Below are 57,671 nucleotides of genomic sequence, written 5' to 3' on the forward strand. Positions count from 1 at the left end.
TGATGCAGTAACGCAGGCCATTCTCGCCCGGTCCATCGGGGAACACATGGCCGAGATGTCCGTCGCAGCGCGCGCAGCGCACCTCCGTGCGGACCATGCCATAGGCCGTGTCGCGATGCTCATCGACCGCCTCGCCTTCGACAGGGGCCGTAAAGCTGGGCCAGCCTGACCCGCTGTCATATTTTGTGCCCGCGTCGAACAGCTCTGCGCCACATCCGCCGCACAGGAAGATGCCGTCGGCTTTCAGTTTCTCGTAAGCGCCGGTGAACGCCCGTTCGGTCCCCGCTTCGCGCAGGATGTGGTAACGTTCGGCGCCGAGTTTCTCGCGCCATTGCTCATCGGTCAAGTTCAGTTTTTCCATGGCGTGAATATGTGGCGCGGGCCGACCTTGATCAAGGCCGGGTTTCGATAATCCGCGTATATTGTGCGACGGCGGCGACCAGCGACGGCGCACGCCCCGCGAGTGAGAGGGCGATCGCTCCAAAAGGCGGCTGGGTCAGGATGTCGCGCATCAGGCCCGCCCACCGGATCGGCGCACGGGCCGCGCGGGCAAACTCGACCTGATAGCCGCGCGCACCCTGCGCCCCCCGCTTTTGCCAAGCCTCTGCCGCCCGCGTCGCACTGGCAAGCGCGATGCCGATCCCTTCCCCGGCCAGCGATGGAATGACCGCCGCCTGATCGCCCAGCCGGAACAGACCCTCGCGCGTATCGGTCGACCGCCACCCGTAGGGGATATGCCCGACCGCATCGATCTGCGCGCCGGTGGGGAGATAGGCGAACCGGTCGGCGAGGGCTGGAGACGCGTCGGCCAATTGTTCAAGCAAGCGCGTCGGCCGCCCTCGCGCCGCCGCGAACCGGCTTTTGGTTATCGCGAGGCAGGCGTTGGCCGACCCGTCTTCCTGCAAAACGATACCCAGATAACCGCCCCGGAAGAGGTGCAGTTCAATGGCGTCGCCGATCATGGCCTGAAGCGCGGGATGGGGGGCGAGCCGGACGCGCAGGCCCAGCGCCGGGTTTCCGATCGGCCCGGTATCGCGAGTTGCGCCGCGCAACTCCTGCTTGCCGGTCGCGAGGAAGATGCTGTCGGCTGACATTATCTCGCCATCGGCCAGGATTACCGTGCGATCGTCATCGATCAGGCGAACGACCGTCCCGCGCCGCACCTGCGCGCCCGCTTGTTCCGCTGCGTCGAGGAGATGCGTATCGAGCCGTTGTCGCGACACCCCCATGGCTGGCGCGGGCAGCGGTACGCGCACCGAGCGATGTGGGGTGAACAGCCCCAGGTGCGCAACTCGCTGCCCGCCGAGCTGCGCCGGGTCAACACCAAGCGCCGCGATCTGCGCGAGCGTCGCCCAGCTCAGGAAGCCTCCGCACAGCGCGTCGCCTGTTTCGCGTGTCTTTTCCAGCAACAGCGGTTGCGCGCCCGCCCGCGCAAGGTGAATCGCCGCCGCCGCTCCGGCGGGGCCGCCGCCGATGATCAGCGGATGCGTTCGACGCATAATCGAAACGGAAAGAGGCGGCGGACATGCGCCACGCCATCAAGACCTGCCTGCACCAGCATCGCTTGCCATTCGGCCGGGCGGAACGAGCGGGCGATCGACAGTTGCCCGTCTTCCCGCACGATGCGGTGGACGGCGAGCAGGCGCGCCAGCAGCGGGAAGCCGTAATAAGCGAACGCATGGCGGTGCAGGTCATTGACGAACCAGCCCATCCGCGCGTGAGTTTCCATGAAGGTCAGGAAGGAAAGGCGCTGCTCGTCGCTCATATGATGGGTAACGAGGCTGGAGACGATGATATCCCACGGTTCATTGACGAGATCCGCATAATCGCCCGTGCGGTAGGCGATCGGCGCGCCCGCCGGATGCCGTGCCCGTGCGATATCCTCGCTGCGCGGGTTGAGATCGATGCCGACCAGTTCGCATGCCTTGCCATGCCGCTGTGCCCAGCGTGCGAGGGTCCGCAGCATGTCTCCGTCGCCATAGCCGACATCGAGCAGCCGGAAGGCGTTCCGCCCTTGCATGGCACGGGCCAGAAACCCCACCGTGGGTCGCGCCGCCAGCGTTGCGACATTCACCCGCGCCAGCCCCGCGAGCACCCGCGCGTAAATGGCGGGGGACAGATCTTCCGCGTCCATCTGCTCCTGCGCGGTGGCGCGGGTGGACAGGTCCATCAGGCGAGTTCTTCCTGTACCCACAGATCATGGGATGACAGAACCGAGCCGCTGACCGTGGCGTAGCTGAAGCCCTCCATCGCCACGCCCGGCCCAAAGGCAAGCGCCACGCCTTCGCGCACCGGCGGCCCAGCCAGCACATGTTCGAGCACGAACATCAGTGTCGCCGACGACATATTGCCGTTCTCGGCCAGCACGCGGCGGCTGTTGTCGAGCGCGTCGTCGTCCAGCCCCAGCCCCTGCTCCACCGCGTTGAGGATCGACCGGCCCCCGGCGTGAACCGCCCAGCCATCGATCGCATCGACCGGCACGGGCAACAGCGCGCCGCGCCGCGCCGGATCGCCCAGGGCAGACAGGATTGCGCCGGGCACTTCGCCAGACAAATGCATGGCAAAACCCTCGTCGCCGATCGTCCAGCGGATAAGGTCGCTGCTCCCCGCCAGTGTCGTGGCGAAGGGCGCGCCGATTGCCAGACCCCGCCGCTCGCCCGTAACGAGCGCCGCCGCCGCGCCATCGCCAAATTGCAGCATGGCAAGCAAGGGCTCCAGCATCATGTCGCGCTGCAGATGCAGGCTGGACAGCTCGACGCAGACGACCAGCACTCGTGCGTCCGGCTCCGACCGCACGATATGCCGCGCCGATCGCAACGCCGCGATCGCGGCATAGCATCCCATATAGCCGACCAGCAGCCGCTCGACGCCTGGGGAAAGGTTGAGGCGTGCGGCAATGATCTGGTCGATCCCCGGCGCAACGAAGCCGGTGCAACTCGCCACCACCAGATGGGTGATGCCGCCGAGCGCAGTCTTTTCCGCCAGTGCGCGGATGGCTGAGAGCGCCAATTCGGGCGCCTCGCGCGCGTATATTTCCATGCGTTCGCCGGTTGAGGGCCAGCGTCCCGCGTAAAATCCGCTCTCCGCGCTCAGGGCATCGGCAGGCAGCACCGACCAGCGATGGCCAATCCCGCTCCGCGCCACCATGCGCGTGAACAGCCGCCGATCCCGCTCCTCCGGGATCTGGTTCTGCGCCCAGGCGATAAAGCTCGCGTGTACATCGTTGCGCGGCACGGCGGTGCCGATGGCGTTGATACAGGGTGTGACATGCGGAGGCATCGCGGTTCTCGCCGTCTCGGTCATAGCGTCTCCGTTGCGACGGAGCGGCGATGCTACGACCGATCCATATACAACACCAACGGTTATTGTGCCGATATGGTTGCGGTAGGCTGAACCGAATCGCGGGTGCGCCAACGGCCTTGTTACGATCGTTCCCGCGCCGCCTGCCGGGCAATGGTCAGCAGTTCCTGCCGCGCCGCCAGTTCGCCGGGTCCACGGCTGTCGCGGGTGGCGCGCTCGGCGAGAGAGAGGCGGTGGATCGCGCGGGCGATCGCGGGTGCGTCCCAGCGTTTCACCTGCCGCTGCACTAGCGGCTTGTCCTTCCAGAACACGGCCTTGCCCGCTTTTTCCATCGCCGCGTCGATCCGCCCGTCGCGGTCGAGTTCGGCGCGGATCGAGGCGATCAGCATCGCGCGGGTCAGCAACGGACGAAACAGCCCGGCGAGCGAGGCGCCGCGCACGCCGAGCATGGCAAGCTCATGGTTCACGGTATCGATGTCGCCACCCAGCACCGCATTGACCAACGGACCGATGTCCGCTTCCACGGCTTCGGCCGACAACGCATCGAGCGCCTCATCCGTGGCATCAAGCATATGCTCCGGGCTCGCGTCGAGATAGAGCGCGATCTTCTCGATTTCTCCCGCCATCAGTGCGCGGTCGCCGCCCGTCAGGTCGCAGATGCGACGCGCGAGCGGGTTGGAGAGGCGCAGGCCCAGATCCTTGGCGATAGCGATCGCAATCTGCGCCGCTTCCCGTTCATCGGGCACATAGCTGGCGAGCGCCATCACCTGCGGGTGATCGAGGCAGCGCTTGACGATCTTCGCCGTATTCTTGAGCGCGCCCGCTACGGCGATCACCGGGTTGCCGCCTGGGGGCGATTCGAGCAGTGCGTCGATGGCGGGAAGCGATTCTTCACCGATATTGGCAATGCGGATCCAGCGTTTGTCGCCGAACATCGACATGGACGCCGCCTCGTCCGCTAGCCGTGCGGGATCATTCTTCAGGCCCGGTCCGTCGAGGTCGATCCGTTCGGCCTGATCGCCCATAGCCTTTTCCAGCCGCTTGGCGAGCGCATGACTGCCCGCCTCGTCCGGGCCGTAGAGGAAGAACAGGCGGATGTCGGCCGGTGGCGCATCGAGCGCGCGTTCGATCTGCGGCCGGGTGGCCTTCACGGCTTCCGGGCCGCCGCCTGTTCGCTCGCGGTGCGCTGGGCCAGGCGGGTGACGATCTGATCGGCGATGGTCTGCGCCAGCCGTTCCAGTGCGGTATCTTCGGCCGCGATGGTCGCGTATTCGCTGCTGGTGACGTCGATACCCGCGTCTGACCCAGCGGTGGCGTCAAGCAGTCGGACGCCGGTCGCGCCGTCGAAAAGCTGATAGCGCGCGCGCAGGATACGCCGCTCGCGCGTGACCGAATCGTCCTGCCGTACGCCCGATCCGGTAATCTGGTCGCTCAGCACGACGTCGAGCCGATAGGTCGGCCCCTGACTGGCGGACGTGATCGGCGCGAAACGGTCGTTAAGCGCGTTTCGCACCAGCCAGCCACCCTTGCCCTCGATCGGGGAGACGTCGATCCGCCCCAGTCCCTGTGCCACCGCGCCATGCGTGCCACCGCCATAAAGCGGGCGCAGTCCGCAACCGGATAGCGTGAGCGGCAGGGCGATCGTGGCGAAGAGGAGGATAAGAGCGCGCATCAGACGACCAGATTGACCAAACGATCGGGAACGACAATCACTTTCTTCGGCGCGGCGCCATTCAAGGTGCGCGCGACGTTCGGCGCGGCGAGCGCCAGCGCCTCCAGCGTGGTCTTGTCGGTGCCTTTGGCGACCGTAATCGTGTCGCGCAATTTGCCCATGACCTGGACAGCGATGGTCACTTCGTCCTCGACCAGCAACTTGGGGTCGACGTCGGGCCATGGAGCGTCGGCGATCAGGCTCTCCTCGCCCATTTCCGCCCAGGCTTCCTCGGCGAGATGTGGCGTCATGGGCGCAACCAGCAGTGCAAGGGCGCGGATCGCGGCAGCGCGCGAGGCAGACGGCGCGGCCTTTTCCACCGCGTTCGTCAGCTCGTAGATTTTCGCTACTGCCTTGTTGAACGACAGGCTCTCGATATCTTTTGCGACGCCATCGACGGTCTGGTGCAGCTTGCGGTCGAGCGCCCTATCTTGACTGTCTGCGCCCTCACTGCCCGTGCCAGTGTCGCCTGCCTCGCCGAACAGCCGCCACAGGCGGTTGACGAAGCGCCAGCTCCCCTCGATCCCGCTCGCGGTCCACGGCAGGTCGCGCTCGGGCGGCGAGTCGCTGAGCATGAACCAGCGCACCGCGTCCGCGCCATATTGGTCGATGATGTCATCGGGATCGACGACATTCTTCTTCGACTTCGACATCTTCTCGACCCGGCCAAGCTGGATCGCCGCGTTCGTCGCGGTTTCGATATAGGCGTCGCCGCGCTTTTCCACTTCGGAGGGTGCAAGCCAACGGCCATCCTCCGCCCGGTACGTTTCGTGCGTCACCATCCCCTGCGTGAACAGCCCGGCGAAGGGTTCCGCCACGTCGATCTTCCCCGCATATTGCAGCGCGCGGGTCCAGAAACGGGCGTAGAGGAGGTGGAGGATCGCGTGTTCGACTCCACCGATATACTGCCCAACCGGCAACCAGCGCTCGGCTTCGGCCTTGTCGAAGGGCTTGTCCTGGGGCTGGCTGGCAAAACGGATAAAATACCAGCTCGAATCGACGAAGGTATCGAGCGTGTCGGTCTCGCGCCGTGCGGTTTTTCCGCATGTGGGGCAGTCGACCGTGTGCCATTCCGTATGCCGGTCGAGCGGATTGCCCGGAATTTCGAAGCTCACATCTTGCGGAAGCACGACCGGCAACTGGTCGCGCGGCACCGGCACGACGCCGCAATCCGCGCAGTGGATGAACGGGATCGGGGTGCCCCAATAGCGTTGCCGCGACACGCCCCAGTCGCGCAGCCGCCAGATTGTCGTGCCCTGCCCCCAGCCTTCCGCCTCGGCCCGCGCGATGACGGCGGCCTTCGCGGCTTCCACGTCCATCCCGTCGAGAAAGTCGCTGTTCACCAGCTTCCCCGGTCCGGCATAGGCTTCGTCGTGGATGGGCTTGGCCTCATCCCCCGCCGCAGCGACGACGCGCGGCACGGGCAGCATATATTTGCGCGCGAAATCCAGATCGCGCTGGTCGTGCGCGGGCACGGCCATCACCGCGCCGGTGCCGTACTCCATCAGCACGAAATTGGCGACGAACAGGGGTAGTTTCGCCTGCGTGAAGGGGTGGATCACCGACAGGCCGGTGTCATAGCCCTTCTTCTCCTGCGTCTCGATCTCGGCGGCGGCGGTGCCGGAGCGGCGGCACTCCTCGGCGAAGGCGGCAAGATTCGCGTCGCCCTCTGCCAATGCCAGCGCGATGGGGTGGTCGGCGGCGATCGCGGCAAAGCTCGCGCCGAAGATCGTGTCCGGCCGTGTGGAGAAGACCTCCAGGCTGTCGATGTCGCCGACGGTCTGATCCAGCGCAAAGCGGAACTGCAACCCGACCGACTTGCCGATCCAGTTCGCCTGCATCAGCTTCACCTTGTCCGGCCACTGGTCGAGGCTGTCCAGCCCCGCGAGCAGATCGTCAGCGAACTGGGTGATTTTCAGGAACCATTGGGAAAGCTTGCGCTTCTCGACCGGCGCGCCCGATCGCCAGCCTTTTCCGTCGATCACCTGTTCGTTGGCGAGCACGGTCATGTCGACCGGGTCCCAGTTGACCGCGCTTTCCTTGCGATACACCAGCCCCGCCTCATAAAGGTCGAGGAACAGCGCCTGTTCATGCCCGTAATAGTCCGGCTCGCAGGTTGCGAGTTCCCGGCTCCAGTCGAGCGCGAAGCCCAACCGCTTCAGCTGCGCTTTCATGTTGGCGATGTTGGAGCGCGTCCAGTCGCCGGGATGCACCTTCTTTTCCATCGCCGCGTTTTCGGCGGGCATGCCGAACGCATCCCACCCCATCGGATGCAGTACTTCGTGGCCGGTCATGCGGCGGAAGCGCGCCAGCACATCGCCCATCGTGTAATTGCGCACATGGCCGATGTGGATGCGGCCGGATGGATAGGGAAACATTTCCAGCACATAGGACCGCGGCTTGTCGCTGCTGTCGGATGCGCGGAAGCTCTGCTTCTCGTCCCACAGCTTTTGCCACTTGGCATCCGCCTCAAGCGGGTTGAAGCGCCTCTGCATGCTATGCTCCCTTGGGTGTCACGTCCCTGCGTGACCCGGATATCATATGAATAAGGGCGGAAATCAGCCCTGGTTGATTGCCATGCGGCGCAGGTCGCGCGCTTTGGTCAGGATGATTTCTTCCAGCTTCTGCACGGTTGCCGCCTGGACCGGCGCATCAACCCACTGGCTGCCCTGCAGGACCTGACGGCTCGCCGCGACGCGCAGCGCGTCCGCACGCAGATCCTGATCGAGGATCGACACGGTCAGCTTCATCCGCTCGCCCGCGGCATTGGGGTTGGCGTACCAGTCGGTGACGATCACGCCGCCGTTGGAATCGGTCTGCACCAGCGGCATGAACGACAGCGTGTCGAGCGTGGCGCGCCACAGATAGCTGTTGATGCCGATAGTCGTCACCTTCGACGCGGCGATATCCGCCTTTGGCCGGTCCTTGCCCCCGGACGAACAGGCGCCCAGCGTGGCGACAAGCGCGAGGGCCGAAACGGCGGCGGCAGGCAGAGAGACGGACCGGCGAGACATGACGTACTTCCTCACGTTAAAACTGGCGGGGTCCGGACGGGCGGACACACGACACGATACTCGCGCATCTATAGCCCGCGCGGTGCAATCGGCAAGTGCTGGCTTGCATGGTGGTCCGTTGTGGGATTTGGAGCACAGCCGGAGGGAAAAGCGTTAAGGCGGCTGGCCATCGCTGGAATTGCGGTGTAGGACACTCATATAAGACAATTATCGCGACTCGCAGGTTTAAGGGTATGATCGGCTTAAGGGGAAAATGGTGGATGACCGGCGGCGCATGCGCTGCGCTGGCGCTTGCCATTTCGCCAGCCTTTGGCGCAGCGAGCGACTTGCTTCGGTTCCGCGCTTCCACGCCGGTTTCGCTGGGCGAACTGGGCAGCATTTCCTCCTTCACTCCGTCGATCCATGATCCGCGCCTGTCGTCGGCCTATGCCAAGGCGGCGCTGAGCAGCTCGGCCAAGGGATTTCGTTTCACCCCCACTAGCGGATCGATGAGCGGGCGCCGCTCGATCACCGTGCTGGTGCGCGCGGTCGGCTCGCTCGGCAGCGGCGGTGAGCGCGCGGCTCCGTCGGTCGGTATTGCGCCGGTCGCCTTCAACCTCGACGCTTCGCATGGCTGGCGCAAGTTCGCCCTGCCCGAATCGGTCGGCCACAAGCCGCTTGATCCGGTCATGTTCGACCTGCCCTCCGCACGCGGTTTCAGCATCGACAAGACCCGTTCGCGCATCAGCACCGACGTGCTGCTCGACGCCAAGCGTGACGTCGGCACCGCCGAACAGACTCTGGCGGGCGAGCGCAAATATAGCGTGAATGTCGCGAGCAGCTATTCGCTGACCCGCAACCTGAACGTTACCGCCGGGGTGCGTTATTCGGGGCCGGACAACCGCCTCGCGCCGATCACTGACCAGCGGCAGGACAACCAGGCCGTCTATCTCGGCACGGTCTTCAAATTCTGATTCGCTTTTGATGGTGTGAACACCCTGCGGCGTTTTCGCACGCGGTTCCGATAGGCTGTCGAGTCGGGCGCACGACGGATGCATAGTCCCCGGCGGTCGGAGCCGGTTTTGCTAAATCCTTGATCCAAAAAGGCTGATTCCGGCGCGATCTTCGTCCCTGTTAATCCTTTGGGTCTGCTCTGTGCCATCGCAAGACGGGCAGTTGCACCCCCTCGTCATCCCCGTTCTTTTGCGGCATGAATGCCAAAACGAGGACAATTGATGACACGCCGCCCTTATTCCCGCCCCGAAAAAATTGCTGCCGGATTGTGCGCGGTCCTGGGACTGATCGCTGTCGTGATCTGGGGCGTATCGCTGTCGCATTATTTGGCAAAGCCCCATCAAGCGGCGTCCTCCGGGCCCACATATGTTCGGCCCGCCGCGCCAACAACTCCTGCTGCGCCCGCGCCCAAGCCATCGCAAACCGCCGCGGCCACCACGCCTTCTATGCAACCTCCCGCCAACAGCTTCGTCGTAAAGCGGATCCTGAAGATCGACCAGCCCTTCGATCATGGCGACTATGTATGGGACGATGCCGGAGTGCCACCCGGCCCGATCGTCATCACCGTCGATCTCGCGGCGCAGACGCTGTCGGTTTTTCGCGGCGGCTATGAAATCGGCGCCGCGGTCATCCTCTACGGGGCGAACGACATGCCGACGCCGGTGGGCACCTATCGCATCACCGAGAAAGACGCTGACCACGTCTCGAACCTCTATCACGCGCCGATGCCCTATATGCTGCGCCTGACGAACGACGGGATCTCGATCCACGGCAGCGATGTCCAGCTCAACGCGGGAACGCACGGGTGCATCGGCGTTCCGACACCCTTCGCGCGCAAACTGTTCGCGCAGGCCAGGCTCAGTGACGTGGTGATCGTCACCAATGGCAAGATGATGGATCTCAGCGGCATATCCTGAGGAGCCGGACGGGGAAGGAAATGGTGCTGCCGGTGAGGATTGAACTCACGACCTCAGCCTTACCAAGGATGCGCTCTACCACTGAGCTACGGCAGCATGACCATTCCGCGTCCACGGCCACATCGACAGGCGTCGAGCGGCGGGATGCGGGGCTATGGCCTTGCACAGGGCGGATTGTCAAGGCGCGCTTGCCGTCCGCCGCTGTTTTTCGCTACATGGCCCGATGCGAGAGAGTGACGCGGAAAAGAAGAGACGGCTGGCCGAAGCCCTGCGCACCAACCTGCGTCGCCGCAAGGCGCAATCCCGCGCGGGTGAGGGGGATGCGCAGCCTGTTCCGGCCGAGCCTGATTAAAGCGGCGCGCACGCCCGATCCAGCCAGGCCTTTGCCTCGCCGTCGAGCTGCGGCCCGATAACAGCCAAGACCCGCGCGTGATAGGCATCGATCCACGCGCGCTCGGCCGGATCCAGAAACGCCGTGTCGATCAATGCCCGGTCGATCGGTGCAAAAGTCAGCGTCTCGAACCCGAGCATGGGCTTTTCCGCTCCATCGACCGCCTTTTCGACGACCAGCACCAGATTCTCGATGCGGATGCCATAGGCGCCCGTCTTGTAATAGCCGGGCTCGTTGGAAATGATCATACCCGCGCGCAGCGGCTCGTCACCGCCGCCAAAAGTCGCAATCCGCTGCGGCCCTTCGTGGACGGAGAGGAAGCTGCCCACGCCATGACCGGTGCCGTGCGCATAATCTAGCCCCTGTTCCCAGAGCGCCCGCCGTGCGAGCGTATCGAGCTGGCCACCGCGTGTCCCCTGGGGGAAAACAGCGCGAGCGAGCGCGATATGCCCTTTGAGGACCAACGTGAAATGGCGGCGCATGTCCGCGCTCGGGGTACCGATCGCTATGGTGCGGGTCACGTCGGTCGTGCCGTCGCGATATTGCCCGCCCGAATCGACCAGATACAGCATGTCCGGCGCGATGCGGCGGTCTGTCTCCGGCTCAACCCGGTAATGGACAATCGCACCGTTCGGACCGGCCCCGCTGATCGTGTCGAACGACAGGTCGACCAGCAGGCCGCCCTCCTCGCGAAACGCGCGCAGCCGGTCGGCGGCGGAGAGTTCGGTCTGGCTGCCCTTCGGCCCCTCGATCGACATCCAGTGGAGAAAGCGGCTGAGCGCTGCGCCATCGCGCGCCTGCGCCGCCTTGTGGCCGCCGATCTCGGCCGGATTCTTGATCGCTTTCGCCAATACCACCGGATCGCGCACCGTATCGATGGATGCACCGCCATCGTCCAGCGCCGCGAAGATCGCCGCGACCGCGCGTTCGGGGTCGACTGCGACCGTTTTCCCCGCATAGTCCTGCGCCAAAGCCGCTGCGAAATCAGCGCGCGGGCGGAGCATGACACGGTTGCCCAGATGCGCGCGCACCGCGTCCGTCACCTTTTCGGGCGCGACGAACAGCTCCGCGCTGCCATCGCTGCGCACCACGGCATAGCTCAACGCGACCGGCGTGCGCGCCACGTCACTACCCCGGATGTTGAACGCCCAGGCAATCGAATCGAGCGCGCTCAGCACGACGGCATCGTCGCCGCGCTCGCTCAGCCAGGCGGCAATGTCGGCGATCTTGTCGGCGCTGGTTTTGCCCGCATGGGCCATGTTATGCACGACCAGCGGGGCGAGGCTGGGAGCGGGCCGGTCGGTCCACACGGCGTCGATAGGATTGTCCGGCGTCGCGACCAGTTCCGCGCCCTTCTTCACCAGCGCCGCCTGCGTGTCCCCCACCCATGCCCGGGTGTGCAGCCACGGGTCGTAGCCGATGCGCGCACCTGTGCCGACATGCTCCGCCAGCCATCGCGCCGGGGATGTCTGCGGAAGGTCGCAATATTCGTACAGCGTGCCATCGACCTGATCGCGCACCTGGAGCGTATAGCGCCCGTCGGTGAAGATTACGGCGCGGTCGGCCAGCACCGCCGCGCTTCCCGCCGATCCGCCGAAGCCGGTCAGCCACGCCAGCCGCTGCGCATAGCTGCCGACATATTCGCTCATATGTTCGTCGGTCAGCGGGACGACGAACCCGTCGAGCGTCTGACGCGCCAGCTGCGCCCGCAACGCGGCGAGCCTTTCATCGGCAGTGGACAATGTGACTTCCTTGTTTAATCGGCTATGCACCCAACATAGGGGATTGCGCGGCTCCGCGCCACGTCCCCGGCCCTGCCTTTTTCTACGGGAACATCCATGACATCCCAGCCTCCCCTCACCTGCCCTCCCGTCGCGCAGCGCCGCGCCCATAGCATCACGCACCATGGCCGCACGATTTCGGACGACTGGGCGTGGTTGCGGGATCCGGGCTACCCGGATGTGCAGGACAAGGACGTGCTGTCCTATCTGGAAGAAGAAAATGCCTGGTTCGAGCAGGCGATAGCCCCTCATGCGCCGCTGATCGATACGCTGTTTGCCGAGATGAAAGGGCGGATCAAGGAGGACGATCGCTCCGTCCCCCAAAAGGACGGCGACTATATCTACTGGCGCGCGTTCGAGGTCGGCGCGCAATATCGCAAATGGTATCGCCGCCCGGTCGGGTCGGCCGAAGACGGAAGCGCCGATCAGCTGATCCTTGACGAACCGGCGCTCGCCGCGGGGCACGACTATTTCCGTCTGGGTGCGGCTTCGGTCAGCCCGGACGGACGTTATCTCGCCTTCGCGGTGGATACCGATGGCGGCGAACGGTTCGAGGCGCGGGTGCGCGATCTGTCAACGGGCGACATGCTCGCCGACGTCATCCCCGGTACGCTGTCCTCGCTGGTCTGGACGAGCGACAGCCGCGCGTTTCTCTACAGCCTCGCCAACGAGAACTGGCGGACGGACAACGCCCGCGTCCACCGGCTCGGCACCCCGGCAAGCGAGGATGTCGAGATCTTTCACGAGGATGACGAGGGCTTCCGCGTCAGCATCGGGCTGACCTCCAGCGAGAAGTGGATCGTCATCGGCACCGGTGATCATGTGACAAGCGAGGCGTGGCTTGTTCCCGCCGACGATCCGCTTGCCGCCCTGCGCCTCGTTTCCGCGCGCAAGCCCGGCCGGGAATATGATGTCGACGAGCGCGAAGGCGAACTCTACATCCGCACCAACGACACCGATCCCAATTTCCGGCTGGTGAAGGCCGCGATCGACACGCCCGATATGTGGGAAGAGATCATTGCGCCGGACCCGCATTTTTACCTGACCGATTTCACGCTGTTCAAAAGCTTCTACGTCACCGAAGGTCGGCTCGACGGGCTCGATCAGATCGAGCTGCGCGATTACGAGAGCCACACGCCCAAGCGCCTGTCCTTTCCGGAGGCGAGCTATTCCGCCTCGCTCGACGACAATCCCGAATATGACGTGACGAAGATCCGCATCGGCTATGAATCGATGGTCACGCCGGACACGATCAGTGATTATCACCTCGCCGACGGGCGGATGGAACTGCTGAAGGTGCAGGAGATCCCCTCAGGCTACGACGCGTCCCGCTACGCCACCCAGCGCCTGATGGTCACCGCGCGGGACGGCACGCAAGTTCCGGTGTCGATCGTGTACCCTGCGGACTTTCCGATGGATGGGTCGGGCAGGCTGCATCTCTATGGCTATGGCGCCTATGGGTTGGCGATGGAGCCGGGTTTTTCGACCGGGCGCCTGTCGCTGCTGGATCGGGGCTTTGCCTATGCCATTGCGCATATTCGCGGCGGGGACGATCTGGGGCAGGCCTGGTATCTCGATGGCAAGCTCGACAAGCGCACCAACACGTTCACCGATTTCGTGGATGTCGCCAAAGGCCTTATCGAGCGCGGCTTTACCGCGCCGGGGCGGATCAGCATTTCCGGCGGATCGGCGGGCGGCGAGCTGATGGGTGCGGTCGTCAATTCGGACCCTGATCTGTGGGGCGCGGTGGTCGCGCATGTGCCGTTCGTCGATGTGCTCAACACCATGCTCGATGACACGCTGCCGCTGACGCCGGGCGAGTGGCCCGAATGGGGCAATCCGATCGAGGATGCCGCAGCGTTCGACACGATTGCGTCCTATTGTCCGTACCAGAATGTGCGGGCGCAATCCTATCCCCCGATCATGGTGACGGCGGGGCTCAACGATCCGCGCGTCACCTATTGGGAACCGGCAAAATGGGTGGCCAAGTTGCGCGCCACCGCGACCGGCGCCGCGCCGCTGTTGCTCAAGACCAATATGGGCGCGGGCCATGGCGGTAAGTCCGGCCGCTTCGACTCCCTGCGCGAAACGGCCGAGGAATTTGCCTTCATCCTGTGGCAGATGGGCGCCGCGAACGAGAATTGATTACGGCGCGGCGGCGGGTGCGGGGGTAGCCTCGGGCGTCATCGACGGTTGAGACGGAGCCACTGCAGGCTGCGTGGGGACGACCGGAGGTGGCGGGGTTGCCCGTCCGGCCAAAATCGCGGCGGATTCGATCACGTCGAGCGCCCGGCGCGCTTCGTTGTAGCGACGGGCCATTTGCAGCCAGCTGTCGGCATTGGCGCGCCCGGGCAGGCCCTCAACCTCCGCAATCGCCGCTTCCACGCGGGCGGCGGCAAGCAGGCTGCGCGCGCGCTGCAACGCCTTTTCGGGCAGTGGGGAGGGGGAAGTGGCCTTCCGGATGATCACCAGATTGGCCAGCTCGCGCTTCGTGGCGGTCCACCAGTCGCCCTCGTCCCGGCGACCCATCAATGCAGGCGTCAGTTCATCGAACGCGCCCTGCAGGTCGATCAGCGTTACCGGCTCGTCCGCTGCGGTGATGATCGTCGCCACCGCCTTGGGCTGCGCCTCGCCGAAGCGGGCGCGCAACTCGGTCTCGAGATAGCCGAGCGGCGCGCCATTATCGAGCGCGCGGCGCGCGGCAAAGGCGATCAGCATGGCCTCCGCCTTCCCCGCCTTGTCCCCTGCGAGCATCGCCTGGGTCGAAAGATTGTCGAGCCGGGCGGACAGGGTGGCCACTTTCGCGTCGAGGGCGGAAACATTGGCCTGCGTCACTGTGCCGGTCATGGCGGGCGAAGCGGCGGGGACGGCCGGTCCGGTGGCGGCCAGCGGTGCAGCGCTTCCGCCGTTCCACCAGTTCTGCAGCGCGCCGGTTCCCCACAAGGTCGCACCGATTCCGCCGATGAAGGCGATCAGAATGACGGCCAGCCACAATCCCGTGTTGGACCGGCGGTGCGTAGGAACGGGTGCAGGCGTGAACGGGGCCGGGGAAGGAGGCGGCGTTTCGGCCTGCGTCAGGGGTTCCTCGCTCATGATCGCGGCTCCAGTCTGTTTTCGCATCGCTGCCGGAAGGAGGATTACTGGCACATTTGAAGTGCGATGGCCAGCATTGCGGCATCGCTCGGCGCGGGCGCGGTCCCGCTGCGGCCCCATCCGGTCCCGGCGGCGGCAAGCGTCGCGGGTGATATGGCGACAAGCGTACAGGCAGAGCGTTGGGTCGCGGGAACGAGACCGGCGAGGCAGGCTGCAGCCCGTGGGGAATGCAGCAGGATGACCGGCTGTTCCGCTAAGGCGCGCGAAAGGGCGGGCGCGTCGATATCCTCCCGGCTTTCATAGACCGGCACCGACGTAATGGTCAGCGATCCGGAATCATAAGGGCGCACGTCGCGACCCTGGAAATGGAGGATGCGCTGGCGCCCGCTGTGCGCCACGGTCGGGATGAGCGCGGCAATGTCCGCTTCGCCCGTATGGATGTCGGTAAATCCGGCCTCGCGGGCACCGGCGGCGGTAGCGCGCCCAACAGTAAAGCAGGGCAGGTGGGTAAAGTTGTGCAAATCCGGCCCGGCATGGCGAGCGGCGTTGGCGCTGGTCAGCATCACCGCGTCGAACTGGGCGGGATCGGGCGGGGTCCAGTCGAGCGGCGCTACCCGAAACAGCGGGCAGACCAGCGTCTCCAGCCCCCGTTGCCGCGCGCGCGCTGCTGTGGCGTCGGCACCCGGTTGCGGCCGCAGGATGAGCAGCGGCTTCACGGCGCGAACAGTGCGCGCAGACCCTGGCTCGCGCGTTCGAGCATGTCCACACCCAGCGCCATCGCCGCTGCTTCGTCGCCAGGGTCCAATCGCGCCTCTGTCGCCACGCTTTCCTTGCCATCATTCGAGAGGATCTGCGTGCGCAGCCAGACGCGGTCGCCCTCCGGCACCGCCAGCGCGGCGATGGGCGAATGGCATGTCCCGCCGAGAGCGCGCAGCACAGCCCGTTCAGCCGCCACGCAGGCATGGGTATCCCGGTGATCGATCGCGTCGAGCAGCGCCCGGACCGGCATATTGTTCGCCAGCGCCTCCACCCCGATCGTCCCCTGTGCCGGGGCGGGCAACATTATGTCGACCGGAACGGCATGGCCGACATCGCTCTGTCCCAGCCGGTCGAGCCCCGCGGCCGCCAGCAGCGTGGCGTCGGCTTCCCCTGCTTCGAGCCGCGCTAACCGCGTCGCCACATTGCCGCGAAACAGCACGATCTCGACATCCGGGCGCAGCCGACGGATCTGCGCGGCACGGCGTGGCGAACTGGTGCCGAGCCGCCCACCTGCGGGAATGGCGCCGAGGCTTTCCGCCCCCACCAGCCGGTCGCGCACGTCGGCGCGGGGCAGCACGGCGGCGATGAGGAAGGCGTCGGGACGGATCGTTTCGACATCCTTCATCGAATGAACGGCAAAGTCGATCTCTCCCAGCGCCAGCGACCGGTCCAGTTCCTTGGTCCACAGCGCCTTGCCGCCGATGTCGGCGAGCGGCCTGTCGAGCACCTTGTCGCCGCTCGCGACGACCGGGCGGATCAGGATCGCGTCCTCGTCCCATCCATGGGCCGCGCGCAGGGCATCCGCGACGAGATGCGCCTGCACCATTGCCAGCGGCGATGCGCGTGTGCCCAAGCGCAGCGGGCGGGCGGGCGAATGGGTGGCAGGAGCGTCCGTCATATCCGGCTTGCTCTAATCGCCCCGGACAGTAGAGGAAAGGGCGGAATGAGCATCATCTTGGGCCTGGAATCGAGTTGCGATGAAACCGCCGCCGCTTTGGTGACGGGCGAAGGCGTGGTTCTGTCCCACAAGCTCGCAACGCAGGAGGCGCAGCATCGCCCCTATGGCGGGGTCGTGCCGGAGATTGCGGCGCGTGCGCATGTCGATGCGCTGATGCCGCTGGTGGAGGCCGCTTTTGCCGACGCGCAGCTAACGCTCGCCGATGTCGACGCGATTGCGGCGACGGCGGGGCCGGGGCTGATCGGTGGGGTGATGGTAGGGCTGGTTACCGGCAAGGCGCTCGCCCATGCGGCGTGCAAGCCGCTGATCGCGGTCAATCATCTGGAAGGCCATGCGCTCTCGCCCCGGCTGGCGGACCGGGATCTCGCCTTTCCCTATCTGCTGCTGCTGGTGTCGGGCGGGCATTGCCAGCTGTTGCGTGTGGAGGGCGTGGGCCAGTATCGCCGCCTCGCCACCACCATCGACGATGCGGCGGGCGAGGCGTTTGACAAGACGGCCAAGTTGCTGGGTCTGGGTTATCCGGGAGGGCCGGAGGTCGAGAAGGCCGCGCTGCGCGGCGATGCCAAAGGCGTGCCGCTGCCCCGGCCTCTGGTTGGGACGAGCGATCCTCATTTTTCCTTCGCGGGCCTTAAAAGTGCGGTGATGCGCGCCGCGCAATCCGGGAAATATACGACGGACGACATCGCGGCGAGCTTCACCGCTGCGGTGATCGACTGCCTGGTCGACCGGACGGACCGGGCGCTGCGCGAGAGCGGCGGGGTCAGCGCGCTGGTTGTCGCCGGGGGCGTGGCGGCGAACCGCGCCATCCGGTCCGCGCTGGAGCAATTGGCAGCGCGCCACGATCTGCCGTTCGTGGCGCCCCCTTTGTGGCTGTGCACCGACAACGCCGCGATGATCGGCTGGGCGGGGGCGGAGCGCTATGCGCTCGGGCTCATTGATGGCATGGATGTGCCCGCGCGTCCCCGCTGGCCGCTCGATCCGCATGCGGAAAAGGCGCGCGGGGCGGGGATCAAGGGATGACGCGACATATGCGGGCATGGGGAGCGAAGGGATGATGAAGCTCGGTGTCGTCGGCGGAGGAGCGTGGGGCACCGCCCTCGCGCAGGTCGCGGCGGGCGGCGGAGAATCCGTTACGCTCTGGGTGCTCGAAGACGAGGTTGCGACCTCGATCAACGCCGATCACGTCAACGCACTCTATCTCAACGGCATTTCGCTTTCGCCCGCGATCCGGGCAACGCGGGAGCTGGCCGACCTCGCGACGTGCGACGCACTGCTGGTGGTCACGCCTGCGCAGCATCTGCGCAGCGTTCTGGCCGGTCTGCCTATCTTCAACACGCCGCTGATCCTGTGCGCCAAAGGGATCGAGGCGGGCACGGGCCTGCTGATGACCCAGGTCGCGGCCGAGGCAAAGCCCGATGCGCCGATCGCGGTGCTGTCTGGCCCAACCTTCGCGCATGAAGTCGCCGCCGGGCTACCGACCGCGATCACCCTCGCCTGCGCCGATGCCGTGCTGGGCCAGCGGATCGCCGAGCGGATCGCCCGTCCGGGCTTTCGCCCTTATCTGTCGGATGACCTGATCGGCGCCGAAATCGGGGGCGCGGTCAAGAATGTGCTGGCGATTGCGTGCGGCGTCGCGGAGGGGGCGGGGCTGGGCCAGAACGCGCGCGCTGCGCTTATCAGCCGAGGTTTTGCAGAAATGACGCGTTTTGGCTTGGCGCGTGGCGCGCGGATCGAAACGCTCGCCGGTTTGTCGGGCCTTGGAGATCTTGTGCTCACCTGTTCGTCCACGAGTTCGCGCAACTTTACGCTGGGCAAGGGGTTGGGCGAAGGCATGTCGGCCTCGGCACTGCTGGCCCACCGGCGTACCGTTGCCGAAGGCGCGTTCACCGCGCCGGTCCTGCGCGACGTTGCACGGGACGCGGGTGTCGAAATGCCGATCGTCGAGGGTGTGTGTGCCCTGCTCGAGGGGAAAGTCAGCGTGTCCGAAATGATCGACGCCTTGCTCGCCCGGCCCTTGCGACCCGAATGACGGTCGCGCCGCGCGGCTCCGTCGCTGACTGTGCGATGACGATATACTTGCTCGCCGCCCTCGCTTATGGTCGGGACTGATGAGCGAGGGGAAGCCTGTTTTGGGAGGAGCACAGCCGTCCGCCGCCGACATGCCCGCCGAGGCGCGCGAACAGAGCGATATCGCCGCGCTCGCGAAGGGCGGGCGGACCAATGTGTTCGGCTTTTTGCTGCGCCTTGCCGCGCGTCTGCCGTTCCTGTTCATCGCCGGACGCATCTACGGGCCGGAGGTTCTCGGTCGCTTCGCTTATGCCGTGCTGGTGGTGGAGTTTGCCGCGCAGATCGCTACCATGGGGCTGAAGCGCGGACTGGCAGGGGCGATGGCGCAGACCGGCCGTCCGGAAAATCATGTCGTGGCCGATGCCATGACTGTGACGTTGCTGGGATCCGTCTTCACGGCTGGATTGTTGTTCCTGTTCCCGCAGGCGATGTTCCCCAACAGCAACCTGCATGGGCTGGACCGGCTGCTGCCGCTGATCGTCATCGCGGTAGCCGGATCGGATGTGGCGCTTGCTGCGTGCGCCTGGCGTTATGACGTCGGGGCATCAGTGCGCGCCCGCTCTATCGTCGAACCATGGACGATCAGCATCGGCGCGTATGTTTTTTCTTTCTATTCCCTCCGCGACGGGCTGATCCTCTCTTATGTGCTGTCAATGGTTGCGGCGCTGCTCGCATCGCTCTGGCCCATGTGGCGGCATTTCGGCTGGGCGCAGGGCTGGTTTCCCTCTCCGCGCCGACTGGGCCGAATGGCGCGGCGCAACCTGCCGCTGGCGGCGGCCGATGCGGTCGAATGGGGATCGCGGCGCCTCGATCTCGCTGTGCTCGGCCTGTTTGTCAGCCCGGCCGTTGTCGGCATTTATTATGTCGCGCAGCAGGTTGCATCGCTGCCCCAGAAGCTGAAAACCAGTTTCGAGCCGATCCTCGGTCCGGTCATCACGCGCAACCTGGCCGATCACAATCACGCGGCCATCGCGCGGCAGGTGAGCCAGGTTGGCTTCTGGATCATCGCCGCGCAGGTGGGGATCGCGCTCGCGTTGGGCATACCCGGCGAAGCGGTCATGGGTCTGGTAGGACCGCAATTTGTCGCGGGCGCACTCGCGCTCGGTTTCCTGCTTGCGGCCGAAGCGGCAGCGGCAACGGCGGTGGTCAGCGAATCGGCGCTCGTCTATATGGCGCGGTGGCGCAACATCCTGATTTCGCTCGGTATGATTGTCCTTCAGGCGGGACTGAGCTTTGCGCTGTTGCTGCTGGTGCAGCGGGCGGGTTATCCCACGCCGGTGGTCGCCGCCGCGCCCGCGCTGGCGCTGGCGGTGGCGCTGGGGGCAAGTTCACTGGTGAAGTCGGCGTTGCTCTCGCGCCTGTTGCGCCAGCGGGTCGTCACCTGGCGTCCGCCGCTGATTGTCGCCTGCGCCGTGGCCATCATCGTCGGCTGTGCATTTGTCGCGCTGCCGCACCGGCTGGAATGGGTTGAGCTGGTGTTCGGCGCGCCGACCATCCTTGCCGCCTATGCGGTAGTGATCTGGCGCTACGGCTTCGGCCCGGAAGATCGAATGCTCTTTCGTCGGCGACCGGTGGAATAAATTCCCGTCATCACTGTTGGTGTCTCGACGGCGCTCGACACGAACGATCGGCGGAAACGAAAAAGGCCGCGACCCTTACGGATCGCGGCCTTCTGATTTGCTTTGGTCAGGCGATCAGAACGATACGCCGATCGAACCGACGACGCCCGCTTTGCCGATATGACGGCCCGACGGCGAAATGTCTTCGGACTTCTTGAAGTCGGTGTCGACATAGGAGACGCCGAACGTGATATGGTTCCAGGTGTAGGTCGCACCCAGGCTCCAGTCGGTGTAGTTCTTCAGGCCATTGGTCAGGAAGCTGCGGCCGAAGCTCTCACCCACATGTGCGGTGATCGACACCGGCGTGTTCGGGATCGATCCGGACAGGTCACCATAGACATAGGTGTTGTCGCTGCGGTTGGCGCCACCAGCGGCAATCGCATGCTGCTTGGGAGCATAGGCAATGCCGACCTTCGCGGTAACCGGGCCAACGGCGCCCTTGACGCTCGCATAGGGCTCAACAAAGTCAGTGTTGGCACCGCCGGAACCGGGATAGTAGTAATAGAGCACGCCGACATCGACCGTGGCTGGGCCAAACGTCTTGCTATAACCAGCGATCAGGTCGATTTCCTGATCCGAGCCGGCAGCAACATAATCGTCAACCGACGAACCCCAAGCCGAGACATAAAAGCCCGACTCATGCGTGGCGGTCAGCGAACCCTGAACCGCGAAACGCTTGTCGGTCTGCGAAATGCCGCGGAAGCGGTAGTCGGAAACGACCGTGGCGCCGCCCGAAACGGTTACGGCAGGAGCGGGCTCTTCCTGAGCGAATGCAGGAGCGGCTACAGCCGTCAGCGCAACGGCTGACAGACCCAGAATGATCTTACGCATAATTATATTTCCCTTCGTCGATCGTGAATTCGATCGTCCCACCTGCGTTACCGGTTTCGACCTCTCTATGCCCACGGCAGGGGATCGAATGGCCCGGAAACAGGCTTCTGATGACCCGAGATTCCGCGGCGCACAAGACAAAACAGCAGAGACCTTTTCAAATTCGGTCACAGATGTTGCCCGTTTGCAACGAAATCACCGGTGAGGGGGTATCTGGCGAAACATCCTTAACAGACGGTTAAGGGGTGCCTTAATCCGCCGATTAGGCGAATTATTTCTGGTTTTCCTGGAAGCGCGCCAACCCTGCCGCCAGATCATCGATCAGGTCTTGCGTGTCTTCCAACCCGATGTGCAGCCGAATCGCCGGACCTTCTGCAATCCATTGCGTTGCACTGCGGAATCGTTGCGGATCGACGGGAAGAGCAAGACTTTCGAAGCCGCCCCAACTGTAACCGATGCCGAAATGCGCCAGCCCGTCGATAAGCGCGGCCCGGGCTTTGTCGTCCCCGCCGTTGAGTACGAAGGTAAAGAGTCCGGTCGATCCGGTGAAATCGCGTTGCCACAGTGCATGGCCGGGGGAGCCGGGAAGGGCGGGATGCAGGACGCGCGCAACCGCTGGTTGCTCATCGAGCCACTGCGCGACAGCCAGCGCACTTTTCTGATGCTGGGTCAGGCGCGACGGGAGCGTACGCAACCCGCGCAGGGCGAGCCATGCATCGTCCGGTCCCAGCATCTGGCCAAACAGATAGGCGGTGGACTGGATTGCCTTCCACATCTCCGCATTGGCGGTCACTGATCCTGCCATCGAATCGCTGTGCCCGACGATGTATTTGGTGCAGGCGAGGATCGAGATGTCGACGCCGTGCGCCAGCGCGGGGAAGAATAAGGGCGTCGCCCAGGTATTGTCGATCAGCGTGACGATGCCGCGCGCTTTCGCGATAGCGGTGATGGCGGGCACGTCCTGCACCTCGAACGTCAGGCTGCCGGGGCTTTCGAGAAAGATCGCGCGCGTGCGATCGGTAATTATGGCGGCGATGCCTTCGCCAACGGTCGGGTCATAATAGAGCGTGTCGATGCCCATCGGCCGCAATATCTTTTCGCAGAAGGTGCGGGTGGGGTCGTAGGCGCTATCGACCATCAGCAACTGATCGCCGGGCTTGAGCACCGCCATCAGCGCACAGGAAATTGCGGCCACCCCGGAGGGAAACAGCATCGTTCCCGCAGCGCCTGGTTCCATCTCCGTCAGCGCATCGGCGAGCGCCCAGCTTGTTGGCGTACCCTTGCGCCCGTAGAACAGCCGTTGATGCTGGTCCGTCAGCGCGGCGCGCAGATGGGCGACGTCGTCATAGAGTATGGTCGACGCCCGCCAGACCGGAGGATTGACGATGGCGCCCGGCTGACCAGGCATGCGCGTCCATTCCGGTTGCCGACCGCCCTGCACCGCGCGCGTGGCGGGGCCACGCGGGTCGGACGTTTCGTCGTCGGGATTGCTCATGCCGGGCCGGTGGCCTTGGGCGTGCTCGGGTCCAGACCCCATTCGCTCCAGCTTCCGTCATAGAGCGTCACGTCGGTCTTATCGATCAGCCGCGCGGCAAACAACACGTCCGCTGCCGTCACCCCGCTGCCGCAGGTCGTGATAAGCGGGCGGGAAAGATCGATGCCTGCTTCGGTGAAGAGGCCGCGCAATTCATGCCCGCGCTTCCATGTGCCGTCAGCATTAAACAGCCGCGAATAGGGCAGGCATACCGATCCGGGGATATGGCCGGACGCCATGCCCGCGCGCGGTTCGGGATCCTCGCCGGTAAAGCGGCTCATCGACCGGGCATCGACGACCTGCGCCGCCTTGGTCTTGAGATTCGCGATCATGTCCTCCCGCGTGCGCACCATGGCGTCATCGCGCCACACGGTGAAGTGCCGGTGACGGGTCTTGGGCTTGCCACTTTCCGTCTCACGCTTTTCCGCAATCCATTTGGGCAGCCCACCGTCGAGGATCGCGACATTGTGCGCCCCGAACACCTGGAACATCCACCATGCGCGCGCCGAGCTGTGCAGCGGGCTATTGTCATAGACGACGATGCGGCTGCCATCGCCCAGACCCAGCGCCTGCATCCGGCTGGCGAATTTTTCGGCGGGGGGCAGCATGTTGGGGCGCGGATCGTTGGCATCGGCCAGTTCGTCCAGATTGAGGAAAAACGCGCCGGGGATATGCGCGGCATCATATTCCGCTGCCGGATCGCGCCCGCTGTTGGGCAAAAACTGCGTCGCATCGACGATGCGCAGGTCTGACGCCCCCATTTCCGAAGCCAGCCAGTCCGTGCTCACCAGAATGTCCATCATCTTCGCCCTTTCCTTGACGCCCTGTCGTTACCGGAGAGATACAGACCTTTCCAGTGCCAACATCGCCCTTTCCATGTAGCAAAGTACCGACGGGCGGCATCCCCTTGCGGCCTTTCCCCGAAATGCAAAAGTCCCTATAGCGCCGCCATGAACCCGATCCATCTTGGCCAGACCAGTCCGCTCCCCGCATCCCCGGAAGAGGCGGTGCTCGATTATGTCGCCAATCCGCGCCCGGAAGCGCGTTATATGGTGCGCTTCGCCGCGCCGGAATTCACGTCGCTTTGCCCGGTGACGGGCCAGCCGGACTTCGCGCATCTGGTGATTGATTATGTACCTGATGCTACAATAGTGGAATCCAAGTCGCTCAAGCTGTTTCTGGGAAGCTTCCGAAACCACGCCGCCTTTCATGAGGATTGCACGGTCGGCATCGGTCAGCGCCTGTTCGATGAGATGAAGCCGCTATGGCTGCGCATCGGCGGCTACTGGTATCCGCGCGGGGGCATCCCCATCGATGTGTTCTGGCAATCCGGCGCGGCGCCTGCGGATGTGTGGGTGCCGGATCAGGGCGTGCCGGGCTATCGCGGGCGGGGGTAAACGCGCCTTTTAAGGCCTCGCCGCATCGCGCCGGGCCTGCCGCACCATCCCGCGCAGGATTTGCCCTTTGGTGCGCGGTGGTGGCGGCTCCGTATCCAGAAGCTCCCGCGGGTGCAGCGACAGGACATATTGCTCGGCGGCGCGAAAACCATCCGACCATTCTGGACCATGGTGGCCGAAAGTAGTGACGGAATACGACTCCATGCTCTGAAACATTCCCGAGCACACCCGCTCGGCTGCCCAGCTGTGGGCGGCGTGCCGATGTTCGGCAAAATGGGTGGCGACCAGCGCGACGTTCGCCTCGCTGACATCGAGCTTGAGATGGCGAAGAAGCCCTTCGGCTGCGACCCGGTCCACGCTCCAGACGGCTGATTCGCTCATGCTTTTCTCCCACCGAACACGATCGCAGGTTGCGGTGCCATGTCAATGCGGCAGGCGGTCAGGCTCGCGTTCCGGGAGGGTTCACAAATAGCCGACCAGACTGAGCTTCGAAAGTTGGGCAAAGACCGAATAGCTCGCCTCCAGCACCATCTTCTGCCGCGCAAGATCGATCGCGACGGAAGACAGATCGGCGTCCTCATTCTTTGATACGATGTCCTGCCACAGCAGGCTGCGTTGCTCGGCCCGTTTGGCGAGGGTTTCCACCTCACCCTGCATCCGCCCATTATCCGCATTGGCGACGCGCAATTGGGCAAGGCCATTGTCGATCTGGCCCAAGGCCTCGTTGAGCTTCGCGCTCTGCGCCGCCGTGGGCGTGGTGCCCAGCGTGCCTGCTTCGGCGAGCGTGCGGAACGCCTGGTAAAGGCCGCTTCCCACCTCGCTCGCGACCAGCCCATATTGCACGGTCAACCCTTCGGAGACCTCGGCCGATGCGCGCACGGCGTCGTTGGCGAATACGTCCGCGTCGGTGGTGCCGACCAGCCCCGCCAGCGTGTCGACCTGGAACGGCGTGTCGAGCGTCTGCGCGCCGCCGTAGAGCGCCACGCCGCGCTCGGTGCTGTTGAGGCTGACGCGAAACTGGTGGAACGCTCCGTCAATCAGAGCCTGCAAACCCGTGGTCTGGCCGGTGCCGATCGCCTGCAGCATATTCTGGCGCAAATCGCTGACCGCGCTGTCAATCGTACTCATGCTGGCGTCGTAGATCGACAGGGTGGTGCCGACCTGATCGGCGACGGCGGCATGCGCCTCCTGCCGCGCGATCATCGACCGGGCAGAAAGGATACGCGCGGACTGTGTGCCAAGCGACGCATAATCCTGCGCCTTTTTTCCGGTCGCAATCTGTTGCTGCGTGACGGCAAGGGCAGCCTGCGATCGCTGGATGGCGCTCGCCATGGTGGCCTGCAAGGGTATGGTCGCGACACGGGCCATCGAATGCTCTCCTATCCGACCATTTCGATCAGGGTGTCATACATCTGGCTGGCAGTCGTCATGACGCGCGCCGCGGCGGAATAGCTGTTCTGCAAGACCACCATCTGCGCGAGTTCCTCGTCCAGATTGACGCCGGAGAAGCTGTCGCGACGATTGACGGCATCGGCCTTGCGTGCGGTGGCGTCGGTCAGGCGGTCGGTCGCCTGCGCGGCGGCGGTGCCGATGCCGCCCATCAGCGTGCTGGCGAAGCGGTCGATGCTGCTCCTGCCCTTGCCCGCAAAATCCTGCGCGGCAGAAAGGGCGTCGACGAGCCGTACCGCACCGCTGACGTCGCCGCTGCCCAGCGCGCGTGCGCCCATGGCGACTCCGGTTTGCAGCGTGGCGAGCGGCAGGCGTTGCGGATCGCCGGACAACTCGCGCCGCATTTCGGCGTTAGCAAGGCCGGACCATCCGCCGGTCAGGCCCGAAAGCATCGTGAACGACCGGCCGGTGCCCGCACGGTTGGTCGAGTCGGACGGACTGGAGAGGGTGGCGCCGGACACGCTGGCGAGTGGCGTAAACGCGAAACGTCCGTTTCCGTCCAGCGCAAAGGAACCGAACTGGCCAAGCGGGCTGGCGTTCAGCTGGGTGACGAGATCGCCAAACGTGCCACCGGGGGCAGGGGAGAGGCCATGGCTGGCGAGGACCCGCCCGTCGACGCCGCGCAGCACGATCTGCGCGGTTTCCGCCGCGCCGAAGCCGTGCGGATCGCTTGGCCGAAAACCGGCGGGGGTGAGCGCGCTGCTGCTGCTCACCACCATGTCGTTGAGGCCGAAGAACTGCGATACGCCGACGCCCGCCCGTGCGCTCGGATTGGGACTGCCCTGGCCGATGACGACGCCATTGAGTGCAGAAGTGGCGGTAAAGGACAGCGTGCCCGATGTATCGACGCTCATCGTGGCCGCGCCGCCAAGACCCGCGTTCACCGCCGCGATCATGTCGTTGACCGTCGCGGTGGGGCCGAGGGAGTCGAAATCGACCGTGGTGGTGGCAACGAGATTGCCCGCCTTGCTGGTGACAGCGAACTGCGCCGAGCCGGTAAAGCCGAGCCGATCGTTGCCGATCAGCCCGGTGGGGCGTCCGGCGAGCGCGGTGGGTGGCGGCACGGCACTTGCGCCATTGGACGCCGCGTTCAGCGTTTGCGCGAGCCCGCCGAAAAAGAGGCCGAGCGTGTCGGTAAAGGCGGGCAGCACATTGTCGCGCAGGTTGATGAGGCCATCCAGCGCACCCCCCGAGGCCGCACCGCTCAGCTTTTCGCCCGTGTCGGCGCCCGCAAGGCCATTGTCGTCGGCAAAATGGACGCTGATGGCGGGATAGCTGGCCTGCGCTGTGCCATCACCCGGCATCGGATAGTCGAGCGCCCGCAACTGCCGATCAAGCAGCACCGCACCGTCCGCGCTGTCGATGGAAATGCGCCCGTCCGGCTGATGCCGCACCGCAATCTTGATGAGGCCGGACAGTTCCTCCACCGCCATCATCCGCTGGTCGGCCGCGCCCGATGAACTCTGCCCCAGCCCGTTCAACCGGGTCAGCGTGCCGTTGAGATCGTGGATGCGCGCGAGCAGCCCGTTAATGCGATCGACGGTGAAGCTCACCTCGGTCTCGACATCGCCCTTCAATTGGTCGCTATCCTGCGAGAGTTGCTGCATGGAATTGATGGTGTCCTGCACGCTGCTGGTAAACGCGGCGACGGTTTGCGGAGAATTGGCGAGGCCCGTCATCGCGATGGCGGCGGCCGACAGGCTGTCGATGCGGGCGGGCAGTCCGGCTTCCGATCCTGGCGCGCCGAGCAGCGCCTGCAGCCGGTCGAGATAATTGGCTTCCGCATCGTAGCGGCCCATATCGCCCGCGCGACGATAGACCGTGTCCTCCAGGAACGTGTCGGCGACGCGTGTCGGCTCGCCCACCACCACGCCGTTAACGCGCCCCTGCACCACACCGGTGGTCAGCGTCACCTTTTCCCGCGCGTAACCCGCCGTGCCGACATTCGCGACATTGTTGGACACAGTCCTGAGCGCCGACTGCGCTGCGTTCAGCCCCGACCGGGCGGAAGAGAGGATGTCGTTGAGGGACATTATCGTTGGGCCTCAAGCGCCGGCGGCGACATCCGTCGCCTTGGCTTTCCTCGCATAAGCTCGGGCGGCCGTTCGGCCTTGCGAACCCTGAGGGGTTCGGTGACGGCGACCGTAAGGCTGTTCCCGAAGTCGGCCCGAGTCCTCATCATCACCGCTTCAGATTGCTGACTTCCTGCAGCATATCGTCCACCGTGGTGATGATCTTGGACGACGCGCTGTAGGCCCGTTGGAAGCGGATCATGTTGGTAAACTCCTGCGCCAGATCGACATTCGACCCTTCGAGCGTCCCGGAGCTGATCGACCCCGCGCCCAGCACGCCGGGCTCGTTGAGCGCGGCCGATCCGCTGTCCTGCGCGATGGCGAAGCCGTTGCCCGGCGTGCGGGTCAGGCCATCGGGGTTGGGGAAGGTAGCGATGGGGAGCTGGTAGAGCGCGCGCGCCGTGCCATCCTCGAAGATCGCGCTGACCCGGCCGGTCTTGCTGACTTCGACAGAGGCGACATTGCCAAGCAGTCCGCCATTGACGTTCGAGGAGATCATCGCGCTCTCGCTGCCGAACTGGGTGAGCCCGTCGAGGCCATTCTGGCTGCCGAGATTGAGGGCGATCGGCACCGATCCCGCGCTGTTGGTCCAGGCTGGGGTGAGCGTGCCGAACAAGGCGGGGGACGATCCCGCGACATCCAGGCTGCCATCCGGGTTGAACGCGATCGTCCCGCTGGCGAGCAGGCCGTTAGTCGCGGTCACGTCGCTTGCCGGGTTGGCAACAATCTCCGCCTGCCACACATTGGGCGCGGTCTTGACGAAGGAGAGGTTGATGCGGTGCGCGCCGCCCTGCGCGTCATAGACTTCGAGCGAGCGGCTGAACTGGGGCGTGGCTGTCCCCGCCGCCATGTTGCCCGCCGCATAGATTCCGGCAAAGACCGGGGTGGTCGATTGCAGGTTCGCGCGCATCTGCACGCGGGTGGTCGGCGTCGCCGTACCGGTCAGCTCTGCGACGCGCACCGGCTCCAGCGCGGCAAGCGTCCCGGTGTTGGTGTAGTTGCCGACCGAATCGAGCCGCCACCCTTGCAGATAATAGCCTGAACTGTTGCGCAGATAGCCCTGTTCGTCCGGGCGGAACGATCCGGCGCGGGTATAGGCGACCGCGTCGCTGGTCCCCGTGCCGGTGCGCGTGACGAAGAACCCTGCCCCGTCGATGCCGAGATCGGTGGTGCTGCTCGATGCCTGCAACAGTCCCTGTTTCGAAATGAGCGCGTGGGGCGCGGCGGCGACACCGCCCGCCGAAAAGGCGCTCGATGTGCGGCCATCGGTTACCAGCGACTTGAACTGGGTTTCGATGCCCTTGTAACCGATGGTGTTGATGTTGGTGATGTTGTCGGCAACCGTGGCCATCGCGCTCGATTGCGCGCCCAGCCCGGATACGCCGGCATACAGTGCGGAATAAAGGCTCACCGGAAAATCCTCCCGAAATGCGGCGCGGCGGCCCGCGCGATCCTCAGGATATTATAGGACGGTCCCGACCCCATCCGGCACGGCGGATCCGGAAAGGCGCCTATCATCCTATAATGAAGCAGAAGAGGGGATGAGGATGCTCAGGATCAATCTGCGCGACGGCGAACAGGTGGTGGTCAACGGCGCGGTGCTGCGCGCCTGCGGACGGACCGCGCTGTGGCTCGAAAACGAGGCCGCCGTGCTGCGCGGGCGGGAGGTGATGAAGCCGGAAGAAGCCAACACTCCCGCCCGTCGCCTCTATTTTGCGTGCATGATGGCCTATCTCGATCCGGCTGGGCGGGACAGCCATCAGGAAGCCATCCTGATCCTGCTGGGTGACCTGATCAACGCCGTGCGGGCGCTTCATGCCCGCATGGCCTGCGCGACCTTCGCGCGGCTGGTGGCGGAACATGACTATTACCGCGCGCTGGCCGAATGCCGCACGCTCATCGACCATGAAGCGAAATTGCTGGGGGGTGATGGCGCTCCGGCGGCGCAGGCGCACTGAGAGCCGCGATGCACACCGGCCTAAGTCAGGTCGCCCGCGCGATCCGTCATCTGCCGCCCGATACGCTTTATGGCCGGGTCGTCGCGGTGCAGGGCGCGCTGATCGAGGTGGAAGGACTGCACGGCGCGGCCAGCATCGGTGCGCATGTGCGGCTGGACAGCGATGACGGCGCGGTCGATGCGGAGATCACCGGGTTGGACCGCGGCATTGCCCATTGCTTGCCGTTCAGCGAGCCGCGCGGCATCGCCACCGGGATGCGCGCTACCCTGTCCATCGGGCAGGATTGCATCCGCCCCGGCCCCGGCTGGCTTGGGCGGATGGTCGACGGGCTGGGACGGCCGATTGATGGCAGGGGGCCTCTGGCGCCGGGCGACCAGCGTCGCCCGATGCGCGCCGATCCACCCCCGGCGGCCGAGCGGGCACGCGTCGGGTCGCGCATCGATACGGGCGTGCGTGCGCTCGATCTCTTTGCGCCGCTGTGCATCGGCCAGCGGCTGGGCCTGTTCGCCGGATCGGGCGTGGGAAAATCAGTGCTGCTCTCCATGCTGGCGCGCTGGACGCAGTGCGATGTCGCCGTCATCGGCCTGATCGGCGAGCGCGGGCGCGAAGTGCAGGAATTTGTCGAGGACGATCTCGGGCCGCAGGGTCTGGCGCGCTCGGTGCTCGTTGTCGCGACGTCGGATGCGCCCGCGCTGATGCGGCGGCAGGCGGCATGGACGACGCTCGCTGTGGCCGAGCATTTCCGGGATCAGGGGCTGCATGTGCTGTGCCTTATGGATTCAGTCACCCGCTTTGCCATGGCGCAGCGGGAAATCGGCCTGGCCAATGGGGAACCGCCCGCCTCGCGCGGGTTCACACCTTCGGTCTTTGCCGAGTTGCCCCGCCTGCTCGAACGCGCCGGGCCGGGCGCGCAGGGGGCCGGGAGTATCACCGGACTGTTCACCGTGCTCGTCGACGGTGGCGACCATGACGAGCCGGTGGCGGACGCGGTGCGCGGCATATTGGACGGGCATGTGGTGCTGTCGCGCGCCATCGCCGAACAAGGGCGCTATCCCGCCATCGACATCCTGAAATCCGTCTCCCGCACCCTGCCGCACTGCCTGTCGGGCGCGCAGAACGCGCTGCGCATGGAAGCGCGGAGCATATTGTCCCTATTTGGGGACATGGAGGAAATGGCCCGTCTGGGCGCGTATCGCGCGGGCAGCAATGCGGATGTCGACCGGGCGATGCGGATTGCGCCGCAGATCGAAGCGTTGATCAGTCAGGGGAAGGATGACCGGGGGCTTAGCGATGGCGCGTTCGCGGATTTGGCGGATATTCTGGCACCGGTGCAGCCTTGAAAACGCCGTTCGACACGATCGTGCGCATCGAAACGCGCCGTGTGGAGGAAATTCGCCTCGCCGTGCACGGCGAGATGGCGCAGGTCCGGCAGTGGGCGGAGGCGGAGCAGGCTGTTGCTCATGCCATGCGTGCGGAATGCGAGAGCGCGGCGAGCGATCCGATGCTCTCCACCCACGCATGGCTTCGTGCCCGCATGGCCGATGCAGCGACCGCCGCACGGCATCGGTCTGCAAGCGAGACGGCGCTCGCCCAGTTGCGCGACAAGGCGAGCAATGCCTATGGCGCGCTGCGCGTCGCGCAGGAGGCTGCGCGCCGACATCGCGAGCATATCGCCCGCCAGCGCTCCCGTTTCGAGCAGGCCGAGGCCGACGATCTTTCCCAGGCGCGCCGTCTGCTGCGTGAACGCCGCGCGGCGATGACCGCGCGGTGGGGCGGTCCGGCATGAACATGGCATCGCCGATAACAGAGGGGCAGGCCGCCCGGCTCTCGCCGCGCCAGAAGGCCGATGTCATTCTTTCCGCTGCACGGGCCGACATGGCGCAACGCCTGTGGCAGGTAGCGATTGGCGGAGCTGACGATGACGAACCGGCGGTGGCGGGTGTCAGGGCACAGGGCGATGCGCCGTTGACGCTGGACGCGGTGCTGGCGACGCTCGGGATCGCGGACAACATAACACCATCGGTGGGCTCCCCCGCTCCGGTTGATATCCCTACGCCTCCCCAGACGAAGAGCATGGCACGTTCGCCCTCTCCCGCCGGCGCCGGACTGGGCGCGAACGAAGCCTTTCGCCCAGCGCTTGCGACCGCGAGCGCGCGGACGGGCATTCCGCAGGCGGCGCTGGCCGCGATCGTCGATGCGGAGGCGTCGCGCGGGCCGGACGGCGCATGGAATCCGCTGTCGCGCAACCCGCGCTCCAGTGCAGCGGGTCTGGGACAATTCCTCAGCGGCACATGGATCGGCATGGCGCAGCAACCAGACACGTTCTTGCACGATGCTGCGCGGCAGCGGGGATGGCTCGATGCGCAAGGCCGGGTGAGAGGCGAAGCGCGCTCGGCGCTGCTGGCGCTGCGCGACGACGCAGCGGCGTCGATCGAGACGGTCGCGGATTATGCGCGCGTCAATATCGCCCGGCTGCGCCACGCGGGCGTGCCCATCGGCTCCGGGGTCGGCGCGACCGCGCAGGCCGCCTATCTGGGTCATCACCTGGGGCTGGGCGATGCGGTGAAGTTCCTGCGCGGCACGATCGATGCCGGGCGGGCAGAACGACTGCTCAGCGCACAAGTCGGCGATGTGCAGGCGCGACGGCTGATTGCCGGAGCGGGTGATGCGGCGCTGGCCCATAGGACCTGGCTCACCGCCTATGTGGCCCGCAGTGTCCGCCCCGACCGTTATCAGCAATTGTAGGATAAGTATTCCTACTTATGGGATGATTTAGGATAGAATCAGCACATCGGGTTACTCCGTCCCCAACAGCATCACGCTGGATTGTATGGGGACCACCAATGTCGAAAACCACCGAATTGCTCGAAGCCGCCGTCGCCGAAGTCATCGCCAACCGCCCAGCGGAAGGGGAACGCCCCTCCGCCCGCCAGCGTGCCGCCGTCGACCGCGCGTTTGCGCGCGTGCTGAAGATCATCGCGCCGCGCATCCGTCACTTCATCAAGCAATATGGGCTGACCGCGCACTGGGACGATGCCGAGCAGGTCTGTGCCATTGCCGTCCATCGCGCGATCGAGGCCTATGATCCCGAAAAGGCGATGTTCACGACCTTCATCAACTGGCAGATCCGGGGTGAGCTGCAGGGGTTGCGTTTCCGCCTGATGGAAGACCAGCGCCCGTCGGCGCGCAAGGTCGAGGCCGTCACCATCTCCCTGAACAACAGCGAGAGAGGCCCGGATGGAGAGGAGCTCTCCCTCGAAGCCATGCTGGAAGACGAAGGCGCGATCGCACGGACCGAGTCCGCCGCGGCCGATCATCTTGCGCAGATCGCCGCCGAAACGCTGATGGACGAATATGTGCGGCATCTGCGCGCCGTCGGCACCAGTCAACTGAAGCGCAAGGCCAATACGGGCCGCACCGTCACAACCCGTACCGATGGTCCCGCGCATCTGCCCAAATATGTGCATGTCCGTGGCAGCAGCATCGATCCCGTCGAGCTGGAGAAGCTGGAAGACCGGATCCGGCGGGATCGGGAAATCGTTGCGCGTCACCTGTTCGCGCATCCAAGTGCGGAGATCGTCGAGAACGACCCCGTGCTCACCAAAGAACGCATTCGCCAGATCACGCGGCGCGCGGCGCGGGTGATGACGGAGCTTGTCGCCCGGAATCCGCGCTTTGCGGGCATCCATGATCCCGCTGTGCCGCAGGAGGCGCCGAGCGTCGATAGCGCACCGTCCCATCCGATTGACAGCGTGTCGGGGCCGGGAATCCTTCCTGCCGGTGGTCTGCCGTTCCAACAGAGGGTGACGGTTACCGCGCCCGACGCGGCAGAAGACGAGAATATAGTCAGTCCGATGCTGGCCACCCCGACCCGGCCCTCGTCACGGCTTCGTCACTAACCGGGGCGGGGGCGATCTGTCCCCTTTCCCACCGTAAACCCCGCAACTGTTCCTCCTATAATTACACCATTGTCGATCAATTTTCCCGGAATACCGCGCGAATGCGGGCAAAATATCTTTGCGCGGTCCTGCTTATCCGATAACGACGTCCTGCCTTTCACGGGGATGCCCCAGCGGAGACAGGAACGGATCGGGAATGCCACGGACACGGATGCTGGAAAGCGATGTGTACAGCCGCGCGGCCCTGCGCGAAGGGGAAAGCCATTCCGGAGGCACGATCCGCATCGATTTCTACCGTCAGATTGTCTTTCCCAACGCCATTCGCGAACAACGGCGGCGCAAAGGCCATGAATCGCTGCTGATGCTGGCGATGCAGATCCCGAACATTCCCTATATTCGCCTCTCGAAGATTGAGCGGGGTGAGGTGTTCGCCAAGGCTCCGGAGCTCCAGCAGATTGCGGCGGCCCTGGGCGTCGAGGCGCAGGCGTTGCTGGTGGATGTCGATGCTCCGGACTTTTCTATCGCCCTGTGGGCGGGACTGCGGGGAGAATCCACGCGCGCGAACCGCGAAAAGGAGGAGTTGGCGCTGCTTCTTGCAGCGGCATTCCGGGCGCGGCGGGCGGGTGACCCCGCACTGACACTGGCGGTGCTGCAATCCCGATATGCGCTGCCCGCCGTCATCATATCGCGGATCGAGAATGCGGTAAAAGCGCCGGATCGCTGGAATGCCGCGACGGTGCAGGCGATCTGCGCCGTGCTGGGCGTGGCCGATGCGCCGTACTTGGGTGGTTGGCTGCGTGCGGCTCATGCCAGCGGATCGCTCGCCCCTTGGCTTGCACAGATCCCCGGCGCGGCCGAGCGGGAAGCGCGCACGCGCAGCCGGATCGCCGCCTTGCGGGCAGAGCTGGATCGGCTTCCCGCGCCGGAACCTGTCCTGCGAGATCCCGTCCCGGCCCAAGGAGCGGCGCCCGCGGACAGGACTGTTGCGGTAGAGGGTGCTCCCCTGCCCGATGGTCGCATTGCGCGCGCAGAGTCGGAGCAGCGGGTCACTTTGCCGGCGGGAAGCGGGCCGCGCAGCTTTGCCCTGCGCATGTGCCGCCCGACTCTGGGCGCCACCGTGCCGGGCCACGCAATTTTGATCGTCGACCCGGATCGCTTTCCGTTTCACGGCGGGCTGGCGGTGCTCACCGAGCCGGAGGGCGTGCGCGTGCTGGTGGTGACGACCGACCGCGACGGCCATCTGCTGGGCCACAGCCTGAATCCCGAGAAGGCGCTGGTGCTCGATGCGGTGGCACCCGCCGATCTGGCGATGGTGACGGCGGTCCTGCTGGGCTAGGTCGGAACCACGCAGGTCCTTGTGATCAACGGCACAGCGGGACGCATCGTGTCAGGCCATGGGGGATTACCCCTTGCGGGATGGGGCGCGGCAGCGGTATCACCGCGCGATAAGACTAATCGGGCCGTAAGGGAGTGGCACGACGACCAGGTCGGGCAAGCGCTTGATGTCTGGCGTCGAATTTTGGGGGATTTGCGTGAACAGCCATTCGATATGGGCGCGATACATGCTGGCGGGCGCGGCTTTGCTTTCGGCAGCGGGTCCGGCCGTCGCGACGGAGCGTCAACCGAGCGTCATGGATGCCTTCCCAATCGGCACCGGGGGCAATGCGGTGTGCCGCGCGCAAAATGTCAGCACCGACCGCGCCGCAAAGGAAACGATGTTCGATCGCTCCTGGGCGCTGGCGTGTCGCGATTCGGCGGTCCCGATTGGGCAGATCTACGCCCTGCGCGCGGGAACGGACGTGCCGCTCGCGGCGCTGGTCGAACGCGTTGCGGTGTCCCGCACGGAGGCGGCACACTGCTCAACGTCGGGCGGAACCACCCTCGCGGACATTGGCGCGGTCGAAATGCGCAATTGCATGAGCGCGTCGGGCATCCCCTATCGCGTAACGGCCGTGCGCAAGGGGCGCTTTGCCTATATTGCGCAGGGCTATTCCGCTTATGCGAGCGTGCTCGACCTGGGACTGCGGACGATCGTGACCGACCGGATCGTCAAGGGATCGGTCGATGTCGCGACGCTGGGCACGGCCGATGCCGCCGCCTTCGCCCGTCTGCAGGCCCGCACGCTTGATCCCGAAACCGTGCTGGCGGAGGGCTATCGCCGCAACAATTCCGGCAATTATGCGGAAGCGGCCGAATTCTTCGACAGCCTGAGCGACCGGCTGGGCGAGCGCGACGACCGGCAGGCGCTGTCGCCCGCCGAACGCGCGAGCCGGGCGCATGAATACACCATCAACCGCGCGTTGCAGCTTTCCAATCTGGGGGAGTTCGACGCGGCCGCCCGCCTGTTCCGGATCGCCCGTCGCATGCCCGTCGCCGATCCGGTGCAAATCCACCTGCGTCGCAATTTCGAGGCGATGAACCTTCTCAACCAGCAGGATTATCCCGGCGCGACAGCCGTGCTGGATGCGCCGCTCGCGGCGCGCGATCTCTCCGTCGCGGGTGAGGCAGGGACGATCGAACTGGACCCGATGACCGTCGCGGAAATCAACGCCGGCCAGTCGATCAGCGGCGCGATGGGCGTACGACAGGATGTGAAGCTCACGCCGCAGGAGCGGCTCGCCATCATCGATGCGCAGGCGCAACAGTTGCGCGGCACGGCCCTGCGCCTGTCGGGCAAGCCCGCCGAAGCGCGTGCGATCCTGGCCAAGGCGCTGGCCGATGCCACCGCCATCCGCGACGGGCGCGTGGTGTCGATCACGCGGCTGCGCGCGCAGTTGCTCGGCGAAATGGCGCTAACCCACGAAGCGCAGGGCCAGATGGGCGAAGCCGAAGCGCTGTTGCAGCAGGGCGTGGCGCTGCTTGCCGCGCAATATCCCGAAACGGTGGCGATGAACGGCGCGCGGGCGCGTCTTGCGTCCTTCTACGCGCGGCACGGCCGAACCGACGATGCACTGGGGCTGTACCGCGCGGTGGTCGCGTCGACCGTGGGCAATCGCAACGCACTGACCGGGCTGAACAATCAGCTCGCGCCCTATTTCGCGCTGCTCGCCGACCAGATCCCGGCGCGGCCGGAGCTGGCGGCCGATCTGTTTACCGTGTCCCAAACTCTCGTCCGGCCCGGCGCGGCGGACACGATGGAGGTTCTGACCCGCGAGCTTTCGGCCGGATCGGGTGAGGCCGCGCGGCTGTTCCGCCAGTCGGTGTCGCTGTCGCGCGACATCGAGCGGTCGCGGATCGAGCTGGCCCAACTGGTGCAGGCGAACGCACGCGACGGATCGCTGGCCGGGCAGATTGCCGAGCGGCAACAGATGATCGCCGACCTGTCGGCGCAGCAGACCGGCACGCTCGCCGCGCTGTCCGCTTATCCGCAATATCGCGCGGTGTCGAAGGACGCGCTGACGCTCGCCGACATGCAGGCGGTGCTGAAGCCGGGTGAAGCCTATTTCAAGCTCGCGCAGATCGGCGATGCCCTCTACGCGGTCTATGTCGACGGGGCGGGGGCGACCGGCTATCGCGTCGGGATCAGCGCGACGGAGCTGGCGAGCCGTGTTACGGCGCTGCGGGCGACGATTTCCACGACGGTCAACGGCACGCAATCGACCTTCCCGCTCGATGTCGGTATTGCCCGCAGCCTGTATGTCGATCTGCTGAGCCCGGTCAATGCCCGGCTGGCATCCGTGCAGCACCTGATTTTCGAGCCCGATGGGGCCATGCTGCAGCTGCCGATCAACCTGCTGATCGCGCGGCAGGACGGGGTTGACGCCTATCAGAAGCGGATTGCCAATCCCAAGGCCGACGAGTTCGATTTTCGTGGCATCGCCTGGCTGGGCCGGGACCATGCGGTCAGCACCGCCCTGTCGGCGAAAGCGTTCCGTGACGCGCGTCTCGCGCCCGTCTCGTCGGCCAGCAACAGTTATATCGGCTTCGGGGAAAATGCCCCGGTCACCGCCGTGCGGCAGGCCGCGCTGACCCGATCGGCCAGCGGTGCGCAGAACATCGATTGTTCCTGGCCCGTGGGCGAATGGAGCAAGCCCATTCCGGCCACCGAGTTGCGCAGCGCCGCTGCCTTGCTCGGCGGATCGGGCGCGCAGGTGGTGACGGGCGCGGCCTTTACCGATGACGGGCTGATGGCGCGCAGTGATCTGGCCGATTATCGCGTCCTGCACTTCGCCACCCATGGTCTCGTCACTGCGCCGCGCCGCGAATGTCCCGCGCGCCCGGCGCTGCTGACCTCCTTCGGCAGCAGCGGCCGGTCCGACGGTCTGCTCCAGTTCGGGGAAATCTTCGACCTGAAACTCGATGCCGATCTCGTCATCCTGTCGGCCTGCGACACGGCGGGGACCGCAACCCGGGAAGCGACGCGCGCGGCGGGTCTGGGCGTAGGCGGGGGATCGGCGCTCGACGGGCTGGTGCGCGCCTTCATCGGCGCCGGTGGCCGGTCCGTCATCGCCAGCCACTGGCCCGCGCCGGAAGAATATAAGGCGACCGAGCGGCTGATCACCGGCCTCTTTACCGCCGGGAGCGATGCCTCAGTGGCGCAGGCGCTGCGTCAGGCGCAGGTGAAGCTGATGGATGACGCGCAGACATCGCACCCCTTCTACTGGGCGGGCTTCGCGATCGTCGGAGACGGGGCGCGTCCGGTGGTGGCGCAGCGCTGAGCGGCGGCGGACGCATGCCGCGCTGGGACCGCTGGTCACGCAAGGCGAAACGGATCTGGGCGGACACCGGGCCGTTGCGGCTGGGTTTCACCCTGTTGTTGCTGGCGATCGCGCTTTTGGTGGCCCGTTACAGCTGGAACCTGCCGCTGATCGTCGCGGCGGAGCGGGGTTCCTACGATGTGCGCACAACCCTGTTCGCGCCACGGGTCGATCAGGATCCGCGCATCGTCATGATCGTGTACAACGACCAGACGCTGATCGACACCCGCAAGCGCTCGCCGCTCGACCGGAGGACCCTCGCACAGGCGCTGCGCACTATTGACGCCATGGGGGCCAAGTCGATCGGCATCGATATTTTGTTCGACCAGCCGCAGGACGAGGATGCAGAGCTGCTCGCGGCGTTCCGGGCGATGAAGACGCCGACCTGGATCGCCTATGCCAATGTCGCGACCAACGACGACCAGATCATCTACGACCAGCAGCAGTTCCTCGACGGCTTCGTGCGATCGCTAGGGGGGACCGCCGTGCGCCCCGCCAGTATCCGCCTGCAGGTCGATGCCGATGGCGTGGCACGCAGCTGGCCGGAACCCGCGCCCGGCCTGCCGGAGCTGCTGACCCGCGCGATGGAGCCGGTCCCCGGCTACGCGCGCTATCAGGGTAGCGTCCGCTACCGCATGGCCGCGAGCGAGGACCGGCCGGCCTTTGCATCCCTTCCCATCGACCTGTTTCGCGATCCGGCGATGGCGCAGGCGCTCGCCGATCAGGTCCGCGGCCGCCATGTGCTGATCGGCGGCGATATTGTCGATATCGACCAGTTCGAAACGCCGATGACGGCGACGACGGCGCGGACGATGGTCGGGCTGGAGGTGCATGCACAGATGCTTGCGCAGATGCTCGACGGGCCGCCGTGGAAACGCCTGCCGAACGGGGCGCTGTGGGCGGTGGCGGCGCTCGTCGTGCTGGCGGCAGGCCTGACCAGCCTTACCGAGTTGCGCTGGTTCCAGCTGCTTCCCTATCTCGGTGCGCAGCTGCTGCTGTTCGGCGGCTTGCCGGTCTGGCTCGCCTGGCGGGGCGTCGACACCCAGAATCTTCCCGCAGTGGGTTGGGGGCTGGGGTGGGTCATCGCGTTCCTTGCGCTCGGTTCGGCGGCACGGGCGGTGGGTGCGCAGCAACGCCGCTTCGCGCAGTCCGCACTGGGGAAATATCTGCCCCGCGACATCGCCACGCAGATCGTGCAGGAACCGGAAAAGCTCGCGTTGCACGGTGAGAAGCGGGAGATCTTCGTCGTGTTCACCGACCTTGAAGGCTTCACAAAGCTCTCGCACTCCATTTCGCCGGAACTGGTCGCCAGTCTACTCAACCGCTATCTCGATGCGCTGAGCGACGTGGTGCTGGCGCACGGAGGCACGATCGACAAATTCGTCGGCGACGCGGTGGTCGCCTTCTGGGGCGCGCCGATTGCCCGTCCGGACGACGGCACCAACGCCGCGAAGGCGGCCTACGCCATGTGGCAGGCGGGCGAGGCCTTCCGCCGCCATCTGCCCGAGGGCGTAGCGAGCATTGGCAAGACGCGCGTCGGCCTGCACTGGGGCGAAGCGATTGTCGGCAATTTCGGGGGCGAGGGCCGCATCCAGTATACCGCGCTCGGCGACAGCATGAACACCGCCGCGCGCCTCGAGAGCGCCAACAAGAGTCTTGATTCCAGCGTCATGGCGAGCCGGGAGGCGATGGAGCGATCCGGCCTCGACTGGTGGCGGCCGATGGGACGGGTGGTGCTGCGCGGTCGCGCCACGCCGGTCGAGATCTTCGAGCCAGCCCCCGATTTTCCCGCCAGTGACGTGCATCACTTACAGGATATCCTGAACGGGCTATTGACCAATCGACAGCAAGGGTTGTCGGATCTCGCCGCGCTGGTGGCGCGCTATCCCGATGACGCCGCGCTGCAAAATCTGTATATGCGGGTGGAGCACACCCCGAGTGGAGAAGCCTATGTTCTGGACTAGCCATTGGGCAAAATGCGGCGCGGCGATGATGGCCCTTGCGGCGCTTGCCCCCCTTGCGGCGCAGGCCGAAACCATCGTGGTGCGCGCCAGCGGTCCTTCGGCCAAGACCTATACGCCGGGCAAAAAGCTGGCCGATAACAGTTCGGTCACACTGAAAGCGGGCGATGTGGTGACACTGCTTGATGGACGGGGCACGCGCACCTTGCGGGGGCCGGGCACCTTTGGCGCGACGGCGAGTGCGGCGGGCAGCGATACACGCACCAGCCTTGCCGCGCTGCTCGAAACCAAGCGCGTGATGCGCGCGCGGACCGGGGCGGTGCGCGGCGGAGTCGGGGCGGAGGCGAGCGCGCCGCGCAGCCCGAACCTCTGGTATGTCGATATCAGCCAGACCTCGGTCGCGTGCGTGCCCGATCCCGCCAATGTCCGGCTGTGGCGTCCGTCCAGTGCCGATGGCGCAACCGTCACGATCACCGCGAAGAGCGGCGGCGCGAGTGCGCCCGTTATCTTCGGCGCGGGCGAGGCGGTGGCGCTGTGGCCCGCCACTCTCTCGGTGACCGATGGCGCGGTGTACAGCCTCAGTTGGCCCGGCCTCGCCAAACCGATCGACATTGCCCTGTCGGTGATGGCGCCGGGGACGGAGGGACTGGAAAGCATGGCATCCACGCTGATTTCGCGTAAATGCGACGCGCAGCTCAATCTGCTGGTGGAGACAGTGGCGCTGCCCGATCCGGCGCCCGACAGCGAATTGTGACCGGTCGCGGCGGCGCGATCCACCGCAATCGGAAGGACTATCGCCTTGTATAAAGCGGACCCGGCTGATAGCGTCCCCGCCGCGGAACGCGCCGGATAAGAAGCCAACAGGCTCAGAGGCAGGCGCGATCTTTCGTGTCGCAACGGACAGTGTTCGTCCCCGTCATCCGGCGGGGAGGAAGCAGAATGGAAGTGACAGGCGCGGACCCGACGGCAGGGACCGCGCGCACAATTGGGGGGCTTATGGCGTTGCGGCGCAAGGGGAGTTTTCGCGGACAGATTTTCGGGGGATGGAGCACCGCTTTGCTGGCGCTGTCCAGCGCCGCGGCCCCCGCGATCGCATGGGCGCAGGCTGCGCCGGGCAATCCGCCGACGCGTGAGGAACTGGACCGGGCGGGCCAGGTCGCGCCGGACGTGCGCGGGCCCAGTCGCCTGACCGTGGAGGGAGGGGTGGAACGCGCGCCCTGCGCGCTCGCCGACCCGCAATATGCCGCGCTGAAGGTTCGCATCACCCAGGTCGATTTTCGCGGACTGAAGGTCGTGACCCCCGATATGCTGGCGGACAGCTGGCGCGATCTTGCCGACCGCGAAATGCCGATCGCGAGCCTGTGCGAAATCCGCGATCGCGCCGCAACGGCGCTGCGGCAGATGGGCTATCTCGCCGCCGTTCAGGTGCCGCCGCAGCGGATCGGTACCGACGGCAAGGTGACCTTCGACGTACTGATGGCGAAGCTCGTCGGCGTGCAAGTCCGTGGTGACGCGGGCAACAGCGAGAAACTGATTGCCGCGACGCTCGACCAGCTGAAGGCGCAGCCCGTGTTCAACGTGCACGAAGCCGAGCGGTCGTTGCTGCTCGCCCGCGACCTGCCCGGTTATGACGTGCGCCTGAGTTTGCGCCCGGCCGGGACGGCGCCCGGCGAAGTGATCGGCGACGTGACGGTCACGCGGGAGCAGGTGCGTCTTGACGTCAACATTCAGAGCTGGGGATCGCATCCGGTCGGCCGCTGGGGCGCGCTGGCGCGGGTCCAGCTCAACGACATCACCGGCATGGGTGACATGACCGCGATCAGCCTGTTCAACACGCTGCAGACGCGCGAGCAGACCGTGCTCCAGATCGAGCACAGCATGGCCCTCAACGCCGACGGGCTGCGGTTGGGCGGCGAGTTCACCTATGCGTGGAGCAAGCCGGATATCGGCGCGCCGGTCAAGTCGCGCACGCTGATCGCCTCGGCGCATCTGAGCTACCCGCTGATCCGGCAGCAGGCCCGGACGCTGGTCGCGAGCGGCGGCCTGGACATCGTCAACCAGCATGTAGATTTTGGTCCCGCAGAACTTTCGCGCGATCGGCTCCGCGTGCTGTTCGCGCGCCTCGATGGGCAGTGGATCGACTCCGCCAGCCTCAACAGCACGACTGGTTTTACCGCCAACGAACCGCGCTGGCGGCTGGGCGGATCGGTCGAGCTGCGGCATGGCCTGTCCGGTCTAGGCGCGAGCGACCCGTGCGTCGGCGCGGCCGTGTGCCCCAGCCGTCCCGAGGGCGACGCGAGCGCGTTTGTGCTGCGCGCTTCGGTGGCGGGCGAATGGCGGCCCGTGCCGATGGTCACTTTCGCGCTGTCGCCGCGCGGACAGTATAGCCATCGCCCATTGCTTGCCTTTGAGGAAATGAGCGCGGGCAACTACACCATCGGCCGGGGCTATGATCCCGGCACGCTCACCGGCGACAGCGGTCTGGGCTTTGCGTCCGAGGTCCGGCTGGGCCGCGCCGTGCCCGTTTCGGTCAAGGATCTTGCGATTCAGCCCTATGCCTTTTTCGACGCCATGTGGATGTGGAACAAGGACAGCGGCTTCAATGGCCTTGATCCGCAAAAGCTCTCGTCGGCGGGCGGCGGCGTACGGCTGGCCTGGGGCAATCGCGGGCGGATCGATTTCAATCTTGCCGTGCCGTTGCGCGATGTCGGCGGCCTCAGCCAGCGCGGCAATGTTCGTGCACTGCTTTCTTTGACCACCCAGCTTTGGCCGTGGAGACCGTGACCATGACCGGCACCCTTTCGCCCGTTTCCCCTCGCATGCCTGCCCGTCGGCGGCAGTGGATGAACCGCCTGATGTCCGGCGTCTGCGTCGTCGGCGTTGCGGTCGCCCTTGGCACCTTGACGTCAGGGGAACGCGCTTCGGCAAACGGCTTCGCGGGTACTGGTACGGTCAGCGTCGGCGGCGCGGACGTTCAGATCAGTTCGGGCGCGGACACCGTCACGCTGTTCAACGGCGTGTCGGTCGCGGTGATCGACTGGACGCCGACCGACACGAGCGCGAGCGGATCGATCAACTTCCTGCCCAACGGCAATGCCGTGCAGTTCATTGGCACGGCGGGCGACTTCACGGTCCTCAACAATATTCGCCCGACCGATGGCAACAGCAACCCGCTCATCAACCAGATCATCCAGCTCAACGGCGCGATCAGCAGCACCGTATCGGGCGCAACAGGCGGCAAGGTGTGGTTCTACACGCCGGGCGGATTTCTGGTGGGCAGCACCGCGACGATCAATGTCGGCGGTCTGGTGCTTTCGTCCAGCGCGATCCCCGACGCCAGCGTCGGCGCGGGCACGATCAACTTTACCGGAACGGCGAACAGCGCATCGTCGATCACCATTAACAACGGTGCGAGCATCACCGCATCCAATACCGGCAGCTATGTCGCGATGGTTGCGCCGCGCATCGTGCAGGGTGGTACGGTCAACGTCAACGGATCGACCGCCTATGTCGCGGCGGAGCAGGCGAGCATCAGCGTCAACGCCGGGCTGTTCGACATTGCCGTCACGACCGGATCGGGCGACGCCAACGGCGTGGTGCACACTGGCACCACCACCGGGCCCGCGTCACAGAGCAATCCGGTCAACAGCATCACCGACGACCAGCGCGTCTACATGGTCGCCGTTCCCAAGAACCAGGTCATGACGATGCTGTTGTCTGGTACGGTCGGTTATGGCGAGGCGGTTTCGGCGCAGGCGGAAAGCAGCGGGATCGTGCTTTCGGGCGGGTATGATGTCGCGGCGGGGGCGATCGGCGCGCTGAGCACGACATCGGGCACCGGCGCGACCAATATCAACATGGCCACAACCCGCTTCTCGTCGAAATTGCAGGCGGCCGCCCAGCGCAACGTCGTGTTGCAGCCGACCGGCACACTCACGTTCGAGGCGGATGCGGATATTTCCGCGCAGAACAGCGTGCTCGTCTTCGTCGGACAGAACGCGGCGATCACCGCGCAGGCGAGCGCCAACAGCACCATCAACGCGCCGGTTGACCTGACGCTGCGCGGCGGGACCGGTTTGAACGGCGGCACGGTCAGCGTGACGACATCGGGCACCACTGCGGCGGCCGCCCAACAATTTGCGGGCTCGCTGACTGTCAGCGGCGATCTCTCCTTATTGGCGACCGGAGATGGGGACTTCGGCCTGGGATCGGGACCGACGCCTGCCAATGGTCCCAATGCCGTGGGGGGCACCGTGTCACTCAGCGCTTCGGGCGACGCGGTCGTGACCACGGACGGGTTCATTCTTGATGCGTCGGCGCAGGGCGGCAAGGGGACCGTGTCCTCGGGCAATGCGACGGGCGGCACGGTCACACTTGCTGCATCCGGCACGTCCAGCATCACCGCCAACACCGTGAATTTCGATGCCAGCGCCAATGCGGACCCCGTCGGCGTCAATCCCCAGACCGGCGGAGATGCCGCGGGGGGCACGATCACCATCGGCGCGACCGGCGGTGCCTATCATTTCGGAGCGGTGAGCGCGGATGCCAGCGCCCAGGGCGGCACGTCGCTCAGCGGTCCGGCAGGGGATGCGATCGGCGGCACGGTGAACATAGCCCTCAGCGGCGGTGTACACGACTGGGACTCGTTCTTTGCGCTGACCAAGGCGTCGGCGGGCGGAAGCAACGCCGGAACCTATGGGGCGGCAACGCCGGGCGGCGGCATCACCATGACGGTGAGCGGCCTTGCCGGTCCCACTACGCCCACGTCGCTGACCATCGCCAATTTCGCATCGCTTAACGCCAATGCGGAAAACGATATCGGGATCAGCGGCGGCACGTTGCAGGCGGGCACGATTGCGGTGACCGCGCAGGATGGCGGAGTGCTGGCGTTCAACGGTGGGCTCAGCGCGAGCGCCTCGGCCAGCGAAACGCCCGGCAGTCTGGCGTTCCCCGGATCGTCCAGCGATGCACAGGGAGGTGTCATCACCCTGTTGGCAGCGGGCGGCACGTTGAGCGCCGACAGCCTGTTCCTGTCAGCCAACGGCACGGCGAGCGAGGCAACGACGGTCGCCGGGAACGGTTTCGGCGGCACGATTACCCTGTCCGCGACCAGCCAGAACGGCGCGCGCGGCGCGTTAACATTCGGTGACAGCACTGGCTTCGGCAACAGCAGCGCGATCGTGGCCGACGGTTTCGGCGGGTCAGGGGCCGTGGGAGCCAATGGCCGGGGCGGCAGCGTCACCATTTTCGCCATCGACAGCGACATCACCGGCAACGGTTTTGTCAATATTCGGGCGAACGGCACCGGCGGCGCGTCGGTCAGCCCCACGGGTGGTCAGGGGGGCAACGGCCAGGGCGGGCTGGTCATCTTCGAAAACCGTACAAGCAATGGCACGAACGACGCCAGCATGACGTTCGGCACGCTAGCGGCGAACGCCGATGGCTTCGGCACCCTCATCGATGAAGGCATCGTCTACAATAATGGCAATGGTGGCAGCGGCCAGGGCGGCGACCTGTTCATCGGTGTCTCTACCGGCACCTTTGTTGCGGACAGTGTCGAATTCATCGCCAATGGCTATGGCGGTGCCGTAGGGAGCAGCACGAATGGCACGCGCTATATCGCAGGCGACGGAACGGGCGGCAGCGCAGGTTTACTCGTCAGCAGCGGCGCAAATCCCGGTGTCGCCACCCTCTCATCCCTGACGCTTACGGCGAACGGCTTGGGCGGAGATACACGCCCGGGCGGAGCAGCGTCGAGCCTCGTCGGCATAGGAGGCAACGGCTTTGGCGGCGGGACATCGCTCCAGTTTACCGGCGGCACGCTCAACAGCACGACGATCCGCATGAGCGCGGTCGGTACCGGCACGACGCCGCAGATCAGCCGCGACAGCAATGCTCCGGACGGCGGCACCGGCACGGGCGGTGGCGCGTTCATCGGGGGCAGCTTCGGGACGTTGAACGGCGACACGGTCGTCATGGATACGCGCGGCGTGGGTGGCGAGGGTGGCAGCGTGGCCGAACTGGCGAGCACGCCCAGCCTGGGTCTGGCAGCCGGGGCGGGCGGCGACGGCTTTGGCGGTTCGGCGGGTGTGGACGCGGCGGCCATCGCCTATAATGTCGGCGGCATCACGGTTGGCGCGGCGGGCATCGGTGGAATCGGCGGCCAGAATGAGTCAACCGGCAACGGCGGTGCAGGCGGGGGTGGCACGGGCGGCTCGTCGGGACTCATCATCGATCAGTTCGGCTCTCCGGTGCTGACAAGCATCACGCTCGACAGTCTCGGGCAGGGCGGCGCGGGCGGTCTTGCGGGCCGCAACATCCTGGTGAATGGACAGGTCGTGTTCGTGCCCGGACAGGGAGCGGGCGGCGACGGCGGATCGGGCACCGGTGGATTGGCCAATGTCACGGTCGTGACCGACCCGACCATGGATAACCTCTTCATCCTAGCGCATGGCATTGGCGGCGCGGGCGGTAATGGCGCGACCGGCGGCGCGGGCGGCGATGGCTTTGGCGGCACCGGAACGAGCGGCGCGATCATGAACCTCGCCAACACGACGCTGACCGTCACGGGTATCCTCGAAGCCGGATCAGACGGTACGGGCGGCGTCGGCGGCGCGGGCTTTACCGGCAGCGGCGGCGATGGCGGATCGGGCACGGGCGGAGACGCGGTGATCAATGTCGATGGTGACGGCACGGTCCTGACGACGAACGCGCTCGACATCCATGCCAACGGGTTCGGTGCCCTGGGCGGAGCAAGCGGCACGCAGGCGAGCGGCAATTTCAATGGCGCCAATGGTGGATCGGGGCAGGGCGGCTTAGCCCGTCTTAATGTCACCAATTTGGGCGCGGTGGATGGGACCGCAGGCCTCGCCATCCTCAATGCCAATGGAAGTGGCGGCAATGGCACCGCGGGTAAGGGCGCGGGCAATGGCGGTTCGGGCGGCACCGGCACGGGCGGCGTGGCGGCGCTCCGTGTCGATGGGGCGTCGGCGTCGTTCGCCGATTTAGGCCTGACAGCGGACGGCATCGGCGGCGATGGGGCGCAGGGCGGCCCCGGCGTTCCCGGCGTTCCCAATGGCTCCGGCGGAACGACCGGCGGATTGCCCCCCGGCTTCTTCGGATCGTCGGGCGGTTATTTTGTCGGCAAGGCCGATCTGTTCAAGGACGGCGGGACGCTGGACATTTCTGGTCAGCTTGGCATGCACACGTCCGGGTTCAACGGCGGCGGAGCGGATACCGGTCTGTTCATCACCAACCTCTCCGGGCCGCTCACCGTGGGGAACGCGCAGCTTTATACCGACACGCGCCTGACGCTGGCGGTGAGCGGGACGGGCGCGCTCAATGTCATCGACGATCTGGTCGCCTATGGATCGCAGGGCGTCGATATCACCCATAGCAGCCAGACCACCACGCCGGGCGACACGCTGGCCGCCGGGTCGATCAACATCAGTTCGCTCGGACCGATTACCGCCGGAGCGGGCACCATTCTGCGCGCAACGGATTTCACAGTGATCCAGACACCGGACCGCGTCACGCTCGACCGTGTCATTGGCGGCAATGCCATCACGCTCAGCGGCGATGCCGGTCTGGATGTCGATCGGATTACGGGGACGGGCACGGTGGACCTCGCTTCCTTCGCGGGTACGGTGCAGGTGCGCACCGACCTGGCGACGCCGGGGCTGGTGAATGCAAACGGCCGGACCATCGGGATCAACGCTCTGGGCGATATCGGCTTCAACAGCTTTACCGCGACCAACGACTTTACGTTGAACGCGGCGGGCACGGCGCGTTTCGTGGGCGCGGGCACGGCGGGGTCGATCGGTATCACGTCGAGCGATATCAACATCGGGGCGAACGCCTCGTTGACGGCCACGAACGGATTGCAGCTCACCGCGCGTGGGAACGCTGCCTTCAATTATATCGGCGGCGCGGACCGGACGACGGGCTACAGCCTGTCCGGCGCGGAGATCGGGCGTCTGTTCGCGCACGACATCACCATCAACCCGAACACCCAGTCAGTTATCGGCAGTTTCACCGTCAACGCCGGGACGAACGGCAATTTGGCCAGCAACGGCCAGTTCACGATCAATTCCGCAGGGCGGATGCGGGTTGAGGGCGCAGTGCAGTTCACGGGCCTCGCCAGTACGGGCGGCTTAAGCCTATTGGCGGGCAACGGCATCGAAGTCGTAACAGCGAGCGCAAACGGCGGATCGATCGATCTGCGCGGCACGGGCAATGCGCTGGGTGGCTTTCTCACGCTCACGGGCGCAGCGATCGAGGTGGGCACTCAGTCGGCAATCGACGGGATCACCGGCATTAATATATCGACGGCCCAGCGCGACGCACGGCTCGGCCAGAATGACGGCCTCGTCAACGAGGAGGGATTCCTGCGCGCAGGCAGGATTACCCTCAACGGCAGCGAAGGCGTCTATATCCAGAACAGTGGCGAAGGGACCGGCTTCGATCTGCGGCGCGGCTTCACCACCAACAGCCTGACCATCAACACCGGCGGCGAAATCATCATCAACGGGCGGCTGCTTGACAGCACGGGTGCGTTCATCGTGGGCATTCCGGTTATTGCACAGACGGATATCAACGATTCGTCGGGGACGCAGGCCAGTGGCTACACGCCGGGATCGACGATCAACGGCTGTATCCTCCCCGGAACGGCCTGTGGCATTGTTGTCGACGAACCGCCCGTCGAGACACCCGACACGTTCGAGCGCATTCTGCTGCCGGTCGATCCACCATTGCCCGACAAATTGCTTCCCACCTTCATCCTCGAATTGGGCGAAAGCGACGAGATCGGCTTTCCGCCGCTCATCGACGAGCCCGTGACGGGCGCTGGCAACGAAGATCTGTGGGAAAGGGATTGCGGCGGAACGACCGAAAAAACCTGCCTGTAAGTCGGCGGGGTTGGGGTTGAAACAGCGTCCCAACCTTGGTTAAAGGGCAGCGTCAGGGACCAGCGTAACGACAGCAGAGTCGCACAGAAGAGTGGGCCGTATCGGGCACAGGGGTTCGGTACGGCGATATGGGGGCGTGCAGAATGACGGCGGGGGAAGCCAACAAGCAACGGGTGCGTAGAGCCACGGGGATCGCCGTGGCGCTCTTCACGCTCGCCTGTGTTGCGGCCCTCTGTCTGGCGTTGCTGGGCGGGTTCGGTGAAACCCGCGCCACCGGTGCGACGGCATCGAACGCCAGCGGGCGCGGCTTTACCGGCGTCGCTTCCTGTGCCGGATCGACCTGCCACGGCCGCATGGTGGCCGACGGCAAGATCGTTCGGCAGGACGAACTCGCCCGGTGGCAAGAGCCATCCACACCGGGCGGCGCGCACAGCCGGGCGTTCAACATATTGTCCGGACAGCGCAGCCAGCAGATCGCGGCGACGCTGGGCATCGGCAACGCGGCGAGCGCGGGCGAGTGCCTCGGCTGCCACGCGACACCCGCGACCGGCGAACGCGGCGCGCGGTTCCTGACGAACGACGGGGTGGGCTGCGAGGCGTGCCATGGCGGAGCGGCGGGATGGATCTCCTCCCATTATGCGGTCGGCGCGACCCATGCGGGCAATGTGGCGCGCGGCATGGTGCCCCTGGAAAAACCGACGGCGCGGGCGGCGGTTTGCCTCGATTGCCACTTCGGCAGTGCGCGGCCCGGCCAGTTCGTCACGCACCGCATCATGGCCGCCGGGCATCCCCGCATCAGCTTCGAGCTCGATCTGTTTTCGTCCATGCAGGCCCATCATGACGAAGATGCCGACTATGCCGCGCGCAAGGGGCGCACGGACAGCGTCCGCATGTGGGCGGTGGGGCAGGCGATGGCGCTGGAGCGCGCGCTTTCCTTCTACCAGACCCCCCGCGCCACCGAAGGCGTGTTCCCGGAATTCACCTTTTTCGACTGCCACAGCTGCCACCGCCGGATTACCGATCAGGAAAGCCGGGTGAAGACGTGGGAGGCCAATCCCGGCCGGCCGATCCCTGCGGGCATGCCCCCCTTCAACGACGAGAACATGATCATGCTGTCCGCCGCCGCGAAGGTCGCCGCTCCCGCGCTTGCGGCCCGTTTTGACGCCGACAGCCGGGCGTTTCATGGGGCGCTGGCCAAGGATCGCGCCAGTGCGATCGCCGCCGCCAGCCGTCTGGCGCAGACATCGGGCGCGCTAGCGGGCGCTTTCGCATCCGGCGCCTCATCGGCCGACCTGGGTTTTGCGATTGTCGCCCAGATCGACAGCAGCGTTATCGCGCCGCGTTTCACCGACTACGCCGGGTCGGCGCAGGCGGTGATGGCGATCGACACGCTGCTCAATGCGATGGTGAAGTCCGGCCGGGTGACGGTCGGCGCGGCGGCGGGCATTCGCGCGGATATCAACCGCGCCTATGCGGCGGTCAAGGACGCCAACAGCTATCGCCCGGCGGACTTCCGTTCTGCACTGGGCAGTGCCACGCGCGCGATCGGGGCGCTGCGCTAATGCGGCTTCGGGATCGTCTGGCCGCCCCGGTTGCGGCGCTCGCCCTGCTGCTCGCGTCCTGTGGCGGGGGTGGAGGAAGTTCCTCCTCTCCGGCACCGGTGACACCCACGCCGGCACCCACCCGTTCCTATAGTGACCCCGCGCAGGAAGCGCTGAGCATCAGCGACGTGCAGGCCGTCGTCGGCCATGCTGTCGCCGAAGCGCAGGCGCGCAGCTTGCCCGCGGTGATTGCCGTGACCGACCGGGTCGGCAATGTCCTTGCCGTCTATTCCATGCCCGGCGCGCGCGCGACCGCGACGACCGCAGCGGCGCCCAACGGGCAGAATATCGACGCGCAGAACCTCACTGTCCCGGCGGCAGCGGGGGCCATCGCCAAGGCGATTACCGGCGCTTATCTGTCATCGAGCGGCAATGCCTTTTCGACCCGGACGGCAAGCTATATCGTCCAGGAGCATTATCCGCCCGGCCCGGCCTATCGCGGATTACCGAGCGGTCCGCTGTTCGGCGTCCAGTTCAGTCAGTTGCCCTGTTCGGACCTCAACACACGGCTCAACGATCCCCGCTACCCCGGTGCAGCGAATGATTTCATCGGTCCCAAGCGGTCGCCTTTAGGACTCGCCGCCGATCCGGGCGGATTTCCCCTCTACAAAAATGGCGTCATGGTGGGCGGCGTTGGCGTCATGGCCGACGGGGTCTATGGCCTCGATGCCGACAGCGACACGCGCGACAATGATCCCGAGGAAGCCATCGGACTGGCCGCGACGCGCGGGTTCGAGGCGGACGTGTCGATCCGCGCTGACCGCATCACTGCCGGGGTGCAACTCGTCTATTCCGATATCGACACAGCGCAACTGATGACGAGCAGCGCGGCCGCGCTTGACCCATCGGCGTTCGTCGCGATCCCCGGCTACACCGCCGGTCCGGCGCGCGCGGGCGTCGCCTATGGCGCGCAGGGCTCAGGATTTCGCCGCGCCACTACGGGGGAATTCTCCAACGGCGATGCCTTTGTCCTGACGGACGGCAATGGCGCCAACCGGTTCCCGATCCGCGCGGGGACGGACGCGGGCGATGTCCCGACCCCGCTCACCGCCACGGAAGTTACGGCCCTGCTGGAGGAGGCCTTCAAGATCATGACGCGCGCCCGCGCGCAGATCCGCAAGCCGCTCGACAGTCGGGCGCAGGTGACGATCAGCGTGGTCGATTCGCGTGGTGCGCCGCTGGGCATCGTCCGCTCGCCCGACGCGCCGATCTTCGGCACGGACGTCAGCCTGCAGAAAGCGCGCACGGCGGCGTTCTTTTCCAACACGCGGGCGGGCAGTACCCTGCTGGCCGATCCGAGCGCCGATGTGCGCAGTTTTGTCGCGGCGGCGCAGGCTTTCCTGGGATCGACCGCACTCACGGGACAGAATGCGCTGACCGACCGGGCGATCGGCAATCTCGCGCGGCCTTATTATCCCGATGGGCAGCTCAACACGGCGAACGGTCCCTTCTCCCGCCCGATCGCGCAGTTCAATCCCTTCTCCACCGGGCTCCAGTCGGCGCTGGTGCTCGCCAATCTTGGCGCGCATCTCGGTTTTGTCGTCAGCGGCGGAGCGCAGGCCGATACGCCGCAAAGCTGCACATCGTCATCGCGCCTCGCCAACGGCATCCAGATTTTCCCCGGCAGTGTGCCGATCTATCGCGGCAATACGCTCATCGGCGCGATCGGCGTGTCGGGCGATGGTGTGGATCAGGACGACATGATCAGCTTCCTGGGCGCGCATTATGGCGGACTGCGCACGACCGATGTGCGTAACGCGCCTGGGGCGATCCGCGCGGATACGCTGACCCCGCAGGGCGTGCGGCTGCGCTATGTCCAGTGCCCGATCGCACCGTTTCTCGACACCACCGACCAGCTCAACTGTACGACGTTCTAGCAGATGCTGCATTCGACCCTCTTCCTGCCCTTGTTGGCTGCGGTGAGCGGAGAGGCCCCGTTGCCACCCCCTCCACCGCCGCCGCCCAATTGGCAGGACATCGTCAACAGCCCGGATCCCGCCGCGCCGGTGCCGGTGGTCGATGCTGACGACCAGTCGATCGATGGCCGCCGCCGCCCCGGTTTCGAGCGTTCGCTCCCGGACAAGGTGACGCAGGATAATCCGGGCGCGATCGGCGCACCGCCGCCCGAAGCGTTCCCAACCGATCAGGTGCCGGTCCCCGACCGCTGGCGGCTCATCCAGTCGTTGGGCGTGGTCCAGGAACGCTGGTTCGATCCCTATCACCAGAACACCTACAAGGGCGACCGGCCGATAAACCCGGAAAAGGTCAAGTGGCTGCCCATCCACGGCGACGACTGGTTTTTTGTCGCCAGCGCGGTGAGCGACACCGTGCTGGAACCGCGCACCTTCCCGATTCCGGTCGGCACGCCCACGACGGAGCGGCCGGGGGGTCTCGATGCGTTCGGTAAGGACGCAAGCGTGGTCGCCTCGCAGACCTTCATCGTCGGTGCCTCGCTCATCAAAGGATCGACGGCGTTCATGCCGCCGCACATCGAGTACCGGGTGACGCTCGCGCTCAACGCATCCTATGTGAACGTGCCGGAAAAGCAGGTGCTGTTCGTCCAGTCGAGCAAACCGAGCCACCGCACGGACCACTTCCTGGGCGTGCAGGAAGCCTTCATCGACTATCACCTGCGCAACACGTCGGATCGCTATGATTTCGAATCGATCCGCGTTGGCATTCAGCCGTTCCAGAGCGATTTTCGCGGTTTCCTGTTCAACGACCAGCAGCTCGGCATTCGATTCTTCGGCAACCGCGACAACAACCGCTTCCAGTTCAACCTCGCGGCGTTCTGGCGGCTGGAAAAGGACACCAACAGCGGCCTCAATTCGGTGGTGCAGACGCCGCGCGACGATTTCGTGTTCGTCGCCAACCTCTACCGCCAGGATTTTCTGATCCCGGCGCTCACCAGCCAGATCACCGCCGTCTACAACCGCAATCGGGAGCAGGACGACACCCATATCGACGACAACGGCTTTCCCGTGCGGCCCGCCGTGCTCGGCAACCATAACCGCCGCGCCTATGATGTCGTCTATCTCGGCTATAACGCGGACGGCCGGATCGGGCGGATGAACCTCACCGCCTCGCTCTATGGCGCGCTGGGCAAGGACCGGAACAGCATTTTCACGCGCAAGCCCGCCAAGATCCGCGCCTTCTTCGCGGCGGCGGAGGCGAGCTATGATGTCGACTGGATGCGCTTCCGCGTCTCGGGCCTCTACGCCAGCGGCGACGGCGATCCTTATGACAATACGGAAAACGGCTTCGACGCGATCTTCGAGAACCCGGTGTTTGCCGGGGCGGACACCAGCTACTGGATCCGCCAGTCAATTCCGTTCATCGGCGGCGCAGCCGGACCGGTCAGCATCAACGGGCGCAACGGCATCCTCAATTCCCTGCGGTCCTCGAAGGAGGAGGGGCAGAGCAATTTCAACAATCCCGGCACGATGCTGCTGGGCGCGGGCGCTGATTTTGACCTGACGCCGCAGGTCCGGCTGTCGACCAACATCAACCATCTGTGGTTCCAGAACACGGCGACGCTGCGCGAATTCCGCAATGAGGGGTCGATCCCCAAGAGCATCGGCTGGGATCTCTCGGCGGCGGGCATCTGGCGGCCCAAGGCGACGCAGAACATCGTGTTCCGCCTGTCGGGCGCGGTGCTGGCGCCGGGCGACGGGTTTCGTGATCTTTTCACCAACAGCGACCGCAACCGGAATTATTACTCCGTGCTCGCCAACCTGATTTTGAGCTACTGATGCGGCGGCTGTTGTCCCTGCTGCTGCTGATGCTCGCGGCGCTGGCGATCCCGGCGGCGATGCTGCGCGCGAGCGAAGAGGAAGCGCCGGTCGCGCGGACCTATGTCACCGCGCCCGCTGCGCCGATGAGCCAGACGGAGGAGCAGGTCGCCGCAAAGTCCGAAGGCTGCAACAGCTGCCACACCAAAACCGACGAGCCGTCGATGCACGCCACTCCGGCCGTCCAGCTGGGCTGCACCGATTGCCATGGCGGCAATGCGGCGGTGCGCGGCAATCCGGATCTGGGCTTTACCGATCCCGCCTATGTCGCCGCGCGGGAAAAGGCGCATGTCCTGCCGCGCTATCCCAACAGCTGGCATTATCCCTCGTCGGCCAATCCGTCGCGCACCTATGCGCTGCTGAACCGGGAGGCGCCCGAGTTCATCCGCTTTATTAATCCCAGCGACTATCGTGTGGTGCGCGAAGCCTGCGGATCCTGCCACATGCGCACGATCGAGGCGGGCGAGCGCTCGATCATGGCGTCGGGCGCAATGCTGTGGGGCGGGGCGGCGTACAATAACGGCATCGTGCCGTTCAAAAACTACATTTTCGGCGAGGCCTATACCCGCGAGGGTGAGTCGGCGAAGATTGTGTCACCCGGTTCTCCGCCCGGAACATTGAGCGCCGAACAGAAGGCGCGCGGGGCATTGGGCGCGCTCTATCCGCTGCCCCAGTGGCAGGTCATTCCGCCCGGCGATATCTTTCGCGTATTCGAGCGTGGCGGGCGCAACATTCAGACGCAGTTCCCGGAGATCGGCCTGCCGAATCCGACCGGATCGATCCAGCGGCTGGAGGAGCCGGGCCGCCCCGATCTCAAGCAGTCGAGCCGGGGACCGGGGACGGGCCTGCGTGTCGCGATCCCGGTGCTCAACATCCACAAGACCCGCCTCAACGACCCGTTCCTCTGGTTCATGGGGACCAACGACCAGCCCGGCGACTATCGCCATTCGGGCTGTTCGGGCTGTCATGTCGTCTACGCCAACGACCGCGAACCGCGCCACAGCCTGATCTACGCGCAGGCCGGGCGCGACGGGCAGACGCAGACGGTCGACCCGACCATTGCGGGCAAGATGGCGAGCGCCGGGAAGGACGGGCATGACAGCCATGGCGATGGCCATGGTGGTCTGATCCAGCCCGGTGCGGCGGCGCACCCCGCCACGAAGGAAAGCGGCCACCCGATCCGCCACGCGTTCACCCGCGCCATCCCGACCGCGCAGTGCATGAGCTGCCACATGCATCAGCCGAACATCTTCCTGAACAGCTATCTCGGCTACACCATGTGGGACTATGAGTCCGACGCGCCCTTGATGTGGCCGCAGAAGCAGAAATATCCGACAGCCGCCGAAGTCCGCGCGATCAACGACCGCAACCCGGAAGGCGCGGCGGCGCGCGGCCTGTGGGGCGACGTTGATTTCCTGCGCAACGTCTATGACACGGTGAACCCCAAGGCGAAGGACACACAGTTCGCCGACTATCACAGCCACGGCTGGAATTTCCGGGCTATCTTCAAGCGCGACCGCGAGGGCAATCTCCTCGACGCCGAGGGCAAGATCGTGAAGAACGACGACCCCGAAAAATGGCGCAAGAAGGGCGAAGGCACGTTCGTTCCGCCCGGCACCAACCCTGGCAAGACCGTGCACATGATGGACATCCATGCCGAAAAGGGTCTGCAGTGCGCGGATTGCCATTTTGCGCAGGACAGCCACGGCAACGGCTTCATCTACGGCGAGGTGGCGAACGCGATCGAGATCGGATGCAAGGACTGCCATGGCACGGCGGACGATTATCCGACGCTGCTGACATCCGGACCCGCCGCACCGCCGGGCGGCAACAACCTCGCGCTGCTGCGCAACCCGGACGGCAAGCGCCGCTTCGAGTGGTTTTATGATGCAGGCGGCCGCCGCAAACTGATCCAAAGGTCGATCGTCGATCCGTCGCTCGAATGGGAAGTATCGCTCGTTAAAAACAGCGTCGATCCCGCCAATCCGCATTTTAACGCCCGCGCCGCGCGCGCCAAGCTGATGAGCAAGTCGGGCGCGGAGGACGGCAGCTTCGCCTTCGGCCCCGGCGTGCCAAAGGCGGACCGCGCGCATGGCGACGACAGCATGGCGTGCTTCACCTGCCACCTCAGTTGGACGACCAGCTGCGGCGGGTGTCATTTGCCGATCGAGGCGAACTGGAAGACCAAGATGCACCATTTCGAAGGGCGGGAGACGCGCAATTTCGCGACCTACAACCCTCAGGTGGCGCGCGACGAGATGTTCCAGCTCGGCAAGCACATGACGACCAAGGGCAATCAGGTCGCGCCGGTCCGCTCCTCGTCTGCGCTGGTGCTGTCATCGACCAACATCAACCGCGAACGCATCTATATCCAGCAGCCGCCGATCTCCGGCATCGGCTTTTCGAGCCAGGCATTCGCGCCGCACTTCCCACATACCGTGCGCACGACGGAGACCAAGACCTGTTCCGATTGCCATCTGTCGGACAAGGACGACAACAACGCGATCATGGCGCAGCTGATGTTGCTGGGCACCAACTATGTGAATTTCGTGGGGCTCAACGCCTGGACCGGCCTCGCCGGCGGGTTCGAGGCAATCCGCGTCACCGAATGGGACGAGCCGCAGGCGGTGATTGGATCCTATCTCCAGAAATACGCCTATCCCGATTATTGGCGAATGCATGTGGACGACAACAAGCGCGAACTCAAAAACTGGGTGCGCGGCAAGATGTTCGACAAGGCGATCTCGGGGGAGACGCAGGCGGTCGAGGAATTCCGCAATGTCGTGAAGGGCACGAAGGGCCGCGTGGGGTGCCTGCAACTGCGCGGCGAATATATGTATGTTGCGGAAGGATCGGGCGGCTTCCGCGTCTACGACGTCGCGTCGATCGCCAACAAGGGCGTGTCGGAACCGATCCTCTCCGGGCCGTTCTCCTCGCTGGGGTATGACACCCATGTGGCCAGCCCCAATGCG

The 57,671-nt window shown here is 65.7% G+C and carries 42 protein-coding genes and 1 tRNA gene (2 of these 43 only partly in view); 23 read left to right on the forward strand and 20 right to left on the reverse strand.

Translation table 11 applies throughout. The features are described from left to right. The 8 genes from msrB to FHS92_RS09260 form a co-directional block, all read right to left on the reverse strand. Window positions 1-361 carry the 5' portion of a peptide-methionine (R)-S-oxide reductase MsrB gene (msrB, locus tag FHS92_RS09225; protein ID WP_184079759.1) on the reverse strand. The gene continues 32 nt to the left of window position 1, outside the view, so 361 of the gene's 393 nt are visible here — the first part of the coding sequence; the start codon lies at window positions 359-361; its stop codon lies beyond the left edge, outside the window. 31 nt (window positions 362-392) lie between these two features. After that, window positions 393-1,499, reverse strand: coding sequence for an NAD(P)/FAD-dependent oxidoreductase (locus tag FHS92_RS09230; RefSeq protein ID WP_184079761.1), 1,107 nt, complete (start codon window positions 1,497-1,499; stop codon window positions 393-395). After that, complete coding sequence (locus FHS92_RS09235) at window positions 1,478-2,170, reverse strand: methyltransferase domain-containing protein (RefSeq protein WP_184079763.1); 693 nt, start codon at window positions 2,168-2,170, stop codon at window positions 1,478-1,480. Before FHS92_RS09235 ends, FHS92_RS09230 begins: the two co-directional genes overlap by 22 nt. Further along, window positions 2,170-3,303, reverse strand: coding sequence for a type III polyketide synthase (locus FHS92_RS09240; protein ID WP_246351885.1), 1,134 nt, complete (start codon window positions 3,301-3,303; stop codon window positions 2,170-2,172). Before FHS92_RS09240 ends, FHS92_RS09235 begins: the two co-directional genes overlap by 1 nt. 119 nt (window positions 3,304-3,422) lie before the next feature. Continuing rightward, entirely contained in the window at window positions 3,423-4,451 is a 1,029-nt protein-coding gene (gene holA / locus FHS92_RS09245) for a DNA polymerase III subunit delta (RefSeq protein ID WP_184079765.1), read from the reverse strand. Next, window positions 4,448-4,972, reverse strand: coding sequence for an LPS assembly lipoprotein LptE (gene lptE, locus FHS92_RS09250; RefSeq protein WP_184079767.1), 525 nt, complete (start codon window positions 4,970-4,972; stop codon window positions 4,448-4,450). Before lptE ends, holA begins: the two co-directional genes overlap by 4 nt. Beyond that, a complete protein-coding gene (gene leuS, locus FHS92_RS09255) occupies window positions 4,972-7,506 on the reverse strand; it encodes a leucine--tRNA ligase (protein WP_184079769.1) in 2,535 nt (844 codons plus the stop codon). Before leuS ends, lptE begins: the two co-directional genes overlap by 1 nt. A gap of 63 nt (window positions 7,507-7,569) precedes the next feature. After that, window positions 7,570-8,025: a DUF3576 domain-containing protein gene (locus FHS92_RS09260; protein ID WP_184079771.1), complete on the reverse strand. Its 456-nt coding sequence runs from the start codon at window positions 8,023-8,025 to the stop codon at window positions 7,570-7,572. A 260-nt stretch (window positions 8,026-8,285) separates the two neighbouring features. Between FHS92_RS09260 and FHS92_RS09265 the strand changes: the two genes are divergently transcribed. Both FHS92_RS09265 and FHS92_RS09270 read left to right on the forward strand, forming a co-directional pair. Further along, window positions 8,286-8,978, forward strand: a complete 693-nt coding sequence (locus FHS92_RS09265) for a hypothetical protein (RefSeq protein WP_184080327.1) — start codon at window positions 8,286-8,288, stop codon at window positions 8,976-8,978. 261 nt (window positions 8,979-9,239) lie between these two features. Further along, the gene (locus FHS92_RS09270) at window positions 9,240-9,935 is read left to right on the forward strand and encodes a L,D-transpeptidase family protein (protein WP_184079773.1); all 696 of its coding nucleotides are present in this window, start codon (window positions 9,240-9,242) and stop codon (window positions 9,933-9,935) included. 21 nt (window positions 9,936-9,956) lie between these two features. Here the strand turns inward: FHS92_RS09270 and FHS92_RS09275 are convergent. Continuing rightward, window positions 9,957-10,031 (reverse strand) — tRNA-Thr (locus tag FHS92_RS09275). Window positions 10,032-10,158: 127 nt separating this feature from the next. On the opposite strand from FHS92_RS09275, the gene FHS92_RS18545 reads away from it, so the two are divergent. Next, the gene (locus FHS92_RS18545; protein WP_281377781.1) at window positions 10,159-10,287 is read left to right on the forward strand and encodes a hypothetical protein; all 129 of its coding nucleotides are present in this window, start codon (window positions 10,159-10,161) and stop codon (window positions 10,285-10,287) included. On the opposite strand, the gene FHS92_RS09280 is transcribed toward FHS92_RS18545, so the two are convergent. Continuing rightward, the gene (locus FHS92_RS09280; RefSeq protein ID WP_184079775.1) at window positions 10,284-12,068 is read right to left on the reverse strand and encodes an aminopeptidase P family protein; all 1,785 of its coding nucleotides are present in this window, start codon (window positions 12,066-12,068) and stop codon (window positions 10,284-10,286) included. The two genes, FHS92_RS18545 and FHS92_RS09280, sit on opposite strands and share 4 nt — an antisense overlap. A gap of 96 nt (window positions 12,069-12,164) precedes the next feature. On the opposite strand from FHS92_RS09280, the gene FHS92_RS09285 reads away from it, so the two are divergent. After that, window positions 12,165-14,252 (forward strand): S9 family peptidase, encoded by a 2,088-nt coding sequence (locus FHS92_RS09285; RefSeq protein WP_184079777.1) that lies wholly within the window; start codon window positions 12,165-12,167, stop codon window positions 14,250-14,252. On the opposite strand, the gene FHS92_RS09290 is transcribed toward FHS92_RS09285, so the two are convergent. Genes FHS92_RS09290 through hemC form a run of 3 tightly spaced genes read right to left on the reverse strand, consistent with a single transcriptional unit; the run spans window position 14,253 to window position 16,857 of the window. After that, the gene (locus FHS92_RS09290) at window positions 14,253-15,200 is read right to left on the reverse strand and encodes a hypothetical protein (protein ID WP_184079779.1); all 948 of its coding nucleotides are present in this window, start codon (window positions 15,198-15,200) and stop codon (window positions 14,253-14,255) included. It abuts the gene before it with no gap. 44 nt (window positions 15,201-15,244) lie between these two features. Next, on the reverse strand, window positions 15,245-15,916 hold the full coding sequence (locus tag FHS92_RS09295) for a uroporphyrinogen-III synthase (protein ID WP_184079781.1): 672 nt from the start codon (window positions 15,914-15,916) through the stop codon (window positions 15,245-15,247). Beyond that, a complete protein-coding gene (gene hemC, locus FHS92_RS09300) occupies window positions 15,913-16,857 on the reverse strand; it encodes a hydroxymethylbilane synthase (RefSeq protein WP_184079783.1) in 945 nt (314 codons plus the stop codon). Before hemC ends, FHS92_RS09295 begins: the two co-directional genes overlap by 4 nt. A gap of 45 nt (window positions 16,858-16,902) precedes the next feature. On the opposite strand from hemC, the gene tsaD reads away from it, so the two are divergent. From tsaD to FHS92_RS09315, 3 genes are all read left to right on the forward strand, one after another. Beyond that, window positions 16,903-17,937, forward strand: a complete 1,035-nt coding sequence (gene tsaD, locus FHS92_RS09305) for a tRNA (adenosine(37)-N6)-threonylcarbamoyltransferase complex transferase subunit TsaD (protein WP_184079785.1) — start codon at window positions 16,903-16,905, stop codon at window positions 17,935-17,937. A gap of 34 nt (window positions 17,938-17,971) precedes the next feature. Continuing rightward, entirely contained in the window at window positions 17,972-18,946 is a 975-nt protein-coding gene (locus FHS92_RS09310) for an NAD(P)H-dependent glycerol-3-phosphate dehydrogenase (protein WP_184080329.1), read from the forward strand. A 130-nt stretch (window positions 18,947-19,076) separates the two neighbouring features. Further along, on the forward strand, window positions 19,077-20,564 hold the full coding sequence (locus FHS92_RS09315; protein ID WP_184080331.1) for a lipopolysaccharide biosynthesis protein: 1,488 nt from the start codon (window positions 19,077-19,079) through the stop codon (window positions 20,562-20,564). Between the two features lie 114 nt (window positions 20,565-20,678). On the opposite strand, the gene FHS92_RS09320 is transcribed toward FHS92_RS09315, so the two are convergent. The 3 genes from FHS92_RS09320 to sseA form a co-directional block, all read right to left on the reverse strand. Continuing rightward, entirely contained in the window at window positions 20,679-21,434 is a 756-nt protein-coding gene (locus FHS92_RS09320; protein ID WP_184079787.1) for a TorF family putative porin, read from the reverse strand. Window positions 21,435-21,705: 271 nt separating this feature from the next. Then, window positions 21,706-22,929, reverse strand: coding sequence for a cystathionine beta-lyase (gene metC / locus FHS92_RS09325; RefSeq protein WP_246351886.1), 1,224 nt, complete (start codon window positions 22,927-22,929; stop codon window positions 21,706-21,708). Next, complete coding sequence (gene sseA / locus FHS92_RS09330; RefSeq protein ID WP_184080333.1) at window positions 22,926-23,768, reverse strand: 3-mercaptopyruvate sulfurtransferase; 843 nt, start codon at window positions 23,766-23,768, stop codon at window positions 22,926-22,928. Before sseA ends, metC begins: the two co-directional genes overlap by 4 nt. Before the next feature lie 150 nt (window positions 23,769-23,918). On the opposite strand from sseA, the gene queF reads away from it, so the two are divergent. Then, a complete protein-coding gene (queF, locus tag FHS92_RS09335) occupies window positions 23,919-24,365 on the forward strand; it encodes a preQ(1) synthase (protein WP_184079792.1) in 447 nt (148 codons plus the stop codon). Window positions 24,366-24,374: 9 nt separating this feature from the next. On the opposite strand, the gene FHS92_RS09340 is transcribed toward queF, so the two are convergent. From FHS92_RS09340 to FHS92_RS09355, 4 genes are all read right to left on the reverse strand, one after another. Next, entirely contained in the window at window positions 24,375-24,746 is a 372-nt protein-coding gene (locus tag FHS92_RS09340) for a hypothetical protein (protein ID WP_184079794.1), read from the reverse strand. An 81-nt stretch (window positions 24,747-24,827) separates the two neighbouring features. Next, window positions 24,828-25,733 (reverse strand): flagellin, encoded by a 906-nt coding sequence (locus FHS92_RS09345; RefSeq protein ID WP_184079796.1) that lies wholly within the window; start codon window positions 25,731-25,733, stop codon window positions 24,828-24,830. An 11-nt stretch (window positions 25,734-25,744) separates the two neighbouring features. After that, window positions 25,745-27,847 carry a flagellar hook-associated protein FlgK gene (locus tag FHS92_RS09350; protein WP_184079798.1) on the reverse strand — a complete coding sequence of 701 codons (2,103 nt, stop codon included), beginning with the start codon at window positions 27,845-27,847 and terminating at the stop codon, window positions 25,745-25,747. A gap of 148 nt (window positions 27,848-27,995) precedes the next feature. Beyond that, on the reverse strand, window positions 27,996-29,297 hold the full coding sequence (locus FHS92_RS09355; protein WP_184079800.1) for a flagellar hook-basal body complex protein: 1,302 nt from the start codon (window positions 29,295-29,297) through the stop codon (window positions 27,996-27,998). Between the two features lie 136 nt (window positions 29,298-29,433). Here FHS92_RS09355 and FHS92_RS09360 point away from each other — a divergent pair, with 136 nt between their 5' ends. The 15 genes from FHS92_RS09360 to FHS92_RS09430 all read left to right on the forward strand — a co-directional run. After that, entirely contained in the window at window positions 29,434-29,844 is a 411-nt protein-coding gene (locus FHS92_RS09360) for a flagellar biosynthesis repressor FlbT (protein ID WP_184079802.1), read from the forward strand. 8 nt (window positions 29,845-29,852) lie between these two features. Then, window positions 29,853-31,184 carry a flagellar protein export ATPase FliI gene (gene fliI / locus FHS92_RS09365; RefSeq protein ID WP_184079804.1) on the forward strand — a complete coding sequence of 444 codons (1,332 nt, stop codon included), beginning with the start codon at window positions 29,853-29,855 and terminating at the stop codon, window positions 31,182-31,184. Then, window positions 31,181-31,630 carry a hypothetical protein gene (locus tag FHS92_RS09370; RefSeq protein WP_184079806.1) on the forward strand — a complete coding sequence of 150 codons (450 nt, stop codon included), beginning with the start codon at window positions 31,181-31,183 and terminating at the stop codon, window positions 31,628-31,630. The genes fliI and FHS92_RS09370 overlap by 4 nt, the downstream gene beginning before the upstream one ends. Further along, on the forward strand, window positions 31,627-32,589 hold the full coding sequence (locus FHS92_RS09375) for a peptidoglycan-binding protein (protein ID WP_246351887.1): 963 nt from the start codon (window positions 31,627-31,629) through the stop codon (window positions 32,587-32,589). The genes FHS92_RS09370 and FHS92_RS09375 overlap by 4 nt, the downstream gene beginning before the upstream one ends. Before the next feature lie 98 nt (window positions 32,590-32,687). After that, window positions 32,688-33,743 (forward strand): sigma-70 family RNA polymerase sigma factor, encoded by a 1,056-nt coding sequence (locus FHS92_RS09380; RefSeq protein WP_184079808.1) that lies wholly within the window; start codon window positions 32,688-32,690, stop codon window positions 33,741-33,743. A 196-nt stretch (window positions 33,744-33,939) separates the two neighbouring features. After that, complete coding sequence (locus tag FHS92_RS09385; RefSeq protein WP_184079810.1) at window positions 33,940-35,079, forward strand: helix-turn-helix domain-containing protein; 1,140 nt, start codon at window positions 33,940-33,942, stop codon at window positions 35,077-35,079. A 196-nt stretch (window positions 35,080-35,275) separates the two neighbouring features. Continuing rightward, window positions 35,276-38,401 carry a CHAT domain-containing protein gene (locus tag FHS92_RS09390; protein WP_343056710.1) on the forward strand — a complete coding sequence of 1,042 codons (3,126 nt, stop codon included), beginning with the start codon at window positions 35,276-35,278 and terminating at the stop codon, window positions 38,399-38,401. Window positions 38,402-38,415: 14 nt separating this feature from the next. Then, window positions 38,416-40,404 (forward strand): adenylate/guanylate cyclase domain-containing protein, encoded by a 1,989-nt coding sequence (locus FHS92_RS09395; protein ID WP_184079812.1) that lies wholly within the window; start codon window positions 38,416-38,418, stop codon window positions 40,402-40,404. Further along, window positions 40,391-41,155: a hypothetical protein gene (locus FHS92_RS09400; protein WP_246351888.1), complete on the forward strand. Its 765-nt coding sequence runs from the start codon at window positions 40,391-40,393 to the stop codon at window positions 41,153-41,155. Before FHS92_RS09395 ends, FHS92_RS09400 begins: the two co-directional genes overlap by 14 nt. Before the next feature lie 185 nt (window positions 41,156-41,340). After that, a complete protein-coding gene (locus FHS92_RS09405; RefSeq protein ID WP_246351889.1) occupies window positions 41,341-43,185 on the forward strand; it encodes a ShlB/FhaC/HecB family hemolysin secretion/activation protein in 1,845 nt (614 codons plus the stop codon). A 2-nt stretch (window positions 43,186-43,187) separates the two neighbouring features. Beyond that, entirely contained in the window at window positions 43,188-49,307 is a 6,120-nt protein-coding gene (locus FHS92_RS18550) for a hypothetical protein (RefSeq protein WP_184079814.1), read from the forward strand. Window positions 49,308-49,450: 143 nt separating this feature from the next. Further along, entirely contained in the window at window positions 49,451-50,869 is a 1,419-nt protein-coding gene (locus FHS92_RS09415; protein WP_184079816.1) for a multiheme c-type cytochrome, read from the forward strand. Then, a complete protein-coding gene (locus tag FHS92_RS09420; RefSeq protein WP_184079818.1) occupies window positions 50,869-52,785 on the forward strand; it encodes a heme-binding protein in 1,917 nt (638 codons plus the stop codon). Before FHS92_RS09415 ends, FHS92_RS09420 begins: the two co-directional genes overlap by 1 nt. A gap of 3 nt (window positions 52,786-52,788) precedes the next feature. After that, on the forward strand, window positions 52,789-54,660 hold the full coding sequence (locus FHS92_RS09425; RefSeq protein WP_184079820.1) for a hypothetical protein: 1,872 nt from the start codon (window positions 52,789-52,791) through the stop codon (window positions 54,658-54,660). Then, window positions 54,660-57,671, forward strand: partial view of an LVIVD repeat-containing protein gene (locus tag FHS92_RS09430; RefSeq protein WP_184079822.1) — the 5' portion only. Its footprint extends 996 nt past the window's final position; the window shows 3,012 of its 4,008 coding nt (coding positions 1-3,012); the start codon lies at window positions 54,660-54,662; the stop codon falls past the right edge of the window. The genes FHS92_RS09425 and FHS92_RS09430 overlap by 1 nt, the downstream gene beginning before the upstream one ends.

It is taken from the genome of Sphingobium subterraneum (assembly GCF_014199435.1).
Classification (GTDB): Bacteria; Pseudomonadota; Alphaproteobacteria; order Sphingomonadales; family Sphingomonadaceae; genus Sphingobium; species Sphingobium subterraneum.

Bases quoted from the DNA above. Each gene is read 5' to 3' on its own strand.
- FHS92_RS09345 (WP_184079796.1), bottom strand. From the start codon at position 25,733: ATGGCCCGTGTCGCGACCATACCCTTGCAGGCCACCATGGCGAGCGCC.
- FHS92_RS09340 (WP_184079794.1), bottom strand. From the start codon at position 24,746: ATGAGCGAATCAGCCGTCTGGAGCGTGGACCGGGTCGCAGCCGAAGGG.
- FHS92_RS09240 (WP_246351885.1), bottom strand. From the start codon at position 3,303: ATGACCGAGACGGCGAGAACCGCGATGCCTCCGCATGTCACACCCTGT.
- FHS92_RS18550 (WP_184079814.1), top strand. From the start codon at position 43,188: ATGACCGGCACCCTTTCGCCCGTTTCCCCTCGCATGCCTGCCCGTCGG.
- FHS92_RS09350 (WP_184079798.1), bottom strand. From the start codon at position 27,847: ATGTCCCTCAACGACATCCTCTCTTCCGCCCGGTCGGGGCTGAACGCA.
- FHS92_RS09405 (WP_246351889.1), top strand. From the start codon at position 41,341: ATGGAAGTGACAGGCGCGGACCCGACGGCAGGGACCGCGCGCACAATT.
- FHS92_RS09320 (WP_184079787.1), bottom strand. From the start codon at position 21,434: ATGCGTAAGATCATTCTGGGTCTGTCAGCCGTTGCGCTGACGGCTGTA.
- FHS92_RS09420 (WP_184079818.1), top strand. From the start codon at position 50,869: ATGCGGCTTCGGGATCGTCTGGCCGCCCCGGTTGCGGCGCTCGCCCTG.
- FHS92_RS09400 (WP_246351888.1), top strand. From the start codon at position 40,391: ATGTTCTGGACTAGCCATTGGGCAAAATGCGGCGCGGCGATGATGGCC.
- FHS92_RS09270 (WP_184079773.1), top strand. From the start codon at position 9,240: ATGACACGCCGCCCTTATTCCCGCCCCGAAAAAATTGCTGCCGGATTG.
- FHS92_RS09395 (WP_184079812.1), top strand. From the start codon at position 38,416: ATGCCGCGCTGGGACCGCTGGTCACGCAAGGCGAAACGGATCTGGGCG.
- FHS92_RS09380 (WP_184079808.1), top strand. From the start codon at position 32,688: ATGTCGAAAACCACCGAATTGCTCGAAGCCGCCGTCGCCGAAGTCATC.
- FHS92_RS09260 (WP_184079771.1), bottom strand. From the start codon at position 8,025: ATGTCTCGCCGGTCCGTCTCTCTGCCTGCCGCCGCCGTTTCGGCCCTC.
- FHS92_RS09315 (WP_184080331.1), top strand. From the start codon at position 19,077: ATGCCCGCCGAGGCGCGCGAACAGAGCGATATCGCCGCGCTCGCGAAG.
- metC (WP_246351886.1), bottom strand. From the start codon at position 22,929: ATGAGCAATCCCGACGACGAAACGTCCGACCCGCGTGGCCCCGCCACG.
- leuS (WP_184079769.1), bottom strand. From the start codon at position 7,506: ATGCAGAGGCGCTTCAACCCGCTTGAGGCGGATGCCAAGTGGCAAAAG.
- FHS92_RS09425 (WP_184079820.1), top strand. From the start codon at position 52,789: ATGCTGCATTCGACCCTCTTCCTGCCCTTGTTGGCTGCGGTGAGCGGA.
- sseA (WP_184080333.1), bottom strand. From the start codon at position 23,768: ATGGACATTCTGGTGAGCACGGACTGGCTGGCTTCGGAAATGGGGGCG.
- lptE (WP_184079767.1), bottom strand. From the start codon at position 4,972: ATGCGCGCTCTTATCCTCCTCTTCGCCACGATCGCCCTGCCGCTCACG.
- FHS92_RS09290 (WP_184079779.1), bottom strand. From the start codon at position 15,200: ATGAGCGAGGAACCCCTGACGCAGGCCGAAACGCCGCCTCCTTCCCCG.
- FHS92_RS09360 (WP_184079802.1), top strand. From the start codon at position 29,434: ATGCTCAGGATCAATCTGCGCGACGGCGAACAGGTGGTGGTCAACGGC.
- FHS92_RS09375 (WP_246351887.1), top strand. From the start codon at position 31,627: ATGAACATGGCATCGCCGATAACAGAGGGGCAGGCCGCCCGGCTCTCG.
- fliI (WP_184079804.1), top strand. From the start codon at position 29,853: ATGCACACCGGCCTAAGTCAGGTCGCCCGCGCGATCCGTCATCTGCCG.
- queF (WP_184079792.1), top strand. From the start codon at position 23,919: ATGAACCCGATCCATCTTGGCCAGACCAGTCCGCTCCCCGCATCCCCG.
- hemC (WP_184079783.1), bottom strand. From the start codon at position 16,857: ATGACGGACGCTCCTGCCACCCATTCGCCCGCCCGCCCGCTGCGCTTG.
- FHS92_RS09285 (WP_184079777.1), top strand. From the start codon at position 12,165: ATGACATCCCAGCCTCCCCTCACCTGCCCTCCCGTCGCGCAGCGCCGC.
- FHS92_RS09235 (WP_184079763.1), bottom strand. From the start codon at position 2,170: ATGGACCTGTCCACCCGCGCCACCGCGCAGGAGCAGATGGACGCGGAA.
- FHS92_RS09415 (WP_184079816.1), top strand. From the start codon at position 49,451: ATGACGGCGGGGGAAGCCAACAAGCAACGGGTGCGTAGAGCCACGGGG.
- FHS92_RS09385 (WP_184079810.1), top strand. From the start codon at position 33,940: ATGCCACGGACACGGATGCTGGAAAGCGATGTGTACAGCCGCGCGGCC.
- tsaD (WP_184079785.1), top strand. From the start codon at position 16,903: ATGAGCATCATCTTGGGCCTGGAATCGAGTTGCGATGAAACCGCCGCC.
- FHS92_RS09230 (WP_184079761.1), bottom strand. From the start codon at position 1,499: ATGCGTCGAACGCATCCGCTGATCATCGGCGGCGGCCCCGCCGGAGCG.
- FHS92_RS09310 (WP_184080329.1), top strand. From the start codon at position 17,972: ATGAAGCTCGGTGTCGTCGGCGGAGGAGCGTGGGGCACCGCCCTCGCG.
- FHS92_RS18545 (WP_281377781.1), top strand. From the start codon at position 10,159: ATGCGAGAGAGTGACGCGGAAAAGAAGAGACGGCTGGCCGAAGCCCTG.
- FHS92_RS09265 (WP_184080327.1), top strand. From the start codon at position 8,286: ATGACCGGCGGCGCATGCGCTGCGCTGGCGCTTGCCATTTCGCCAGCC.